The 55,976-nt window shown below is 60.1% G+C and carries 56 protein-coding genes and 2 tRNA genes; 28 read left to right on the top strand and 30 right to left on the bottom strand.

The genetic code is table 11. From position 1 onward, the window contains the following. Positions 1–65 precede the first annotated feature (65 nt). Entirely contained in the window at positions 66–1,049 is a 984-nt protein-coding gene (locus F8N62_RS02635; protein WP_150709495.1) for an MDR family oxidoreductase, read from the bottom strand. Between the two features lie 188 nt (positions 1,050–1,237). Between F8N62_RS02635 and F8N62_RS02630 the strand changes: the two genes are divergently transcribed. From F8N62_RS02630 to F8N62_RS02590, 9 genes are all read left to right on the top strand, one after another. Beyond that, the gene (locus tag F8N62_RS02630) at positions 1,238–2,302 is read left to right on the top strand and encodes an NAD(P)H-dependent flavin oxidoreductase (protein WP_150709494.1); all 1,065 of its coding nucleotides are present in this window, start codon (positions 1,238–1,240) and stop codon (positions 2,300–2,302) included. Between the two features lie 224 nt (positions 2,303–2,526). Then, a complete protein-coding gene (gene modA, locus F8N62_RS02625) occupies positions 2,527–3,294 on the top strand; it encodes a molybdate ABC transporter substrate-binding protein (RefSeq protein ID WP_150709493.1) in 768 nt (255 codons plus the stop codon). After that, a complete protein-coding gene (modB, locus tag F8N62_RS02620) occupies positions 3,295–3,975 on the top strand; it encodes a molybdate ABC transporter permease subunit (RefSeq protein WP_150709492.1) in 681 nt (226 codons plus the stop codon). A 3-nt stretch (positions 3,976–3,978) separates the two neighbouring features. Further along, positions 3,979–5,058, top strand: a complete 1,080-nt coding sequence (modC, locus tag F8N62_RS02615) for a molybdenum ABC transporter ATP-binding protein (protein ID WP_150709491.1) — start codon at positions 3,979–3,981, stop codon at positions 5,056–5,058. A 75-nt stretch (positions 5,059–5,133) separates the two neighbouring features. Next, positions 5,134–6,174 carry a DNA topoisomerase IB gene (locus F8N62_RS02610; RefSeq protein WP_150709490.1) on the top strand — a complete coding sequence of 347 codons (1,041 nt, stop codon included), beginning with the start codon at positions 5,134–5,136 and terminating at the stop codon, positions 6,172–6,174. Positions 6,175–6,245: 71 nt separating this feature from the next. Then, the gene (locus F8N62_RS02605) at positions 6,246–6,467 is read left to right on the top strand and encodes a hypothetical protein (RefSeq protein ID WP_150709489.1); all 222 of its coding nucleotides are present in this window, start codon (positions 6,246–6,248) and stop codon (positions 6,465–6,467) included. A 115-nt stretch (positions 6,468–6,582) separates the two neighbouring features. Next, positions 6,583–6,813, top strand: coding sequence for a hypothetical protein (locus F8N62_RS02600; protein ID WP_150709488.1), 231 nt, complete (start codon positions 6,583–6,585; stop codon positions 6,811–6,813). A 308-nt stretch (positions 6,814–7,121) separates the two neighbouring features. Beyond that, on the top strand, positions 7,122–7,406 hold the full coding sequence (locus tag F8N62_RS02595) for a hypothetical protein (protein WP_150709487.1): 285 nt from the start codon (positions 7,122–7,124) through the stop codon (positions 7,404–7,406). Positions 7,407–7,656: 250 nt separating this feature from the next. Further along, positions 7,657–7,860, top strand: a complete 204-nt coding sequence (locus F8N62_RS02590) for a hypothetical protein (protein WP_150709486.1) — start codon at positions 7,657–7,659, stop codon at positions 7,858–7,860. 76 nt (positions 7,861–7,936) lie between these two features. Here F8N62_RS02590 and F8N62_RS02585 read toward each other — a convergent pair whose 3' ends face one another. From F8N62_RS02585 to F8N62_RS02540, 10 genes are all read right to left on the bottom strand, one after another. After that, complete coding sequence (locus F8N62_RS02585) at positions 7,937–10,444, bottom strand: efflux RND transporter permease subunit (protein ID WP_150709485.1); 2,508 nt, start codon at positions 10,442–10,444, stop codon at positions 7,937–7,939. 31 nt (positions 10,445–10,475) lie between these two features. Beyond that, on the bottom strand, positions 10,476–11,537 hold the full coding sequence (locus F8N62_RS02580; RefSeq protein WP_150709484.1) for a WD40/YVTN/BNR-like repeat-containing protein: 1,062 nt from the start codon (positions 11,535–11,537) through the stop codon (positions 10,476–10,478). Positions 11,538–11,607: 70 nt separating this feature from the next. Next, positions 11,608–12,966: a DUF1329 domain-containing protein gene (locus F8N62_RS02575; protein WP_150709483.1), complete on the bottom strand. Its 1,359-nt coding sequence runs from the start codon at positions 12,964–12,966 to the stop codon at positions 11,608–11,610. Positions 12,967–13,003: 37 nt separating this feature from the next. Next, positions 13,004–14,830, bottom strand: coding sequence for a DUF1302 domain-containing protein (locus F8N62_RS02570; RefSeq protein ID WP_191632336.1), 1,827 nt, complete (start codon positions 14,828–14,830; stop codon positions 13,004–13,006). A gap of 180 nt (positions 14,831–15,010) precedes the next feature. Beyond that, a complete protein-coding gene (locus tag F8N62_RS02565; protein WP_150709482.1) occupies positions 15,011–16,018 on the bottom strand; it encodes a YeiH family protein in 1,008 nt (335 codons plus the stop codon). Positions 16,019–16,020: 2 nt separating this feature from the next. Continuing rightward, the gene (locus F8N62_RS02560) at positions 16,021–17,295 is read right to left on the bottom strand and encodes a spinster family MFS transporter (RefSeq protein ID WP_191632335.1); all 1,275 of its coding nucleotides are present in this window, start codon (positions 17,293–17,295) and stop codon (positions 16,021–16,023) included. A gap of 61 nt (positions 17,296–17,356) precedes the next feature. Beyond that, entirely contained in the window at positions 17,357–18,937 is a 1,581-nt protein-coding gene (locus F8N62_RS02555; RefSeq protein ID WP_150709481.1) for an acyl-CoA carboxylase subunit beta, read from the bottom strand. Next, positions 18,934–20,493: a class I adenylate-forming enzyme family protein gene (locus F8N62_RS02550; protein WP_150709480.1), complete on the bottom strand. Its 1,560-nt coding sequence runs from the start codon at positions 20,491–20,493 to the stop codon at positions 18,934–18,936. Before F8N62_RS02550 ends, F8N62_RS02555 begins: the two co-directional genes overlap by 4 nt. A 65-nt stretch (positions 20,494–20,558) precedes the next feature. Next, a complete protein-coding gene (locus F8N62_RS02545) occupies positions 20,559–21,269 on the bottom strand; it encodes a GntR family transcriptional regulator (protein ID WP_150709479.1) in 711 nt (236 codons plus the stop codon). A gap of 5 nt (positions 21,270–21,274) precedes the next feature. Continuing rightward, on the bottom strand, positions 21,275–21,499 hold the full coding sequence (locus F8N62_RS02540) for an acetyl-CoA carboxylase biotin carboxyl carrier protein subunit (RefSeq protein WP_224791326.1): 225 nt from the start codon (positions 21,497–21,499) through the stop codon (positions 21,275–21,277). A gap of 198 nt (positions 21,500–21,697) precedes the next feature. On the opposite strand from F8N62_RS02540, the gene F8N62_RS02535 reads away from it, so the two are divergent. The 10 genes from F8N62_RS02535 to F8N62_RS02490 are packed head-to-tail and all read left to right on the top strand — an operon-like array spanning position 21,698 to position 32,971. Beyond that, positions 21,698–22,165 carry an acetyl-CoA carboxylase biotin carboxyl carrier protein gene (locus F8N62_RS02535; RefSeq protein WP_150709478.1) on the top strand — a complete coding sequence of 156 codons (468 nt, stop codon included), beginning with the start codon at positions 21,698–21,700 and terminating at the stop codon, positions 22,163–22,165. Beyond that, positions 22,165–23,574, top strand: a complete 1,410-nt coding sequence (gene accC / locus F8N62_RS02530; RefSeq protein WP_150709477.1) for an acetyl-CoA carboxylase biotin carboxylase subunit — start codon at positions 22,165–22,167, stop codon at positions 23,572–23,574. Before F8N62_RS02535 ends, accC begins: the two co-directional genes overlap by 1 nt. Beyond that, entirely contained in the window at positions 23,571–24,968 is a 1,398-nt protein-coding gene (locus F8N62_RS02525; RefSeq protein WP_150709476.1) for a hypothetical protein, read from the top strand. Before accC ends, F8N62_RS02525 begins: the two co-directional genes overlap by 4 nt. 3 nt (positions 24,969–24,971) lie before the next feature. Beyond that, positions 24,972–26,471, top strand: coding sequence for a carboxylase (locus F8N62_RS02520; RefSeq protein ID WP_150709475.1), 1,500 nt, complete (start codon positions 24,972–24,974; stop codon positions 26,469–26,471). A 7-nt stretch (positions 26,472–26,478) separates the two neighbouring features. Continuing rightward, entirely contained in the window at positions 26,479–26,895 is a 417-nt protein-coding gene (locus F8N62_RS02515) for a Zn-ribbon domain-containing OB-fold protein (RefSeq protein WP_150709474.1), read from the top strand. An 8-nt stretch (positions 26,896–26,903) separates the two neighbouring features. Then, complete coding sequence (locus tag F8N62_RS02510) at positions 26,904–28,433, top strand: AMP-binding protein (RefSeq protein WP_150709473.1); 1,530 nt, start codon at positions 26,904–26,906, stop codon at positions 28,431–28,433. Continuing rightward, positions 28,430–29,608, top strand: coding sequence for a thiolase C-terminal domain-containing protein (locus F8N62_RS02505; protein ID WP_150709472.1), 1,179 nt, complete (start codon positions 28,430–28,432; stop codon positions 29,606–29,608). The genes F8N62_RS02510 and F8N62_RS02505 overlap by 4 nt, the downstream gene beginning before the upstream one ends. Before the next feature lie 2 nt (positions 29,609–29,610). Beyond that, positions 29,611–30,675 carry an alcohol dehydrogenase catalytic domain-containing protein gene (locus F8N62_RS02500; RefSeq protein WP_150709471.1) on the top strand — a complete coding sequence of 355 codons (1,065 nt, stop codon included), beginning with the start codon at positions 29,611–29,613 and terminating at the stop codon, positions 30,673–30,675. After that, positions 30,672–32,213 carry an acyl-CoA carboxylase subunit beta gene (locus tag F8N62_RS02495; RefSeq protein WP_150709470.1) on the top strand — a complete coding sequence of 514 codons (1,542 nt, stop codon included), beginning with the start codon at positions 30,672–30,674 and terminating at the stop codon, positions 32,211–32,213. The genes F8N62_RS02500 and F8N62_RS02495 overlap by 4 nt, the downstream gene beginning before the upstream one ends. 53 nt (positions 32,214–32,266) lie before the next feature. After that, the gene (locus F8N62_RS02490) at positions 32,267–32,971 is read left to right on the top strand and encodes an NAD(P)H-dependent oxidoreductase (RefSeq protein WP_150709469.1); all 705 of its coding nucleotides are present in this window, start codon (positions 32,267–32,269) and stop codon (positions 32,969–32,971) included. Positions 32,972–33,079: 108 nt separating this feature from the next. On the opposite strand, the gene F8N62_RS02485 is transcribed toward F8N62_RS02490, so the two are convergent. From F8N62_RS02485 to F8N62_RS02460, 6 genes are all read right to left on the bottom strand, one after another. Continuing rightward, positions 33,080–33,166 (bottom strand) — tRNA-Leu (locus tag F8N62_RS02485). A 193-nt stretch (positions 33,167–33,359) separates the two neighbouring features. Beyond that, positions 33,360–33,433: transfer RNA gene (locus tag F8N62_RS02480), tRNA-Cys, on the bottom strand. A gap of 420 nt (positions 33,434–33,853) precedes the next feature. Then, the gene (locus F8N62_RS02475; RefSeq protein WP_150709468.1) at positions 33,854–35,200 is read right to left on the bottom strand and encodes a glutamine synthetase family protein; all 1,347 of its coding nucleotides are present in this window, start codon (positions 35,198–35,200) and stop codon (positions 33,854–33,856) included. Between the two features lie 23 nt (positions 35,201–35,223). Next, positions 35,224–35,778 carry a helix-turn-helix domain-containing protein gene (locus F8N62_RS02470; RefSeq protein ID WP_150709467.1) on the bottom strand — a complete coding sequence of 185 codons (555 nt, stop codon included), beginning with the start codon at positions 35,776–35,778 and terminating at the stop codon, positions 35,224–35,226. 26 nt (positions 35,779–35,804) lie between these two features. Beyond that, positions 35,805–37,094: an NAD(P)/FAD-dependent oxidoreductase gene (locus tag F8N62_RS02465; protein ID WP_150709466.1), complete on the bottom strand. Its 1,290-nt coding sequence runs from the start codon at positions 37,092–37,094 to the stop codon at positions 35,805–35,807. Positions 37,095–37,243: 149 nt separating this feature from the next. Further along, the gene (locus tag F8N62_RS02460; RefSeq protein WP_150709465.1) at positions 37,244–38,446 is read right to left on the bottom strand and encodes an NAD(P)/FAD-dependent oxidoreductase; all 1,203 of its coding nucleotides are present in this window, start codon (positions 38,444–38,446) and stop codon (positions 37,244–37,246) included. 266 nt (positions 38,447–38,712) lie between these two features. Between F8N62_RS02460 and F8N62_RS02455 the strand changes: the two genes are divergently transcribed. Then, entirely contained in the window at positions 38,713–39,282 is a 570-nt protein-coding gene (locus tag F8N62_RS02455; protein ID WP_150709464.1) for an RrF2 family transcriptional regulator, read from the top strand. 3 nt (positions 39,283–39,285) lie between these two features. On the opposite strand, the gene F8N62_RS02450 is transcribed toward F8N62_RS02455, so the two are convergent. Next, entirely contained in the window at positions 39,286–39,621 is a 336-nt protein-coding gene (locus tag F8N62_RS02450) for a hypothetical protein (protein WP_150709463.1), read from the bottom strand. 9 nt (positions 39,622–39,630) lie between these two features. Next, a complete protein-coding gene (locus tag F8N62_RS02445; RefSeq protein WP_224791325.1) occupies positions 39,631–39,909 on the bottom strand; it encodes a hypothetical protein in 279 nt (92 codons plus the stop codon). A 164-nt stretch (positions 39,910–40,073) separates the two neighbouring features. Here F8N62_RS02445 and F8N62_RS02440 point away from each other — a divergent pair, with 164 nt between their 5' ends. After that, the gene (locus F8N62_RS02440; protein WP_150709462.1) at positions 40,074–40,343 is read left to right on the top strand and encodes a hypothetical protein; all 270 of its coding nucleotides are present in this window, start codon (positions 40,074–40,076) and stop codon (positions 40,341–40,343) included. Between the two features lie 43 nt (positions 40,344–40,386). Here the strand turns inward: F8N62_RS02440 and F8N62_RS31665 are convergent, their stop codons facing one another. After that, on the bottom strand, positions 40,387–40,590 hold the full coding sequence (locus F8N62_RS31665) for an SPOR domain-containing protein (RefSeq protein ID WP_150709461.1): 204 nt from the start codon (positions 40,588–40,590) through the stop codon (positions 40,387–40,389). A 206-nt stretch (positions 40,591–40,796) separates the two neighbouring features. On the opposite strand from F8N62_RS31665, the gene F8N62_RS02430 reads away from it, so the two are divergent. Continuing rightward, the gene (locus F8N62_RS02430) at positions 40,797–41,159 is read left to right on the top strand and encodes an NUDIX hydrolase (RefSeq protein WP_150709460.1); all 363 of its coding nucleotides are present in this window, start codon (positions 40,797–40,799) and stop codon (positions 41,157–41,159) included. Between the two features lie 7 nt (positions 41,160–41,166). Here the strand turns inward: F8N62_RS02430 and F8N62_RS02425 are convergent, their stop codons facing one another. The 5 genes from F8N62_RS02425 to benA form a co-directional block, all read right to left on the bottom strand. Next, on the bottom strand, positions 41,167–41,865 hold the full coding sequence (locus F8N62_RS02425; protein ID WP_150709459.1) for an alpha/beta hydrolase: 699 nt from the start codon (positions 41,863–41,865) through the stop codon (positions 41,167–41,169). A 39-nt stretch (positions 41,866–41,904) separates the two neighbouring features. After that, entirely contained in the window at positions 41,905–42,678 is a 774-nt protein-coding gene (locus F8N62_RS02420; protein ID WP_150709458.1) for a 1,6-dihydroxycyclohexa-2,4-diene-1-carboxylate dehydrogenase, read from the bottom strand. A 166-nt stretch (positions 42,679–42,844) separates the two neighbouring features. Next, entirely contained in the window at positions 42,845–43,858 is a 1,014-nt protein-coding gene (benC, locus tag F8N62_RS02415; protein WP_150709457.1) for a benzoate 1,2-dioxygenase electron transfer component BenC, read from the bottom strand. Positions 43,859–43,868: 10 nt separating this feature from the next. Next, positions 43,869–44,357, bottom strand: a complete 489-nt coding sequence (benB, locus tag F8N62_RS02410) for a benzoate 1,2-dioxygenase small subunit (protein ID WP_150709456.1) — start codon at positions 44,355–44,357, stop codon at positions 43,869–43,871. Next, entirely contained in the window at positions 44,354–45,718 is a 1,365-nt protein-coding gene (gene benA, locus F8N62_RS02405; protein WP_150709455.1) for a benzoate 1,2-dioxygenase large subunit, read from the bottom strand. Before benA ends, benB begins: the two co-directional genes overlap by 4 nt. A gap of 194 nt (positions 45,719–45,912) precedes the next feature. Between benA and F8N62_RS02400 the strand changes: the two genes are divergently transcribed. From F8N62_RS02400 to F8N62_RS02390, 3 genes are read left to right on the top strand one after another with little or no spacing between them, the layout of a single operon-like run. Continuing rightward, positions 45,913–46,398, top strand: coding sequence for an Hcp family type VI secretion system effector (locus F8N62_RS02400; RefSeq protein WP_150709454.1), 486 nt, complete (start codon positions 45,913–45,915; stop codon positions 46,396–46,398). Continuing rightward, positions 46,395–47,855 carry a hypothetical protein gene (locus F8N62_RS02395; RefSeq protein ID WP_150709453.1) on the top strand — a complete coding sequence of 487 codons (1,461 nt, stop codon included), beginning with the start codon at positions 46,395–46,397 and terminating at the stop codon, positions 47,853–47,855. Before F8N62_RS02400 ends, F8N62_RS02395 begins: the two co-directional genes overlap by 4 nt. After that, positions 47,852–48,238 carry a hypothetical protein gene (locus F8N62_RS02390; RefSeq protein WP_150709452.1) on the top strand — a complete coding sequence of 129 codons (387 nt, stop codon included), beginning with the start codon at positions 47,852–47,854 and terminating at the stop codon, positions 48,236–48,238. Before F8N62_RS02395 ends, F8N62_RS02390 begins: the two co-directional genes overlap by 4 nt. Before the next feature lie 64 nt (positions 48,239–48,302). Here F8N62_RS02390 and F8N62_RS02385 read toward each other — a convergent pair whose 3' ends face one another. From F8N62_RS02385 to F8N62_RS02370, 4 genes are all read right to left on the bottom strand, one after another. Continuing rightward, on the bottom strand, positions 48,303–49,259 hold the full coding sequence (locus F8N62_RS02385) for an AraC family transcriptional regulator (protein WP_150709451.1): 957 nt from the start codon (positions 49,257–49,259) through the stop codon (positions 48,303–48,305). A gap of 254 nt (positions 49,260–49,513) precedes the next feature. Continuing rightward, positions 49,514–50,443, bottom strand: a complete 930-nt coding sequence (gene catA / locus F8N62_RS02380) for a catechol 1,2-dioxygenase (protein WP_150709450.1) — start codon at positions 50,441–50,443, stop codon at positions 49,514–49,516. A 51-nt stretch (positions 50,444–50,494) separates the two neighbouring features. After that, positions 50,495–50,785, bottom strand: coding sequence for a muconolactone Delta-isomerase (gene catC, locus F8N62_RS02375; RefSeq protein ID WP_150709449.1), 291 nt, complete (start codon positions 50,783–50,785; stop codon positions 50,495–50,497). 10 nt (positions 50,786–50,795) lie between these two features. Next, on the bottom strand, positions 50,796–51,944 hold the full coding sequence (locus F8N62_RS02370; RefSeq protein WP_191632334.1) for a muconate cycloisomerase family protein: 1,149 nt from the start codon (positions 51,942–51,944) through the stop codon (positions 50,796–50,798). A gap of 124 nt (positions 51,945–52,068) precedes the next feature. On the opposite strand from F8N62_RS02370, the gene F8N62_RS02365 reads away from it, so the two are divergent. Then, positions 52,069–52,953 carry a LysR family transcriptional regulator gene (locus F8N62_RS02365; RefSeq protein WP_150709447.1) on the top strand — a complete coding sequence of 295 codons (885 nt, stop codon included), beginning with the start codon at positions 52,069–52,071 and terminating at the stop codon, positions 52,951–52,953. Positions 52,954–53,114: 161 nt separating this feature from the next. Here the strand turns inward: F8N62_RS02365 and F8N62_RS02360 are convergent, their stop codons facing one another. After that, entirely contained in the window at positions 53,115–54,014 is a 900-nt protein-coding gene (locus tag F8N62_RS02360) for a polysaccharide deacetylase family protein (RefSeq protein WP_150709446.1), read from the bottom strand. 185 nt (positions 54,015–54,199) lie between these two features. Between F8N62_RS02360 and F8N62_RS02355 the strand changes: the two genes are divergently transcribed. Together F8N62_RS02355 and F8N62_RS02350 are read left to right on the top strand one after the other, a co-directional pair. Then, a complete protein-coding gene (locus F8N62_RS02355; RefSeq protein ID WP_150709445.1) occupies positions 54,200–54,880 on the top strand; it encodes an SOS response-associated peptidase in 681 nt (226 codons plus the stop codon). Positions 54,881–55,154: 274 nt separating this feature from the next. After that, complete coding sequence (locus F8N62_RS02350) at positions 55,155–55,427, top strand: hypothetical protein (protein WP_150709444.1); 273 nt, start codon at positions 55,155–55,157, stop codon at positions 55,425–55,427. Positions 55,428–55,976: the final 549 nt, after the last annotated feature.

Raw genomic sequence — 55,976 nt, 5'->3', positions numbered from 1 at the left:
CTCCTACATGTGTCACACCCGTAGGAGCTGCCGGAGGCTCGGGCCGCGTTCGGACGATCTTTTCTTCAGCGATTCACATCCACCACCACCCGGCCGCGCAGCTGACCGGCAAGCAAACGCGGTGCGGCGTCGATGGCTTCGCTCAAGCCGATTTCGTGACTGATGAGCGACAGCAACGCGAAGTCCAGATCCTTGGCCAGCCGGTTCCACGCCAGCACCCGCCGGGCCTTGGGTTGGGTCACGCTGTTGATGCCTGCGAGGGTCACGCCGCGCAAGATGAACGGTGCGACAGAGGCCGGAAAATCCATGCCCTGCGCCAGGCCACAGGCGGCAACCGTGCCGTTGGCTTTGGTGCTGGCACAGGCGTTGGCGAGCGTGTGGCTGCCGACCGAGTCGATCACCGCCGCCCAACGCTCCTTGGCCAACGGCTTGCCCGGTTCGGACAGCGTGGCGCGGTCAATGATTTCGCTGGCACCCAGCCGCTTCAGGTAGTCGTGCTCAGAGGTACGGCCCGTGGACGCGACCACCCGATAGCCGAGTTTGCTGAGCAAAGCGATGGCGAAACTGCCTACACCGCCATTGGCACCGGTGACCAGGACTTCACCCTGGTCAGGGGTTACGCCGTTATGCTCCAGCGCCAAAATGCTCAACATTGCCGTGTAACCGGCGGTGCCAATGGCCATGGCCTGGGCCGCAGTGAATTCACCAGGCAACGGAATCAGCCAGTCGCCATTCAGCCGCGCCTTCTGGGCCAACCCGCCCCAATGCCCTTCCCCTACGCCCCAGCCGTTAAGTACGACTTGATCCCCGACCTTGTAGTCCGGATGCTCGCTGACTTCGACGGTTCCTGCCAGATCGATGCCCGGCACCATCGGGAATTTTCGCACCACCGGGCTACTGCCGGTGATGGCCAGGCCGTCCTTGAAATTCAGCGTGCTGTACGCCACCCGCACTGTCACATTGCCCTCGGGCAGTTGATCGTCATTGATCTCTTGCAGTGTGGCCCGGTAACCGCTGTCGTCTTTGTCGATCAAAATGCCTCGGAACATTGCTGTCTCCTGTCAAATCATTCGGTTGCAGAGCAGTTGAATAACACACGGCAACCTGTTGCCGTACCCGACTTTAATCCAATCCGGGCGATTTCATCACCGGTGGCAAAATCATCATTGGTTTTGCGCCCGGCATTGCTGGTACAAACTCCTTCTACGCCCCGTTCCGACGCCGGAGAACCTTGCACATGAACCAATGGCCAGACACCCGAATTATTGACTTGCTGGGGATCGAACTGCCGATCATCCAGGCCCCGATGGCGGGTGCCACCGGTTCGGCCATGGTGATCGCGGCGAGCAATGCCGGTGGGTTGGGCTCGATGCCCGCGGCCATGCTGAGCACCGAGCAGTTGCGCGAGGAGTTGCAGACGATCCGCCAACACACGGCGCGACCGTTCAGCGTCAATTTTTTCTGCCATCAACCACCGGCCGCCGATGAGCAACGCGCCCGAGACTGGAAGAATCTGCTGGAGCCCTATTACCGCGAGCTCGGCGTCGATTTCGAGGCGCCGACGCCAGTGTCCAATCGTGCGCCGTTCGATGATGCGACGTGCCAAGTGATCGAAGAGCTCCGTCCGCCAGTGGTGAGCTTTCACTTCGGCCTGCCGGAAAAATCCCTGCTGGATCGCGTCAAAGCGACCGGGGCAAAGGTGCTGTCTTCGGCCACCACTGTCGAAGAAGCCGTCTGGCTCGAGCAGCATGGCTGCGACGCGATCATCGCCATGGGTTACGAGGCCGGCGGCCATCGGGGCATGTTTCTCAGCGATGATTTGAGCAGTCAGGTGGGCATTTTCGCGCTGGTGCCGCAAATCGTCGACGCGGTGAAAGTCCCCGTGATTGCTGCCGGCGGTATTGCCGATGCGCGGGGCGTTGCGGCGGCGTTTCTGTTGGGCGCTTCGGCGGTGCAGGTGGGTACGGCGTATCTGTTCACGCCGGAGGCTAAGGTCAGTGCTTCTCATCACAAGGCGTTGCGCACCGCCAGCGGAAGCGAGACGGCCGTCACCAATCTGTTCACCGGCCGCCCGGCCCGGGGCATTCTCAATCGGGTAATGCGCGAACTCGGCCCGATGAGCGATAAGGCGCCGGCCTTCCCCTTGGCGGGTGGTGCGTTGATGCCGTTGCGGGCGAAAGGTGAAGCGGATTTCAGCAACCTCTGGGCCGGGCAGGCGTTTACGTTGGGGGTCGAGATGACGACGGCCGAACTGACACGGCGTCTGGCGCGAGAGGGGTTGGCAAAACTCCTTCATCGGTAGGCGCGGAACCTGTGGCGAGGGAGCTTGCTCCCGCTCGGCAGCGAAGCGGCCGCAGGCATTAAAGGGCCGCTTCGCGCCCCAGCGGGAGCAAGCTCCCTCGCCACAGGGACTCGCTCGCCACCTTCATTCAACTCCAACAGATTCCGTTTACAGGCAATCCGCTATATATTCCGCTATATAGCGTTTCAACCCTTCGCGTCACTTGCCTGTAACGGAGCCGTTTCATGACCATACGTGCCGCACGTTTTGCCTCCACCGGCCTCGCAAGCCTGGTCGCGGTGTTCGCCTTTGGCGCAGCCCAGGCCGACGAAGTTCAGGTGGCCGTTGCCGCCAACTTCAGCGCGCCGATCCAGGCTATCGCCGCAGATTTCGAGAAAGACACCGGGCACAAACTGGTCACGTCCTTTGGTGCCACCGGCCAGTTCTACACCCAGATCAAGAATGGCGCGCCGTTCGAAGTGTTCCTTTCAGCGGACGACACCACCCCACAGAAACTCGAAACCGAAGGCGACACGGTCAAGGGGTCGCGCTTCACCTACGCCGTCGGCACCCTGGCGCTTTGGTCGGCCAAGGACGGTTATGTTGATGGCAAGGGTAAAGTGTTGAGCGACAACACCTACCAGCATCTTTCCATCGCCAACCCGAAAGCCGCACCCTATGGCCTCGCCGCCACTCAGGTTTTGGCCAGGCTGGGCCTGACCGATAAGGTCAAAGGCAAGATCGTCGAAGGCCAGAACATCACTCAGGCTTACCAGTTCGTTTCCACCGGCAACGCAGAACTGGGCTTTGTGGCCTTGTCGCAGATCTACAAAGACGGCAAAGTCACCGGCGGTTCGGCGTGGATCGTTCCGGCCGAGATGCACGACCCGATCAAACAAGATGCGGTGATCCTCAACAAAGGCAAGGACAACCCGGCCGCCAGGGCGCTGGTTGACTACCTCAAAGGTCCGAAAGCCGCTGCTGTCATCAAGTCCTACGGTTACCAACTCTAAATGATGCTATCGAGTGCCGACTTTTCCGCGATCTGGCTGACCCTGAAACTCGCGTCCCTGACGACGGTCATTCTGCTGATCATCGGCACTCCGATTGCGTTATGGCTATCGCGCACCCGGTCCTGGTGGCGCGGCCCGGTCGGGGCCATCGTCGCCCTGCCCCTGGTGTTGCCACCCACTGTGATTGGTTTTTATCTGCTGCTGGCGCTCGGCCCCCACGGGTTTATCGGTCAGTTCACCCAAGCGCTGGGGCTGGGCACTCTCACGTTCAGTTTTGCCGGGTTGGTCATCGGCTCGGTGCTGTACTCGATGCCGTTTGTGGTCCAGCCGCTGCAAAACGCCTTTTCCGCCATCGGCACCCGCCCACTGGAAGTGGCCGCGACCTTGCGCGCCAATCCTTGGGATACCTTTTTCAGCGTGATCCTGCCGCTGGCCCGACCGGGTTTCATCACGGCGGCGATTCTCGGCTTCGCCCACACCGTCGGCGAGTTCGGCGTGGTGCTGATGATTGGCGGCAATATTCCCGACAAGACCCGCGTGGTGTCGGTGCAAATCTACGATCACGTCGAAGCCATGGAATACGCTCAGGCGCACTGGCTGGCCGGGGCGATGCTGGTGTTCTCGTTTGCCGTGTTGCTGGCGCTCTATTCCAGCCGCAAAACCAAAGCGGGCTGGGGCTGATCGATGATTCAAACGCGCCTTAAACTCAATTATTCCGGGTTTGCTCTGGACGTCGATTTGCAGCTGCCCGGCCGCGGTGTCACCGCACTCTACGGTCATTCGGGTTCCGGCAAGACCACGTGCTTGCGCTGCATCGCCGGCCTCGAGCGCGCAGAACAGGGATTCATTCAGGTCAACGGTGAAGTCTGGCAGGACAGCGCCAGGAATATTTTCGTCGCGCCGCACAAACGTGCGCTCGGTTATGTCTTTCAGGAAGCCAGCCTGTTTTCGCATCTGTCGGTGCTGGCGAATCTGGAGTTCGGCCTCAAGCGCATTGCGCAAGCACAACGCCGGGTCGACCTGACTCACGCCACGGAATTACTGGGCATCGGCCATCTGCTGGACCGTCATCCGCAGCATCTGTCAGGAGGGGAACGCCAACGCGTCGGCATTGCCCGCGCCCTGCTCACCAGCCCGAAACTGTTGCTGATGGACGAACCGCTGGCGGCGCTGGATGCACAACGCAAAGGTGAAATCCTGCCCTACCTGCAACGGTTGCACGATGAGCTGGACATTCCGGTGCTGTACGTCAGTCATTCCCAGGATGAAGTGGCGCGGCTGGCCGATCACATCGTTCTGCTCAGTCACGGTAAAGCCCTGGCCAGCGGCCCCATTGGGGAAACCCTCGCTCGTCTCGACCTGCCCCTGGCGCTGGGCGATGACGCTGGCGTGGTGATCGAGGGCCACGTCAGTGCTTATGACGCCGACTATCAGTTGCTGACTCTGCAATTGCCCGACACAGCCCTGAACATCCGTGTCGCGCACACGCCGATGGAGGCCGGTCAGGCGCTGAGGTGCAAAGTTCAGGCGCGCGATGTCAGCCTGAGCCTGGAAAGCATCGGCCAAAGCAGCATCCTCAATCGCTTGCCGGTCACTGTAATCAGCGAAATGGGCGCTGACAACGCCGCACACGTACTGATTCGGCTGGACGCCGCCGGCACGCCGCTGCTCGCGCGAATCACCCGCTATTCCCGGGATCAGCTGCACGTGCATCCCGGCCAGCAACTTTGGGCACAGATCAAGGCAGTGGCGGTACTGGCGTAAATCCGCTGGCACGTCTGCATCGGTGCGCGGTCAATGGCTTTATCGGCCCCTGATTCGTTGCCAAGGATTACTGCCATGCCCGATTCCGCACTGCCCGACGTGCTGCCGCCGGACCTGCACTACGTCGACGATACCCAACCCGGCCTCACCCGCAAGAAACTGCGCGGCAAGTTCTGCTACTTCGACACGGCGGGCCAGCGCATCACCGACCCGGATGAAATCAAACGCATCAACGCGTTGGCCGTGCCGCCCGCCTACACCGATGTCTGGATTTGCGCCGACCCGCGCGGGCACCTGCAAGCGACGGGACGGGACGCCCGAGGGCGCAAACAATACCGTTATCACTCGCGCTGGCGTGAAGTGCGCGATGCCGATAAATACGCACGCCTGCGCGACTTCGGGCTGGCCCTGCCGAAGCTGCGCAAACAGCTTGAAACGCTGCTGGAGGCCCCGGGCTTCAGTCGCGACAAGGTGATGGCCACTGTGATTACCCTGCTCGATGCGACGTTGATCCGGGTCGGCAACACGCAGTACGCGAGGGACAATCGCTCCTACGGACTGACCACCTTGCGCAACCGCCACGTCGAGGTCAACGGCACGGCGATCAAGTTTCAGTTTCGCGGCAAGAGCGGCGTCGAGCACCAGATCACCGTGAAAGACCGGCGCCTCGCGCGGATCATCAAACGCTGCCAGGAAATTCCCGGACAGAACCTGTTTCAGTATCTGGACGAAAACGGCGAGCGGCACACCGTCAGTTCCGCCGACGTGAATGCCTACCTGCAAACCCTCACCGGCGCGGACTTCACCGCCAAGGATTACCGCACCTGGGCGGGTAGCGCGCTGGCGCTGTCGGTGTTGCGCGAATTGCACTGGGAACCCGAGTCGGATGCCAAGCGGCATGTGGTGGAGATGGTGAAGAACGTCGCCAGGCAACTGGGCAACACCCCCGCGGTTTGCCGAAAATGCTACATCCACCCGGCGGTACTCGAGGGTTTTCTGCTGGGAGCACTCGCACAGTTACCGCGCCCGAGAACACGAAAAGGCCTCAGGGCCGAGGAAGTCGGGCTGGCAATGTACCTGGAGAAGATGATCGAGGCGGCACAACCGACGAACTGACCCGTGACTTTTTTGCACGATCACCAATGGCTTCTATAGTTGATGTGACAAGAATTAGCTTCGGTGAGGCCATGGAAGACATTTTCGTAGTTAAGCGTTGCAACAAGATCATTATTCATGGCCGCCGAGCCGGGGAAGCCGATCATCCACCGCCAGACGCTGCCGTCTGGTATCGCATCGCCGACACCCGCACCCGCGGTTTCATCGGCGATGGTTTTGATCTTGAGGAAGATGCAAAGCGTGTCTGCCATCAGCTCAATGCCCGGTCCCACGTGACGGCCCGACAAGGCTGAAGACCGGGTCTATACTGAAGTCTGCTGAAGGAACAGCGACCCCAACGGCAGAAAGCTCGCTCCAAGCGGGCTTTTTGTTGCCATTTGCCAGGTTTCTTCAACGGAGGTGTTTGCCATGTCCGAAAAAGAGTCCATCACCACCCTGCTCACCTTGCTTGATTCCCGTCAGGCGCGTTTGGCTGCGGCGTGCAAGGAGATCGCTGACTGGGTCGATCATCAAGGCGGACACCCGACCGCCCTCAGAATCCGTGATCGCCTGAACGACATCGAGAAGGACACACCCCTGATTCGCAACACCCTGTCCTCGCTCAAACCTGTCGAGCGGCCGCTGCCACGGTTCAGATGACGCGTCGATCTGGACGCAGAAAAAGCCCGCACGGTCTGATTCAGGACGCATGAACGGCGACGTCTCCGTCACCGCGTGCGTCCTTGCCTGACCACCTGTCGATAAATACCCGCCTGGCCTCGCGCCGGGATTTTTTTGCCCGGCCATTTCACACTGCGTTCACAACTCAAGCCTTAGAGTGGACCTACTCCTTAAGTGAATCCCCTTGGCCCGCCCGCATGCGGGCCATTTTTTTGCCTGCTCTGCGGACAACGAACGTCATCGGTTGCCAAAGGTCAAATGATTACACGTCACCAAGGAGACGTCTGATGGTTACTCACTTCAAAGTCGGCGGGCATCTGGCTTGCGGGCACGATGGCAACAAACTCACTTCAACCACTGAACTCGCCCGAGTGAAATGCAGAAGTTGCCGCAACACCGATGCTTTCAAGGATGCGCGCAAGAACGAGCGTAATGCGGCGAGGCGCGCGGCCCGCAAAGCTAAAGTCACCCACACCGCCAGCGACTGGCGCGCGGCGTGGGTCGAGCGCCTGACCGCCATGGCCGGTTTGCAACGCTTGCCCCGTGGCTTTACCGGTCAACCCTTCGTTTAGCTCAATGGTGTGGCTACAGGCGTCCGGGAAACCAGTGACGACATTGAGGTTAGCCACACTGATTCTCAGAGTGTGCATTGGGCAAGACTGACCTGGTGCACACTGAACTTTGAAGTTGAATATATTGATTGACGATAAATTCAACAGCTTTATATGCCATTTAATTTGAGTGAAGAGCGAATCCTTCAACTAGGATTTCGCATCGGAACTGTGGGCTATTTTTGGCAGACGTTCTGTCCAGGAGGAGTGAATGAAATCAATTCCAATGGCCGAGAAAACCTATCGCGCCTGGTCCAGCCCGATACTGCTTGAACTCAAGGAAAGAGAGGATCAGCTGGACGCCGCTCAACGCCAGGCACTGCAAAATATTCTGGTAGAGAGAAGGCTTGTGAACACCGGCAATCCTTCCGGCGTTGAGCGCCGTGATCATAAGGAAAACACTGGGCAGGATTAGCGATCCGTAAACAAAAAGGGTTTGAGTCAACTTTCGCCCGCAAACCCTTGAGTCTAAGAATCGACTGACTGGGACCCTACCCTTGCCATCCCTGCGACACCTCAGCGCCTGACATTTCAAGCGCCGTTTCTTGCGCTTTTTTATTCAGGACGTGATCGGTGCGCAACAGAAAATGCGACAGCGCCGGGATCAGGATCAAGGCGCCCAACATGTTCCACAAAAACATGAAGGTCAGCAAAATGCCCATGTCCGCCTGGAACTTGATCGGCGACCACACCCAGCACACCACGCCAGCCGCCAGGGTAATCCCCACCAGGCCCACCACTCGACCGGTGAATGACACAGCATTGCGATAGGCCTGCCCCAGCGACAACCCCTGGCGCTGGTATTGCAGCTGAACACTGAGCAAGTACAGCGCGTAGTCCACGCCGATGCCAACACCCAGCGCGATCACCGGCAGCGTGGCCACCTTGACGCCAATCCCCATGACCACCATCAAGGCCTCGCAGAGGATCGAAGTCAGCACCAGCGGCAGCAAGGCCACCAAGGTGGCGCGCCAACTGCGGAAGGTGATCAGGCAAAACAGCGTGACCGCCGCATACACGTAGAGGAGCATGGTGCGATTGGCCTCGCGCACCACAATGTTCGTGGCCGCCTCGATACCGGCAGTGCCAGCCGCCAGCAGAAACTGGCGATCCTCGGTGCTGTTGTCCCTGGCGAACCGGTCGGCGATGGCGACCACGGCGTCCAGTGTCTCGGCCTTGTGGTCCTTGAGGAAGGCGATCACCGGCATCAGCGAACAATCGGTGTTGAACAATTCCGGGGAATTGACCGAGGCTTGCTGCGCGGCATAGTTCAGCACGTTCTGGTTGCGTTGAATGCTGTTGAGCTTGGGATTGCCCTCATAGGACCCCGCCGTAATCTGCCGCACCGCATTGACCAGTGACGCCGTTGCCTGCACCCCGGGATACTGCTGAAGCTCCCAGGCCAGGCGGTCGGCGAGAACCAGCGTCTGGTAATTCAGGCACCCTTCGGCCGGGGTCTTGATCATGACGGCGAACAGGTCGCTGGACAGCGCGTAATGCTGGGTGATGTAGGCGTTGTCGCGGTTGTAGCGCGAGTCTGCACGCAATTCCGGGGCACCGCTGTCGAGGTCGCCGATTTTCAGGTGCAGGCTGACCATGAAGCCACCGATCCCGAGCAAGGCCGCTACGAGGACGGCGCCGGTGGCCCACTTCGGTGTGGTGAAGCGATCAAGACCGTCCCACAGCTGGCCAAGGCCTTTGTGTGCACTCGCCCGTGAATCGATTGCCAGCGCACGCTTGGCGGCTTCGCTGCCGACACCCACGAAAGATAGCGCCACCGGCATCAGCAGCAACGATGTGAAAATCAGTACGGCCACGCCGATACTGGCGGTGATGGCCAGGTCCTGGATCACCGGGATATCGATCAGCATCAACACCGCGAAGCCCACCGCATCGGCCAGCAGCGCGGTGACGCCAGCGATGAACAGACGGCGGAAGGTGTAGCGCGCCGCCACCTGTCTATGGGTGCCACGGGCGATGTCCTGCATGATGCCATTCATCTTTTGCGCCGCGTGGGACACGCCAATGGCAAAGATCAGGAACGGTACCAGCACCGAATAGGGATCAATGGCATAACCCAGCCAGGCAACAATGCCCAGTTGCCAGATCACCGCGATCAGCGAACAGCCGACCACCAGCAAGGTGCTGCGCACACAGCGGGTGTAGAAATAGATGACGACCAGGGACGTGACCACAGCCAGGCCGAAGAACATCATGACCTGAATCAAACCATCGATCAGGTCGCCGATCAGCTTGGCAAAGCCGATCACCCGCACCTTGTAGGGGCCCTTGCCCTCCTCCCCGGCCTTGCGCGCCGAACGGTCACCGGCAAATTCGAGCTTGTCGCGCAATTGCTCTTCGAGCATCCGCGAAAATTGATGGTAATTAAGGCTCTGGCCGGTGGCCGATGTTTTGTCCAGCAGCGGCACGATCAGCATGCTCGATTTGAAATCACTGGCGACCAGACTGCCGACGATGCCGGCACGCGTGATGTTCTGCCGCAGCTGTTCGATGTCGGAGGGTGAACCCTGATAGCTGTCGGGCATCACCGGGCCGCCCTGGAAGCCTTCTTCAGTGACTTCCGTCCAGCGCACGGCCGGCGTCCACAGCGACTTCATCCACGCACGATCAACGCCCTCGGCGAGGAACAGTTCGTCGTTGACCTGTTTGAGGACGTTGAGGTATTCGGGGTCGAAGATATCGCCCTGAGTGTTTTCCACCACGACTCGAACGGAGTTACCCAGACCGCGCAGCGACTGGCGGTTTTCGAGGAAATTCTGAATGTACGGCTGGCTTTGCGGGATCATTTTTTCGAAGCTTGGACGCAGCTCCAGGCGCGTGGCCGCCATATAGCCAAGCACCAGCGTCGCCAGGCTCATAAGCACGATGAACAGCGGGCGGTAGTTGAACACCAGCCGCTCCAGCAGATTGCCGGAGCGCCGATCAAAGTCATGCAGATCGCGGATCACCGGCATGTTGTCTTGCTTGGTAATGGCCATGTCTGAGTACTCGCTCTTGTTGTTCTGGCTCTTATTCTTTGAGAAGCGCACGCGCACCACGGCTGCCGACCACGATCAGCGCTCCATCGCTGGCGAGGGCAGCACCGGCCACCGGTGACGGGTTCAGTTGTGGCAACAGTTGCAACCGGACGTTGTCGGCCTGATCGACCAGCATGTGCCCCGCCTGAGTGAACAGCCGGTATTGCCCGTGAGCGTCGACGGCCGCCGCGGTGACACTGACCTGCAGGCCCGTGTCGAACGCCGTCCAGTGCAGACCGCCATCGGTGCTGCGCAACACGTTGCCGCGCAGGCCGTAAACGACGACTTCGCCAGGCTTGCCGACGACACCGAAAAAGCTGCCTGGGTACGGGGTGCCCAGGGCGGCGAATCGCTGCTGCGCTTCGTCCCATTTCAGCACCAGGCCCTGCTCGCCGACGATGTACAGCGCATCGCCGGTCGACGCGATGGCGTTCAAGTGGAAGTTCTGCGGGTTATCGGTGCGGTCCTGAAAAGGCGTCCAGCTCTGGCCTGCGTCGTCGGTGCGCAGAATCAGGTTGAACACGCCGACCACATAGCCGACCTTGTCGTCGGCAAACCAGACGTCGAGCAAGGGCTTGTCGGCGCCCTCCTCGTCCAGTCGCTGACCATCGGCGACGAGCAGCGGCCATTGTTCGCTGGACGGCTCGGCGTTCGCCAGCGCGGCATAATGCTTGATCAGCAAGGCACCGATCTGTCGCCCGTCCAGTTGCTTTTTCCAGGTCGCGCCTGCGTCGCTGCTGTGCAGAATCACGCCATCGTTGCCGACTGCCCAGCCCTGCCGAGGACTGGAAAAGTACACGGCATTCAGGTCGCTGCTGACCGGCACACTGGCCTGCTGCCATTGCTGGCCGGCATCGTCGGAATAAAGAATGTGCCCGCGCTGCCCGACCGCCACCAGACGCGGCCCGGCATTCGCGACGTCCAGCAACGGACTGCGCACCGCCAAGGCACTATGCCTGGCGGGCAGGTCCAGCACATCAACGTAGCCTGCGGCCTGTGCGAACGTCTGCCACACCACCAACATCAGCGGCGCAAGCGTTTTGAATAAACACATGGTGCGTCCTCTTGCCAAAGCCGAAACCGGCGCTCTACCGCCACCGGCCCGGACTTTTGGTGTACGTGACTTAGCGAACTCCGTTACCGGCCAGCGCATCCGGCGACCACTGCGACTTGGAAAGCGGCGCGATGTATTTGATGCCGCCGTAGGCACCCGACAACCCGTTGATGTTGTAAGTCCCCCCCACCAGGTCATAGATCACGTGCGGCGTGGTGTTGGGGGTTGTCACGTCGTAGCTTTGCGAGAGGAAGCTGAACGAACCGCGATACAGTTGGCCGCGTGCATCGTATTGATCGGATGCCAGAGCCACCCAGCTGTCCTCGTCCAGATAGAAGCGACGCTTGGCGTAGACGTGACGGGCACCCGACTTGAGTGTGCCTTCCACAACCCACACACGATGCTTCTCCCAGCGCACGTACTGCGGCGCAAGGTGATTGGGGGTGGTCAGGGCTTTCGGATCCTTGATGTAGCTCAACGTGTAAGTGTTGTACGGCACGATCATTTCCTGCTTGCCGACCAGCTTCCAGTCATAGCGATCCAGCGCACCGTTGAAGACATAGACGTCATCATAAGTACCGGAACCGGCGGTGCCCGGGTTTGGCGTGTCATAGGCCAGGGTCGGAGCCAGCTTCACGCGGCGCTGACCGGGCAAGTACTGCCAGGCGCGGCGTGACTGCACTAGCGGGTTGGCCGCGTCCTTGAGCATGATCGCCTCTCCCGCACGACGTGCCGGGCCGGTGTAGTAAAGGCGAGTCTGGAAGTAGGTGTCCTTGCCATCGATGACCTTGCTCGGGTCTTCGAAGATCGGGAACGAGTTGACGATCTCACCACTGGTGGCCAGGTTCTGCGCGCCCGAGGAATCGACGTTCCAGGAATCATATTTGGTGGAGTACGCAACACCCTGATAGCGCAGCAAGTGGTTCCACATGGCCTCTGCCCCGGTCTGCGGGATCGGGAACGGCACGCCCGGCAGAACGTTTTCGATGGCGTTACCGTTCTCCAGCGACTTGGCGCCGGTCGCGTTCTTCAACGTGTTGTCCAGCACACTCTGAGGCAATGCCACGCTGCGATGAGTCGGATAGACCTCGACGCGAAAACCTGGGTAACGCGTGGCCAGTTCGACAGTGACCGCGGTCAGCTGATTCTTGTACTGGGCGACGTTCTTGCCATCAATCACCAACAGCGGCTTCTCGTTGGCATAGGGGTCGGGACGAAAGCTGTCACCGGCCTTGAAACCCGCCGGCAGGCTGGTCAGGCCGCCGGTGTAGGCCGGGATGGAGCCATCGGCGTTACCGGCCTTTTCGGCGCCGACGGAGGTCAGGTTGCTGCCTAGTTTCGCGGCGTCTGCGGCAGGCACGGCGGCCTGGACAAGACCGGCGAAGGACAGGGCCAGGGAGGCGCTCAACAGCGTGTGTATGCATTTCATGGTGTCGTTCTCCTGCTTGTTTTTAAGCAATCGAAAATCAGAAAGTTGTCTTGAAGGTGGCCGTGACCATGCCGCGATCCTTGAGCTGCGCCGGGGTCCCGCCAAACGCGGTGGTTTGACCGGGCACGCAGTTGTACTGGCCGTTGGCACCCGGTGCAGCGCCGTCTCCTTGACTGCCAGCGCTGCCTGGCGAACTGCAGGTGTCGAATGGTCCGAAGTTATCGACGTATTTCAGGTCGAAGCGGTATTGGTTACGCACGTCCATGCCGATACCGATCGAGTAGCTGCCGGAGTCCTCGTTACCGCCCAGTTGCACGGCGGAGTTGCCGTTGAGGCCGACGTTGTAAGTCATCGGCAGGTACATATCGATGCCAGGAAAGACCTGATACCAGGTCGGGTTGAAGTTGACGCCGATGATGTAGTTGTCCTTGGTGACCTTGTCGGTGCCGTGGTACCAGTCCTCGCCCTTGAACAGTTGCTTGTTGTCGGTCACTTTCAGCCAGCGGCTGTAGCCGAGTTCGACCAGTAACGAGGAGCTGTCCCACAGTGGCGTGTCGCCAAAGGTGGTCAAGCCGTTGAGCACTGCGTGCACGGTGTTGCCGCGGGCCACGCCGTCGTCGTCGTTGAAACTGCCGATGAAACCGGGCACGCCCGCGGCGGCGGCCGCCGGGCTGACACTGCCAGGCACACTGGCCAGCGGCATGTTTTCGCGGTAGTTGAGGTCGAAACCGACACTGACATCGCCGACGCTTTTCGACAGGCTGATGCCATAGATATCGATGTCATCGACATAGAACTGGTTGTAGCTGCCGATGTTGCCGGAGATCAGCTGTGCCGGGCCGACGGCGGTCGGTTGCAGTACCAGGTTGGGCAGAATGTCGGACGTTTTGCGGTAGTAGAAACCGAGCGTGCCGTCCAGCCATTCCGGGCTCCACTTGGCCATCAACCCGAAGTCGCCGCGCTTGTCCGGGGTGAAGGTGTGGCCATTGCTCAGGCGCAGGAACTGGTTGGCGCCGAGCGGTCCAGGGGTGCCGAAACGCGGATTCAAACCCCCGATCAGCGACAGGTTATGCCCGCCATTCTGGATGCCGTCGTTGAAGCCCAGGTACGTACCGGACTCCGGCAGACGCGAAGCGTCCCAGTCGAGGAAGTACTGCGCGCCGAGGGTCAACTCCGGGTTGACTGTGAAGCTGGCGGACAGTTGATTACGCGGGATGAACAGTTCCTTGGCTTCGGTGCCCGGCACTGCCAGCGCCTTGGTAATGTCCAGTCCGGACTGGCCATAACTGTTGCCGTGGGCAAAGGCCAAAACACTTTCGCCCCAGTACTGCGTGTGCTGGCCGGCCTTGCCACTGAGGATCGAGTCCTCGCCGATTTCCATGCTGCCGAACACAAAGGCATCGAGGATTTCGGCCGACGGGCCGTTGTAGTAGCGATCGACGTAACCGCTCACGTGACGCGAGTCTGGTCTACCGCTGTTGAGCTGGTTGGTCGCCGCGTTGTCGCTTCCGACATTGTCATAGGCATGGTCGTACCAACTGTTGGCACTGACGCGAAAACCCATCTTCTTCCGGTAGGACACGTCCAGCTCGGAGAGCACGTCCAGACGCTGGGACACCGGGCTGCCCGACGAGAAATTGCGGTTACCGTCGTTGTTGTTCCAGGCATTGGCTAACTTGCTGTTCGGGCTTTCCACCCGCTGCGCATAGTTGAACTTGAAGGTGTTGTCGAAACGCACCGCCCAGTCTTCACTTCCGGTATCAAGTTCAAAGGCATGAGCCGCTGGCAACGCAGCAACGAATAGCGCAGAAGCCAGCAGCGACGGCTCCCACACACTCACACCAGTCATTTTGTTTGTTCGCATACATTGGCTCCGGTTTTTTTTGTTGTTGTTTTTGTGTTTATAAAAAAGACATCTGGCTACCCGATGCGGGCGCAACAGTGCTCACCACTCTTATCCCCATCAGGGGAGCGTTCGATTCATTCAACGTGACCCGATCAATACCGCGGAGCCGGCACACCCCACGGTATTGAACGACCTGACTCAATGACCGAGTCGTATCAACAGCAACACCAGTCCAAGCAAAAAGACGGTTTCAGCAACCATCAACAGAATCGGTTTGAACCCCACCGTGGCCAGCTCCTTCAACTGGATTTTCATCCCCAGCGCACTGATCGCGACCACCAGGCACCAGCTCGACAATTGGTTGCCCAGGGTCTGCACCGCTGAAGGCAGCCAGCCAAAACTGGTCACCGCTGCCAGGGCGATGAACGCCACGGCAAACCAGGGCAATAACGGTGGTCGCTCACCGGTGCGCTGCCCGCTCTGAGCGCGGGTGATCAAGACCGCGCAAACGATGACCGGCAGCAGCATGGCGATGCGCATCAGCTTCACCACGGTGGCGGTATCGCCGATGTCATGGGACATGCTGTAACCGGCACCCACCACTTGAGCGACGTCGTGGATAGTGGCGCCGAGAAACACGCCGGCCTGCAGCGGGTCCAGACCCAGCGCCCGGGCGATCAACGGATAGCCAATCATCGCCAGGGTCGACAGCGCGGACACGCCGATCACTGTGAACAACGTCGCGCGCTCCTTGGCATGATGGGCGGGCAATGCGGCCGCCAACGCCAGCGCCGCAGACGCCCCGCAAATCGCCGTGGCGCCACCGGACAACAAACCGAACAGCACGTTGAAACCCAAGGCGCGGGCCGCCAGCATCGACACCAAAATGGTGACGACCACCGACACCACAACGATCAGCACCGGATGCCAACCCAGCGCCGCAATCTGCTCCAGTGAAATGCGCATCCCCAGCAAGGCCACGCCGACCCGCAGCACTTCTCGCGCACTGAAATCGATGCCCGGTTTACTCGGCCCCGCCGCCAGAAAATTCATGGCCATGCCGAGCAGGAGTGCCAGCAGCATCACCGGCGCCTGGTACTGGTCCGCCAGAAACCGCGCCGCAATCGCGACGATGATGCTGGCCAGGACACCCGGCAGGTGTTGACTGACAACCGACTGAAGCTGAATGACAGCGGATCTGGACATGACTAAACCTTGATACCCATGGCCGGCACCAAGCTCGTGCTTTCACGTTTGATCCGCGCCGCCACATAGAAAAACAAGCCACCCAGCACCAACGCCATGATGTCGCTGACCAGCAGCACATGAGTCAGCGGTGAATCCACGCCGGCCTTGGTCAGCACATCGCTGATCCAGCCGACGACAAACGTGGCGAGGGCCACCGAAAACAGGTTCAACAGCAGCATCGAACAGCCCATCACCGTCGACCGCATACGCACGGGGACGGCCCCTTGAATCGCGGTGGTCGCAGCACCGTAAAGCGACATCAACATGAAAATGCCCACCGCCATTCCCACGTAGAACAGCGGCGAGTCCGACGGTACTAGTCGATAAGCGATCATGAACGGTGCGCTGACCAGCATGAGCAGCACCAGCACACTGGCGTGGCCGCCCTTGAAACGAGGGGCCAGACGGTCGCTCAAAATGCCACCGGCCAAGGCACCCAACGAACCGAACACGATCTGCATGACGCCCATGGTCATGGCGATGGTGGCCGGCTCCATCCCCCGCTCGCGGGCAATCCAGAGTTGCGCGAACGAGATGCCGGGATAAACCAGGTGAGCCAGGACAAAACCGGCCACGGTATAGCGCACGACACGGTTGCTGTTCAGCTCACCGAGTACCGCGGCCAACTGAGTCTTGAGGGGTGCTCCGCGCTCTTGAACCGTGGTGTTGCTGCGTTTGTCGCGCATCAGCAGCAACGGCAAGCCGATGACCAGTCCGGCGACACCGAGGACATGAAAGGTGGTGCGCCAACCATGAGTTGCACCCAGCGTGCCCGCCAGCAGAAAGCTGCAACCAATGCCCAACGGAATGCCCAGGTAAAACAGTCCCATTGCCGTGCCCCGGCGCTTCTCCGAGAACAACTCCATCAACAACGCCGTGGCCGCGGGCACCAATGCCGCTTCACCGGTGGCCACCAGAAAACGTGCCGCCACCATTTGCTCGAAGTTCTGCACGAATCCGGAGGCCACTGTGCAGGCGCTCCAGACCAGCATGCCGGCACCGATGACCCGAGGGCGACTGTGACGGTCGGCCAGCGCGCCGAGAAACACCGCCATCACGCCATAGCTCAGCACCCAGACCGCGCCGACCAGAAAGCCGTACTGCGCGTTATTGATCGCCAGCTCGCCAGTGATTTGCGGCGCGAAGCCCAGCAGAATATTTCGGTCCACTTGGGCCAACAGGTGAATCACCATCAACGTTGCCAAAACGGCGCAGGGACTCTTTTTCCAGAACATCGTCTGTACCTTTGAGTGGTTGTTATGAAGCTAAGGCCGGATGCCGCTCGACCTGCCAGGACTAGCGCATGGTCCGCCGCTTCGGCCCAAGGGAAAGTGCGGTGATGCGATAGGCATCCCCCACCCAGTTGCACAGCAATGGACGCGTACTGTCCGGCTCAATGATGTCGATTACGCCAAAGCGTTCGGCGGTACGCAGGGGTGAAGCCAGGGCCTGGTAATGGGCCTCCAGCTCTTTGCGACGTGCCAGCGGATCATCGGCCGCAGCGATTTCCTGCTTGTAGGCGGCCGCGACGCCGCCCTCGATCGGGATCGAACCCCACTGCGCCGAAGGCCAGGCAAACCGGTGCGGCAATGCCGTGCCCGTCGGACCGTGCCACGGGCTGACCATCGCGCCGGCGAGTCCGACACAACGGCGCAAGACGATCGTGATCACAGGCACGCTGGCTTGTTCGATTGCATGCACGGCCTGCATCGCTGCACTCAAGGTGCCCTGCATTTCCGCCTCTTGCCCGGTCATCACACCCGGCTGATCGACCAGATAAATGAGCGGCAAATGAAAGGTGTCGCACAGGTCGATGAAACGGGTCTGCTTGAGCGCCGCCGCACGCGTCAACGCACCGCCGCCGACGCGCGGGTTGTTGCAGATGATCCCCACCGAGTAGCCGTTGAGACGGGCAAACGCGGTGATGGTGGAGGCGCCGAAGTCCGGGGACATCTCGAACAGGCTGTCTTTGTCGACCAGCGATTTAAGGATCTTGTGCGGATTGAAAATCTTGCGCCGGTCATGGGGAATCGCGTCGTTGAGCCACGCGTCACGGCGACCGGGGGCGTCCGTGGTTGCCACACGCGGTGGCTGCTCCCAGACGTTGACCGGCAGATAGGACAGGAATCGCTTGGCCAGCTCCAAGGCCTCGGCATCGGTATTGGCCGCCAGGTTGATCATGCCGCTGTGACGATGCACCTGGTCGTAACCGCCGAGGTCGTTCTTGTCGATGTCGATCCCGAACGCCTGCTTCACAACAGGCGGACCCGCCGCGAACACCTGGCTCTGGCCACGCACCATGATCGACAGGTGTGAAGCGGCCACCCGCAACGCGCCCAGTCCGGCACAGGCACCGTGGGCAATGCCGACCACCGGCACGGCACCCAGGAGATGAGTGATCGGCAACAGGGCATAACCCGGAATCTTGGTATGACCGAGCTTGTCGAGCAACTTCACACTGCCGCCGGCGCTGTCGATCATGCGAATGATCGGCAGCTTGTATTCCCAGGCATAACGGTCGGCGTAGATCCACTTTTCAGCGACCGCCGCCTCCGACGAACCACCGCGAATGGTGAAATCATCCGCCGCCACCACCGTGCGGCGCTGCGCGATCGTGCCCACGCCGACCACTGCCGTGCTCGGCGTGGCGGAGGCAATCTTGCCTTCCGCCGTGTACTTCACGGCACCGGCCAATATGCCGAATTCCTCGAAGCTTTCATCGTCCAGCAGGTGGCCGATGCGCTCGCGGGCCGTGAGCTTGCCCTGGGCATGATGCTTTTCTACCGCTTCCGGGCCGCCCAATGCATAGGCGACTTCCCGGCGCGCGCGGATGTCGGCGAGCTCCAGCGACCATTCAGGGGCAACAGGCGTGCTCATGATGATGTCCTCTCCAGGCGCGCGAGATAGTCATCGCGCAGTATGTTTTTCACGACCTTGCCGGCATTGTTGCGCGGCAGAGCGTCAACGAACTCGATCAGGCGCGGCTTTTTGTATCCAGCGATCAGTGCAACGCAATGACTGCCAAGGGACTCGCTGTCGACCGTGGCGCCTTCGCGCCGGACGACGAAAGCGGCGATCCGCTCGCCCCACTCCGCATCGGGCAGCCCCAGTACCGCCACTTCGACGACCTGCGGATGGCTTTCCAGGGCATCTTCGACTTCCCGGGCGTAGACGTTGAAGCCACCGGAAATGATCATGTCCTTGTTACGTCCGACGATAAAAAGGAAGCCCTGCGCATCGAGGTAACCGAGGTCGCCGGTGTAGTACCAGCCATCGCGGATAGCCTCGGCTTCCAGATCGGGGCGGCGCCAGAACGCCACTTCGCCGATACCGTCGGTGGCGATGGCGATCTCGCCGATTTCACCCGCCGCCAGTTCTTGACCGTGAACATCGCGCACGGTGATCTGCACGTTCGCGGTCGGTTTGCCGCAGGAGCGCAGCACGCCGTCTTCAGCGTGTTCGTGTGGATACAGCACTGCCAGCGGCTGGACCGCCTCGGTCATTCCATATTGCTGACGCATCACCGGACCGAACCGCGCAATCGCCCGGCGGATCAGGTCGACGGAGGTCGGAGCCGTGCCGTAATGAATGCACTTGAGCGAGGACAGATCAGCGTTGGCGCCGCTGTCGAGCGTGTCGAGCAGGCGCGTGAGCATGGTCGGCACGCACATCATTTGCGTAATGCGATGGCGCTCGATTTTCTGCAGCGTTTCCAGCGGCTCGAACTTCTCCAGAATCACGTTGCGCGCGCCTCGCAAGTAGCACGGCAGCAGATGAACGCCGGCAGCATGAGTCAAGGGGCCGACGTGCAACATCGCATCGTCTACGCCCAGGCCGTATTCCATGGCATAGAAGTGATTGGTCAGGCGCTCGTACCAACGCTTGACGGTATAGGTCACTCCCTTGGGCTTGCCGGTCGTCCCCGAGGTATAGGCGATACGCAACTGCGTGTCCGCAGACACCTGAACATTCGGCGCATGGGCCGGCATGGCAGCGAGTACCTGGCGGTAATCCAGCACCTGCGGCGCCTGCCAATCAAGCCCGATCACGTGTCGCAAACTGGCCACTGCGTCGCGCGCACCTGCTCCGATCTCGCGGAATTCCGGCCCAGCCACCAGCACGCTTGCGCCGGCGTCGTTGAGGATCGCGACCTGTTCGGCCAGCGTGTGCCGGGCATTCAGCGCGACGTAGACCAGGCCTGCCTTTTCGACTGCAAACACACTCTCGATCGCCTCGGGTGAATTATTGAGTAGCACAGCCACACGCTCACCGACCTGCAATCCCAGGGAAATCAGGGCATGGGCCAGGCGATTGCTGCCAGTTTCCACCTCGTCATAGGTCAGGCAGTCGTCCCCGAAAATCAGGGCGGTGCGGCCACGGTGCTGCCGGGCGGCCCAACTCAGCATTAATCCTGCGGTACGTTTCTTTGTCATGATATTTTTTGTCTTATTGTCGACAATTTGACACAGCACTTGGGAGTGTTGTGCCCCCGTGTGGTTTATTCCAACTGATTCGATGCGGCTTGATGGGAAGCGTTGATCAGCTCAACCATCGTTTTTGCGGCAACCGTGCTGCTGTTTTGTCTGAGTGCCTCGACCAGCTGACGCCAATGAATGACGGAAGCCTCCCGGCGTTCCGGCGAACGCAAACCCAGGCGGGTGTAGCGTGCGGTCTGGATACCCAACGCGCCCATCAGCTCCGCCAACTGCTTGTTGCCGCAGGCCTGGAACAACAGCGTGCTCAGGCGATAACTGCCCTGCGCGTATTCATCCAGTGCATCCGATTGCGCAGCGATCAGCTCCAGCCGGGTGACGATGGCGTCCATCTGATTCACCACAGACCCGTCAAGATCCACCAGGTATTTGGCCAACAACCCGGCCAGCACGGCACGGATCTCGAACAGGTTGTCGATCTCCTGGCGGCTCAATGAAGTCACATGCGCGCCACGCTGCGGCACGATCGTCACCACACCGACCTTCTCGAGAATGCGCAGGGCTTCGCGGATCGGACCACGACTGACCTGGAAGTGGTCGGCCAGCTCCTGCTCACGCACCGAATCGCCCGGCCCGTATTCACCGCGCAAAATCGCCAGCGTGATGCTTTCGGCAATCTGCTCCGGCATCGTCAACACGCGCTGGCGACCAGCCCGCATGATACCTATTGCACTACCGCCCTTGGCGGCCGACGCCGAGCCTGCATTCATTGACATAGACTTCAATCGCACTCCATAAGCAAAACATCCTGGCCATCTTTTACCACTTCGCCCTCGGCCACGAGAACGCTGATCACTCGACCCGACTCCGCGGCCATCAAGGGGATTTCCATTTTCATGGACTCCATAATGACCAGTGTCTGATCTTCTTCAACAACATCACCTTCGCGGACATGGATCTGCCACACCGTCCCAGCAACATCCGATTTAACCGCGATTGTACTCATTCTCGCCCCCTCCAAAACACCACTGTTTTCTGAAATCGCCGGGCTTGCGGCTGCCGCACGCTACGCTTTTGCTATCAAGTACTGCGCAAACGTCCCGGGTGATGGTCAGCACATTACTTCATTGTCTGATTGTTGACAATCCTACGTTTGGATGTTTTTATCGGTCAAGGCAATTCGAACAACAAGAGGCCCTGAGGCATGTCGCTCACACATAAAGAAGCACGAAGAATCCTGGAAATACTGGACCACACCCGGCATCTGGACTTCCTGGAAGTCCGCGTCGGCGACACCACGCTGACGGCCAGCAAGTCCGGCACGGTGCAGCGTTCGCTGGAACCGGTGCAAGGCACAACGCCGACAAAAATGGCGCAGCCGGCGCCCGCCCTGGCAGCCCTGAGCGAACCTGAAGTGACCGCCGGTCAGGTCGCGGTGCGCGCCACCATGATGGGCACCTTCTATCGAAAACCCAGCCCCGACCAACCGTCATTTGTTGAAGAAAACGCCACCGTAGAGGCCGGCGCCCCCCTGTGCCTGGTTGAGGCCATGAAGCTGTTCAACACCCTCGCCTCCCCGGTGAACGGACGTGTGGTGCGCATCGTCGCCCAGGACCTGCAAATGGTTCAGCGGGACCAGTTATTGATGATTATCGAACCGGAGACTCGCTGATGAGCAGCATTCCCGTGGCAACCCGCGACATTCGCCGGGTGTTGATCGCCAACCGTGGCGAGATCGCTGTACGCATTGTGCGTGCCTGCAAAACCCTGGGCATCGAATCGGTCGCAGCCGTTTCCGAAGCCGACGTGGACAGCCTGGCCGCCCGCCTCGCCGACCAGTACGTGATCATTGGCCCGGCGCCCGCGGCGCAAAGTTACCTGTGCGCGGAACTGCTGGTGCGCACCGCGCTGGAACACCGTTGCGATGCGATCCATCCGGGGTATGGCTTCCTGTCCGAGCGCTCGCATTTCGCCCAGGCCTGCGAAGACGCCGGGCTGGTGTTCATCGGTCCATCGGCCGAAATCATCGATTCGATGGGCGACAAAATCACTGCCGTCGGTCTGGCCGAAAAGGCCGAAGTGCCGCGTGTGCCGGGTTCCGATGCCGTGGCCGATGCCGAGACGGCCCGCCGCATCGCCAGCGGTATTGGCTATCCCGTGCTCTTCAAGGCAACGGCCGGTGGCGGCGGACGCGGCATGCGCATCGTGCGCAACGACGAAGAAGCCGAAGCCGCTTTCCGTTCAGCCTCCTCGGAAGCACAAGCAGCCTTTGGCGATCCGACTCTGTACGTCGAGAAATTCATCGAACTGGCGCGCCATATCGAAATCCAGATCATGGGCGACCGCCATGGCAACGTGGTGCACCTTGGCGAACGTGAGTGCTCGACGCAGCGCCGTCACCAGAAACTGATCGAAGAAGCTCCGTCTCCCAGCCTGGCGCCGCAAACCCGCGAGCACATGGGTGAGTGCGCCGTACGTCTGGCCAAAAATGTCGGCTATTTCGGTGCGGGCACGATCGAATTCGTGGTCGATGACCGCGACGGCACATTCTATTTTCTGGAAATGAACACCCGCATCCAGGTCGAACACCCGGTGACGGAGATGATCACCGGTTTCGACCTGGTCGCCGAGCAGATCCGCATCGCTGCCGGCCTGCCACTGTCGTTCACCCAGGCTGACGTGCACCTGACCGGCCATGCCATCGAGTGCCGGATCAACGCCGAAGACCCGGACCGCAACTTCCTGCCTAGCCCGGGCCAGGTCAGCGAGTGGCAACCGCCCAAAGGCAAAGGCGTGCGGGTCGATACCCACTGCTACAGCGGCGCCACCGTGCCACCGTTTTATGACTCCCTGCTGGCGAAACTGATCGTGCATGCGCCGACTCGCAGCGAAGCCATCGTGCTGATGCGCAAGGCGCTGGAAGACATGAAAGTCGTGGGCCTGTCGACCACCGCCAGCTTCCATCACGCCGTGCTCGACCACCCGGACTTCGTCGCCGGCCTCGTCACCACACGCTGGGTTGAAGACGTCTTCGTACCTGCCCGCAAACAGGCGTTGAAACAAGCCAAGGAGCGCTCATGAGCATGACAACCCTGGTCGATGTCAGCCTGAGCGACGGTCAGACCGCTGCCTGGGGAGGCGCCGCGAGCAGCGCGATGCTGCTCGCCACGATGAACTCGCTCGGGCACGCTCGACTCGGCGCCATTGAGGTGTTGAGCCCGGCGGTGATCGCGCAATGCATCAGCCGCAACGAAAACCCGCTGCAACGCGTCGCCGCGTTGCATCAGCGCGCCAATGGCACACCGTTGCGCGCCACCGTCAACCTGCTGCCCGCCCACGGCCAACTGGATGTGCTCGGCGGTGAAGCGCTGGACACCTGGCTGCGTTTGCTGGCGAAGTCCGGTATCAGCGAAGTCGTATTGATTGATCCGCTGCTGGACTTTTCGCGCTTGGCTAACGCGGTGCAAAAGGCCCGGGACCACGGCCTGATCGCCATCGCCGCCCTGCCCTATGTGGACGATCCCGAGCATTGCGATGCGTACTATTCAGCCTGTGCCGCACGCCTGGTGCTGACCGGTGCGCAGCGCATCATGCTGCGAGACGAAGCGGGCCTGCTGCATTGCGATCGCCTGCCTGGCCTGCTCGCGGCCCTGCGCAGTGGCGTGGATGGCAAACCGCTGGACCTGCACACGCGCTGCCACACCGGACTCGGCCCGCAAGTGGCGCTGGAAGCGATTCGACTCGGGATCGACCGTCTCGATGCTGCGTTACCCGCGGTCGCCAACGGCGCATCGGCGCCTTCGCTGGCACTGTTGATCCGGTCGGCGGCGCTGCTCGAGCTGCCGCTGCAAGCACCGGATCAGAACCGTATCACAGAAGCCCAGACTCAGCTCGCGGCCGTGGCGGATCAGGAAGGCTTTGCCGAAAGCCAGCCATGGGCGTTTGATCTCTCTCCCTACGAACATCAGTTGCCGGGGGAAATCGCCGCCCAAGCGTTGCAAACCTTGCGCGAGCGCGGACGTCTGACTGATCTTTTCGAGTTTTCCCGAGAGTGCACGCGCATTCGCCAGGAGCTCGGCAATCCGCCGATGCTGCAACCGTTCGCACACGCCATCGCACGGCAGGCGCTGGAACATCTCGATTCCAGCCCACGCTTCACCACGTTGCAGCCAGCACTGCGCCGCTGGCTGCAGGGTTGCTACGGCCCGATCAACACGTCGCTGCTGAGCGTGCAACAACGTATCGGCGCTGTCGCCCACCCTGACCGTCCAGCCAACTTGCCTTCTTCTGAAGAAGCACTGGCGGCGCTGGTGTGCGGCTGCCGTGCGCTGCAGCCTATGCAAAAACTTCACTACGAATTACGCACACCCGAGCAAGCCTTGACCCACGGGCTGCTGCAACGCTGGCCCGACTACAGCGTATTGAGTGTCACAGGCCCAGGCCTGTCCATCCATCTCGAACACAGCAAGGGGTGATTTGTGCTGAATCAACTACGCGAAACCGTCAATGCAGAATTCGCCCGCACCGGCAAACGCCGGCGTATCCAGCTGGTCGACGCTACCCTGCGCGACGCGCACCAATGCCTGTGGGCCACGCGCATGCGCACCGAGCACATGTTGCCGATGGCCGAGCGCCTGGATGCCCTGGGATTTGATGCGATTGAAGCCATTGCCCTGGTGCAGTTCGACGCCAGCGTGCTGTTCCTCAATCAGAGCCCGCTGGAGCGCTTGCGCCTGTTGTCCGAGCGCATCCGCCACACGCCGCTGCGCGCAATTGTGCGCAGCAATATGCTGCGCAGCTTCTACCCGGAGCCGGACGATTTGAGCGAGCTGTACGTCGAACGCCTGATCGCCAACGGTGCGCGTGACATCGGTTTTCTCGACTCCCTGCACTGCTGGGATAACCTGGTGCCATCGATCACCACCGCCAAGCGACTCGGCGCGACCACCAACCTTGCGATGATTTACAACCTGGCGCCAGGCTACGACGCGCCGTTCTACGCCGCCAAGGCGCGTGAGGCCATCGAGCGCTTCGACATCGACGCCTTTACCTTCGGCGACGCCGGCGGCAGCCTGACCGTGGAGCAGGTACGCAGCATTGTGCCGGCGATCAAAGCCGTGATCGGCGACCGACCGCTGGAAGTGCTGACCCATTGCTTGAATGCTACCGGTTCGCTGGTGGCCATCGAAGCCGCTGTGCACGGCGCCGACCGTTTGCTGTGTTCGGTCGATCCGCTGGCCAACGGCAATGCCGGGCCCTCGGCACAGATGCTGGCGCGCAATCTGCGCGAAATCGGCTTCGAGGTCAGTTTCGATGACCGTGCGGCGGACGAGGTCGGCGACTATCTCGCCGGGATCGCCGAAGAGAACGGCTTCCCCGTGGGTGTCCCGGCGGAATACGACCCGGCGCACTTCGTCACTCAATATGCCGGCGGTGCCATGTCCAATCTGCAATCGCAACTGCAACTCGCCGGCATCGCCGACAAGCTGCCGGTGGTGCTCGAGGAGATCGGCCGCGTCCGCGTGGAACTGGGCTCACCGGTCATGGCCACGCCCTTCCCCGCCATGATCGCCGCGCAGGCAGTGATGAATGTGCTGAGCGGCGAGCGTTATAAAGTGGTGCCGGACGAAGTGAAAAAGTATGTCTGCGGCTATTTCGGTGCGCTGCCGCTGCCGGTCGATCCTGAAGTCAAGTATCGCGTACTGGCCAACGGCTCCCGCGAAGTCGCTGAAACGCCGCCAGTGCTGTCGCCACGGGTTCCGGAGCTGCGTCGTCGCTACCCCGGTCTGTCGGATGACGAACTGCTGCTGCGCGCCATGTACGGCGACGAAAAAATCACCGGGCTCGTACCGACCGTGATCGATGACACCTTCAGCGTGCGTCGTCCACTGCACGAACTGATCGCCGGTCTGGCCAGGCTTCCTGAACAGCGTCATGTGCACATCGCCATGGCCGGTTTCGAATTGCGTACTCATTGAGGCTGCCATGTCGACTCCTCTTCCTGCACGGCCCTTGCCGCAACCCACCACCGAAACGGCCGCCTATTGGGCGGCCGCCCAGGAACAACGGCTGGTGATCCAGCGTTGCACCGGCTGCGGCCACTGCCAGTTCTACCCGCGAGCGTTCTGTCTGGAGTGCCTGTGCGACGGCCTCGAGTGGATCAATGCCAGCGGTCATGGGCGCGTCTACAGCTACACGGTCTGCCGGATTGCGCCCTCGCCGGCGTTCGAAGCGCGGTTGCCCTATGTCGTTGCGCTGATCGACCTCGATGAAGGGGTGCGCACGCTGGCCAACCTCCTCGATTGCGACCTGGATCGCATCGCCATCGGCGCCCGCGTCGGCGTTTGTTTCGAGTCCGTCAGCGAGTCCTGCACGCTGCCCCAGTTCATTCTTTTGGATTAGCCGCCACCATGGAAATGATTACCGACCACTTCGATGCCGGCGCCGATCGCCACCCGGATAACATCTGCCTGCAAGGCACCGGTTTCAGCCTCACCTACGCCCAGGTTCAGGCCGATACCCATGCCATCGGCCATGCCTTGGCGCTGCTGAGACTAAGCTCCCCCCATGTCGGTGTGCTGGCGCCCAACCATCCATTGAGCTTCGTCGCCATGCTCGGCGCCTTGCGCGCAGGTGCAACCTTCGTTCCGCTCAATGCCCGTGATTCGATCGACAGCCTGATCTGGTTCATGCGCTTCACCCAGCTGTCCGTGCTGGTGCTGCACTCCCAATACGCTGAACACGCCGAGCGCATTCGCGCCGGCGTGCCGACCCTCAAAACCGTGATCGGCCTGGACGAACCCGTCGACGGGCAGAGCATCGCCCAGTGGTGCCGCGAACATGCCGGCCAGCGCTGCACCGTGCGCCAGTCCCTCGACGACACCGCGCTGATCAAGTCATCGGGTGGCACGACCGGTCGGCCGAAAGCGATCATGCAAAGCCATCGCGCCCTGCTGGCCTGCTACCGCATCAGCAACCAGTTCATGCCGCCAGCGAAAAGCCCTGCGCATTTGGTCGTGGCACCGCTGACCCATGCCGCCGGTGCGACAGCCATGGCGCTTTCGAGTTTTGGTACGCGTAACGTTATCGCGCCGTCCGCCGACCCGGGTGCCGTGCTCGAAACCATCGAGCGCGAACGCATCACGCACCTGTTCCTGCCGCCGACGCTGATCTACCGTCTGCTGTCGCACCCGGCGGCCAAAACCCGCGACTGCTCCTCACTGGAATACGTGATCTACGGCGCGGCGCCGATGTCCGTGGACAAACTGCGCGAAGGCATCGCGTTGTGGGGACCGGTGTTCGTTCAGGCCTACGGCCAATCCGAGGTGCCAGGCGTCATCACGATACTGACCCGCGAAGATCATATGCGTGACGGCAAACACCTGGGTTCCGCCGGCCGTCCGACCGGCGCTTGCGAAGTGGCGCTGATGGATGAGGAAGGACGGTTTGTCGAGTCCGGAGAGCGTGGCGAAATCGTCGCCCGTGGTGAACTGGTCGCCCCGGGTTACTACGATAACCCGCAAGCCAACGCTGAGTCGCGACGATTCGGCTGGCACCACACCGGCGACATCGGCGTGTTCGATGAAAGTGGTTATCTGTACATCGTCGATCGCACCAAGGACATGATCATCTCCGGAGGATTCAACATCTACCCGAGCGAGATCGAACAGGTGATCTGGGCGCATCCGATGGTGATGGATTGCGCCGTGGTTGGAATACCCGATCCGGACTGGGGTGAGAAAGTCATCGCCGTCATCGAACTCAAGGCGGGCGTCAGCGCGACGGCCGAAGAGTTCATCGCGGTCTGCCGGGAAAAACTCGGCAGCCTGAAAACACCCAAGCAGGTGCTGTTCTGGGAGAGCCTGCCGCGCAGTCCGGTGGGCAAGGTGTTGAAGAAAGACGTGCGGGCGCAACTTGTCGAGCAGGAGCCGCAACCATGACGCTCGACACGTCCCTTCTGCCCGGCCGTTACGCCATCGTCGGTGTCGGCGAGGCCGGTCTTGGCAAGGCGCAGCCGGGGGACACCGCGCTTTCGCTGCAATGCCGGTCCGCCCGCGATGCCTTGCTCGATGCCGAGCTGACGCGTGCCGATGTCGACGGCGTGTTCGCCCATTGGGACGACCGCGCCAACGCGCTGCTGGTGAGCGAGTATTTGGGCATCACGCCGCGGTATGTCGACAGCACGGTGGTGGGCGGGGGCTCGCCGCTTACTCATCTGATTCACGCCATGGCTGCCATTGAGGCAGGTTTGTGCTCAGTGGCGCTGGTGACGTATGGCAGTACCCAGCGCCTGGATCACAGTCGCAGCCGGGGCGGCGTGATCACCGACCCGCGCTCGCCGTCGGGGCAATTTGTGGCGCCCTACGGCGTACTTAGCCCGATCAGTTGGTACGCGATGCTCGCGCAGCAGTATCTGCATCGCTATCAGGCCAGCGAAGCAGACCTCGGCGAAGTAGCGATCAACGCACGACGCTGGGCGCAGTTGAATCCACACGCGACGTTACGCAAGCCGCTGACGATGGAGGAGTACCTGGCGTCGCCGCTGATCTCGGATCCGTTGCGCAAGGCTGACATCTGCCTGGTCAGCGACGGTGCCGGTGCGTTGATTCTCACCAAAGCCGACCGCGCACGCACCTTGGCGAAACCGCCGGTATTCATTCGCGGATTCGCCGACACCTACCTGCATCACGTCACACCGCTCGGCTCCACCGACTGGCTCGACCCTGGCGTGATCGGCGGCTGCGCCGAGCGAGCGCTACAGATGTCCGGCATCGAGCGCGAGGACTTGAGCATGGTGCAGATTTACGACGCCTTCACCATCAACGTGCTGGTGGCGCTCGAAGCCATGGGCTTGTGCGAACCCGGTCAGGCCGGGGCGTTCCTGCGCAGCGGCCGTGCAGCCCCCGGCGGCGCATTGCCGGTGAACACTTCGGGCGGTGGGTTGGCCTTCAATCACTCCGGCCAGTTCGGCATGCAACTGATGATCGAGTCGGTGCGTCAGCTACGTGGAGAGTGCGCCGAGCGTCAGGTAGCCAATGCCAGCAGTTGTCTGGTCCAGGCCAGCGGGCTGCTGATGTCGGCATTTATGACCCTGGTGTTGGCAAACGGTGATTGACGATGAATACGCAACCCACCCCCATCCGCACCATGCGGGCCTTTCGCATGTTCGACTGGCAGGACGGCGGGCGTCTATGCAAAGTGCCTGTGCCGGTTCCAGGCCACGGTGAAGTACGCCTGCGGGTCGGCGGCAATGGCCTGTGTCAGTCGGACCTGCATGCGCTGGACGATCTGTGCTGCTCGCCCCCGCACCTCGATGTGCAACTGCCGATGACCCTCGGCCATGAGATCGCCGGCTGGATCGACGCACTCGGACCGGGTGTCGATGGCTGGACAGTCGGGCAGGCCTGCGCCGTGAGCATTCCCGGTTGCGGTCATTGCCGAGCGTGCATCGCCGGCTGGAATAACTATTGCTCCACTTCGCGGCGCATCTACGGCGGCGGCTATGACGGCGGGCTCGCCGAATACGTGGTGATCCACCAGGACTGTCTGGTGGACATCGGCACGCTCGAACCCTGGAGGGCCGCACCGTTGACCGACGCTGGGCTCAGCGCCTATCACGCTGTCAAGCGCGTCGCTCACCTGCTTTCACCCGGCAGTCGCGTATTGGTCATCGGTGTCGGCGGACTGGGGCATATCGCAATCGCCGCGCTGGGCGCGATCACAGCGGCCGAAGTCATCGCCATCGACACCCGCGTCGAGGCCCTCGGGCTGGCGGTCAGCCAAGGGGTAGACCGGGTGCTGGACGCCACCGATTTGACCCCCGGGGTATTCCTCAAGCGCATCGGCCAGGTCGACGCGGTGCTGGATTTCGTCGGCAGCGGCGACACTCTGCGCCTGGCCGCCGGGGTGATTCGCCCGCTCGGGCACATCGTGGTAGTCGGGCGCGGACACGGCGCCTTCGAGTTGCGCAACGGTTCACTGCCATATGGCGCGATGATCAGTACCACGTTCGGCGGCAGCAAGGCCGAGCTGATCGAACTCATCGCGCTGGCCGCTACCGGTCGCCTACCGATTCACTTGCAACGCCACCCACTGGATGAGGTGCCGCAAGTCCTGCACAAAATGCGTCGCGGCGAAATCGTCGGACGTGCCGTCATAGTTCCCAATGAGACTCCACGATGACCTGCGAACACCCATCACCGGAACAGGAACTCCACGCTCGCCGTGCCAGCACTTTGCAAATGGGCGGCGAAGCCAGGCTTCAGGCGCGCCGCGACGCTGGCGTGCTCAATGCACGCGAACGCCTGGAAGGTCTGCTCGACCCGCAATCCTTCAGCGAAATCGGCATGCTGGCCCATTCATCCCGCCCCGAGGATCGAGACAGCACCCCCGCCGACGGCAAGATCACCGGCTTCGGCCGCATTGACGCGCGTCGGGTGGCCGTGGTGTCCAACGACATGACGGTCAAAGGCGCGTCGTCCTCGTGGATCAACGCGCGCAAGATCGCCTACATGAAGGAATGTGCCACCCGCAACGGCATGCCACTGATCTTTCTCGGCGAATCGTCGGGCCAGCGCATGCAGGACGCGATGGGCGCGGCGAGCATGGCCAGCGGTGGTCAGGATGCGCAGCAATATTGCCGGCGCCGCGAGACTCCCTGGGTCAGCGCCGTGCTCGGGCCCTGCTTCGGTTCGGCGAGCTGGTATTCCTGCCTGGCGGATTTCACGGTGATGCGCAAAGGCGCATTGCTCGCCGTCTCCAGCCCCAAGGTCACCGCCGTGGCGATCGGCGAAACGTCCGATACGGAAGAGCTGGGTGGCTGGCGCATGCACGCGCAAATCACCGGGCTGGCGGACATGGTGGTCAACAATGACCAGGAAGCGCTGGCCGCCATTCGACGCTTTCTCAGCTACCTGCCGTCGCACTCGAACGAGGCGCCACCGGTTTTGCCTTGCGAACCCGAAGACCGCCCGGACGTGTCGGGACCTGAAACCATTGTCCCTGCGCAGCGGGGCAAAACCTACGACATGCACAAATTGCTCGCCACGCTGGTTGATCGCGACAGTCTGTTCCCACTCAAGGACCGCTTCGGACGCTCGGTGGTCACCGCCCTCGCCCGTCTTGAAGGCGTGAGCATTGGCATCGTCGCTTCCAACCCGCAATTCAAGGGCGGAGCGCTGGACGCCGATGCGTGCCGCAAGGCCAGCGGTTTCATCGCAATGTGTGATTCGTTCAACATCCCGCTGGTGTTTCTGGTCGATACCCCCGGCTTCCTCGTGGGCATCGAAGGCGAGAAACGCGCTGCACCGGCCCACATCATGAACATGATCCACGCCGTACAATTGTGCTCGGTGCCGAAGCTCTCGGTCATCGTGCGCAAGAGTTTCGGACAGGCCTACCTGAATTTTGGCGGTGGCCGCAACAGCGACCAGTCGGCCGCCTGGTGCATGGCCGACGTCAGCTTCGTCGACCCCGGCGTGGCGGTCAGCGTTGTGCATGACGTCACACGCGAATCCGACCCCGAACGCTATGAGCGCTTGCACGCTGAATTTTCGAAAGACACCTCGGCCTTTGCCCTGGCCGGTGCGATGGGCGTTCACGAGGTGATCGCACCGCGCGAAACCCGGCGTTTTCTCGTCGAGGCATTGGCGGCTCAACGGCGCGCAATCGATAACGGCATCGGGCGCCATGAAATGCGTTCGTGGCCGACTTACTTTTGATTGGCGCGAGCTCACTTCACCCTGAAACAACTTCCGAACTTCAAGGAACTGTCATGAACGTTTTAATCGTGCATGCCCATCCCGAACCAAAATCCTTCACCGCCGCCTTGTGCAACCAGGCAGTCGAGACCCTGCAAGCCCAAGGGCATCAGGTGCGGGTATCCGACCTGTACAAGATGAACTGGAACCCGGTGGCCAGCGCCGAGGATTTCTCCACCCGGGAAAACCCCGAGTACCTGGTCTACGCGCTGGAGCAACGGCGCAGCAGCAAAGAACAGACACTTGCCGCCGATATCCAGCACGAACTGGACAAACTGTTGTGGGCCGACCTGCTGATTCTCAACTTCCCGATCTACTGGTTTTCGACACCGGCCATCCTCAAGGGCTGGATCGATCGCGTCCTGGTGTCCGGCCTCTGCTATGGCGGCAAGCGCTTCTACGATCAAGGCGGCCTGCGCGGCAAGAAAGCACTGGTGACGGTGACCCTGGGCGGGCGTGAACACATGTTCGGCGAAGGCGCCATTCATGGACCTTTGGAGGACATGCTACGCCCGCTGCTCCGCGGGACACTGGCCTATGTCGGGCTGGAGGTGTTGCCGCCTTTTGTCGGTTGGCATGTGCCGTACATCACTGATGAAGCTCGACAGCAATTGCTGACGGGCTACCGCCAACGACTGGAAAACCTCGGTGACGATCACCCTATTGAGTACCCTCGATTAAGTCAGTTCGATGATCGACTCTTCCCTTTGAAGGCGTAGCCGTTCGTGGCGGTCCCACCCGGTGAATGGCGATCCGTCTCAATAATTGCGACCAGAAACAAACAAGGGTTTGCATCAGCTTTCGCCCGCAAACCCTTGATTTTAAGATGGTGCCCGAAGCCGGAATCGAACCGGCACGCCCTTACGAGCGGGGGATTTTAAGTCCCATGCGTCTACCAGTTTCGCCATTCGGGCGGTAGCGCGATCAAGCATCCTGGAACTGGCACAGGAGAACTGGCCGCTCTGACGCTTGTGCAACAGAGGACGAAATATATACATCCCGTCCCGGTGAAGCAAGTTGGCAAATACCCAATTCAAGACTAAATCTTGCAGGACATCGCAAATAAAAAAGCTCCGTAAATCATCGATCTACGGAGCTGTTTTAAAGTGGAGGCCGAGGTCGGAATCGAACCGGCGTAGGTGGATTTGCAATCCACTGCATAACCATTTTGCTACTCGGCCTCAAACATCGGGTGTCATGTAGCACAACACCTGACGCGTACAAACTTGGAGAATGATTCGAGATCTAACTCCTTGAAAACATTGAGCTTTTTCAGCGGTCAGTGCTTTCGATGGCGTGAATTATGTACTGAATTCCCGGGGCTGGCAACCCCTTGATTTCAAAAAAAATTCTGTCGGACAGTTGAACTGTTTGCAGGAGGTCGCTCGCCTCTGTTCAACCGACAGGCAAAAAAAATCCCGGGCAGCTGATGGACGCCCGGGACTTAAAAATGCATAAACCGTGGTGGTGAACGCGGTGAGAATATTACGGAATATTGCTTGGTGTAACAAGATGTTTTGACTCACCATCCGGTTACTAATCGCTCTAACCCCTTATATATCCACACTATTTTTAAGGTCGTCTATCGATGAGCGGTTTATTTACAGGTACCAGCGGTACTCCCGGGCGTTGATGTCTTGCAGGAACGCCAGATGGTCCTGGCGCTTGTTTTCGCAGTAGACATGGACGAACTCGTCACCCAATCCTCTGCGTAATTCGGCATGGCTTTGCATTACTCGAACGGCTTCCAGCATCTCCGTCGGGAAGTCGACGCCACTGCTGCGATCTTCATTGAGCGGTGCAATCGGTTCACGACCGGCTTCCAGCCCTTGCTCAAGTCCCACCAGAATCGCGGCCAGTACCAGATACGGGTTGGCGTCGGCGCCGGCGAGGCGATGTTCGATACGCAGATTGTTGGCGTCCGACTCAGGCACCCGCAGGCACGCGTCCCGATCTTCGAAGCCCCAACTGGCGCGCGTTGCGACGTTCACGGTGCCGCTCAAGCGCCGTAGCGCGTTGTGGTTGGGCGCGAAGATCGGCATGCAATGTGGCAACAATTCCAGGCAACCGGCCACGGCATGGCGCAGCGGTTGCTGGTCGTTGGCCGCCAGCAGGTTGTTGCCCGCCTCGTCGTACAGGCTCACGTGCACATGCATACCGCTGCCAGGATGTTGCAAATAAGGCTTGGACATAAAACTCGCACGGTAATTGTGCTTCATGGCCACGCCGCGGGTGCTGCGGCAAAACAGAGCGGCCCAGTCGGCGGCACGCAGGCCGTCGTCGAGGTGGCCAAAGTTGATCTCGAACTGGCCAGGTCCCAGCTCGGCGGTGATCACCGTAGCGTCGATACCTTGTGCTCGTGCGGTCTGCACCATCTCATCGAGTACTGGCGAAAATCGCGACAGCCGCTCGATGTGCATGTTGGGTTGATCATCCGCATCGTCGGTCAACGGATCGCGCGCGAACTGTGGCAAGCCGTCTTGCAACTGGCGGTCGAACAGATAGAACTCCAGCTCGAAGGCCACGACCGGAAAAATCCCTTTGCGAGCGAGCCGCTCCAGCACCTGCGCCAGCACTTCCCTTGGCTCGAAGACGATCGGTTTTTCAGTGCCGCTGGAGGTGATCAGCATCTGCCCCAGTGGCTGCGTTTCCCAGTCGACGATCTTCAGCGTACCGGGCACCAACCGGCGCGGCGCATCCGGGTCACCATCGTTGAAACAATAGTCACCGATTTTGAACAGCCCGCCTTGCGTACCGAGCAACACGCAGTTTTGCGGCAACTTAAGCGCACTGCCAGCGGCAACCTTTTCCAGCATCTCGACCGGGTAGCGCTTGCCGTAGAAATGCCCCGGGATATCCAGGGAGATCAGGTCCACGTAACGCACGTCCGGGAAGCGCTGACAAAATGCGCGTACTTCAGCAACCAGATCAGAGCAGACAGCATCCATCGTTGTAGTCCTTGTTGTTTTTGTCAGGTGTAAACCCAGAGCACCCGGGTGAGCTGATCGGTGAGATTGCCGTAACGGCAATGGGTATGACTGGCGAGTTGAAAACTGTCCCCGGCATTCAAGGTGACCGGTTGATCGTCATCCAGCCAAAGTGTCAGTTGGCCTTCGAGCACGTAACCGCCCTGCTCCGAGCTGTCGTTCATGTGCCGGTCGCCGCTGCTCGCGCCGGGCTCAAGCCGGCTTTCGAGCATCGAGAACGATGCGCGCATTTTCGGCGAAACCAGGATGTCGGTGATCCCGTCGGCGTAATACAGCGTGCGGCGCTCGTCCGGCCGGGTCACCCACGGCAAGGCCATGGGTTTGGGCAGGCTGTAGAAATAGGTGGTCGGCACCCCAAGGGTTTCGCTGATGGCGGTCAGGTCCGCCACCGTCGGCCGAGACAATCCACGCTCGACTTGCGAGAGAAACCCGACGGAGCGACCAATCTTGTCCGCGAGTTCCTTGAGCGTGTATTTCTTATGTTTGCGCAGGTCCTGAATCAGTATCGCCAGCGCCGAAATCTCTTCTTGCATGTCCATCTGAACGCTTCCAGAAAATGTGCGATTCAAAGGCTGTCGCGCAACCGATACCAGGCCTTGCCGATGGCCTCCAGTGGCGCCGCCATGTATTTACCGCCGGGGAAACTGCCGTTGACCAGGCCCTGGTACAAGGCCAGCTCATCCGGCTGACCGAGTATCGCGTCGGACACGGCGCGAGCGCCCGCCAATGTCGGCAGCACGCCGTGGCCGGAGTAGCCCTGCAGCCAGTAGAGGTCGCCGCGTCGACCGATGTCCGGGGTGCGCTTGAGGGTGAGGTCAATATGCCCGCCCCAGGCGAACTCCAGTTCGACACCCTTGAGCTGAGGAAACACCCGTTGCAGAAACGGCCGGGTCGCGGCGGCAATGTCTTTCGGCATGCCCCCGAGGTAGGTGCAACCACCGCCAAACAACAGCCGGTTATCCGGAGTGCGGCGGAAATAATCGAGGACAAATTGATTGTCGGTAACGCACACGTTGCTCGGCAACAGCGCGGTTGCCTGCGCTTCGGAAAGCGGCGCGGTCGCCACCTGATAAGTACCGACCGGCAGCACACAACTCGATAGCTGCGGATCAAGTCGATCCAGATACGCGTTGCACGCCAGCACCAGCGTATCGGCTCTGACGCGTCCGCGCTCAGTGGTGACCACGTAGCGGCCGCCCTCCTCGCGATAATTCAGCGCCTTGCTGTGTTCATGGATCCTGCCGCCGGCGCGCTCGACAGCGGCGGCGAGGCCGAGCGCCAGTTTCAGAGGATTGAGGTGCCCGCCTTCCGGGTCAAACAGACCCGCTTGATAGCGCTCACTGGCGACCCACTGCGGCAACTGCTCACGCGAAATGAATTGCAAGCCATCATGCCCCCACTTGTGGCTGGCCTCGTGTTGCCATTCGGTCAACAGGCCGACCCGACGCGGCATCACCGACGTCCACAGATGCCCGGGCCGATAATCACAATCGAAAGCATGGCGGCCGGGCAATGCGCGCAATTCATGTGCGGCCCAACGCATGCCGTCCCACAACCGCCGCGCCCGTTCGTAACCCAGCGCCGCCTCGAGTGGCGGCATGTCGCACGACCAACCGAGAATGGCCTGACCGCCATTGCGCCCCGACGCCGCCCACGCCACTCGACTCGCTTCCAGCAGCGTCACGCGCTTGCCGGCCAAGGCCAGTCGCAGCGCTGTGTGCAAACCGCTGAAGCCCGCGCCGATGATCAACACGTCGGTGTCCTGCTCGCCGTCCAGCGCGGCACGATCGACCAGAAGATCCGCACAGGTGTGGGCGTAGTAGCTGGCGACGTGCTGGCTGGATTGCTGGAACATACGAGCCTCATGAAATTTTCTATTTATAATTTCATGAAAAACTACAGGCAATATTTCACAAGCGCAACCGTTGGACGGACAAAAAAAATCTTGCCAAGGAATTCTGGGCGGGATTTTTCACATCAGTTATCAAACATCGCTAGCGTGTCTCACGCGACCGGAATCATCGGATCCGCAGCGGCCAGTGCGGCTTCGCGATTGGCGGCAGGCGGGTAGATCCAGACCGTGTTGATCTGTGTCTTGAGGTTCTTGCCTTCCTGCTTGACCAGCTTGACCTGACGGTCCCAACCCTCGGTGTACACCGCGCCCCAGCTGCCAAGGTCCAGGCAGGTCACGTATTTGGGTTGACGGTACGGAGTCGGGTCCACGCCGAGGATGTGTGCAGCAACGTTGTTGCCCGCGTGACGGCCCAACGAAATAGCGTGCTGACACGTCATCAGGGCGTAGTTGCCGATGTCGTCGGACGCCGCGTAAGCGACGTCGCCAGTCGCGTAGATATCGTCCTGGCCAATGACCTTCAGGTGGCTGTCAACGTGCAGGCGACCCAAGTGATCGCGTTCGGCCGGGATCTGTTCGGTCAACGAGCTGGCACGCACGCCGGTGGTCCAGATAACGGTTTTGGCATCGATACGCTGGCCGTCGCTCAAGTCGACGCCATTTGCATCGACAGCCACCACCGAGGCCTTCAAGTGCCATTTCACGCCGGTTTCGATGCTGGCTTCTTCGATCGATTTGGCGATTTCCGCGCCCATGGAGCCGCCTATCTTGTCGCCGCGATCAACGATGATCACCTCTACATCGCTACGCTCACCTAAAATCCCATGCAGACGCGCCGTCATTTCAGTCGCCGTCTCAATGCCGGTGAAGCCACCGCCCGCCACCACAACCGTGTTGCGAGCTTTGCTTTCTGGCAGGTCGGCCAGGGATTTCAGGTGGTTTTCCAGGCGGACCGCTTCTTCAATCTGATCAACGTCAAACGCATACTCACCCACGCCGGCGGTGGCAGGAATCGCCAGACGGCTGCCGGTCGCCAGAACGAGTTTGTCGTAGCTGCACACCTGTTTGGCACCGGACGCATCGGTGTAGCCAACGCGTTTTTGCGCGACGTCGATGGTGTCCGCAGCACCTTTGATGAACTTCACGCCGACGGCATCGAACAGCTCGCCGATCGGTGCCGCCAGTTGATGCGCGTTCGGTTCATAGAAGCGCGGTCGCACGCGCAGCTCGGCCTGCGGGGCCAGGACAGTCACTTCAACGTCGTTGTGGGCATGCAGGTCGAACAGGCGCGTCGCGCTCAAAGCCGTCCACATACCACCGAAACCTGCGCCGATTACCAGAATGTGCTGTTTCATTTTTTACTCCGCGAGAAAGCCGATCAATGAATGCGTCAGAGGTCATACGCTTGGCAGCGCCAACCGAACAACTGCGACTGTATTGATCCCAGTTAAATCGCGCAATCTGTTTTTTGTGATGGCTACTATCGAAAACTGTGATCCCCCGCTTTGACGATCTGTCCAATGCGATAAGGCTTTGCAGGCGCAAGTGAGCGCCGACAGGAGTCGTTGCCCGCCTGACGTTCAGCTGATAATATTTGCGACAACATTAGTCGGAGATTCAGATGTCTCTTTACAGCGCGGGCGTTGAGTACGGCATTCATTGCCTGATTTTTCTGGTGGGCAACAGCGGCGACACCCGCGAGGCGAGCGTGCGCGACCTTGCGGAGCTGCAAGGCGTACCGCTGGACTATCTGGCGAAAATCTTCACCAAACTGGCGAAGGCCAAACTGGTGGTGGCCACCGAGGGCGTGCGTGGCGGCTTCAAGCTGGCCCGGCCGTCCGACGAAATCAGTGTGCTCGACATCGTCAACGCCATCGACGGGCAGAAGCTGATCTTTGATTGTCGCGAAATTCGCGGGCGCTGCGCCTTGTTCGAAGGTTCCGCCCCGGACTGGGCGCTGTCCGGCCACTGCTCGGTGCATACCGTGATGATGACCGCGCAGAAACGTATGGAAGAGGCCCTCGCCCAGCAGACCATTCTTGATCTGGCGAGGAAAGTCGGAAGAAAAGCGCCCGCCGGGTTCAACGGGCAAGTCGACGACTGGATCAACGAACGCCGCGAAAGGAAAAGCGGCGCCAGCACGCCCGTCGCTGCAGATCAGATCATTGCGGTGACCGAAGTCACCGACTGACCCTCACAAACAGTCGCGTACAGCCTGACGCAACGCTCCGGACTTGGCCCAGGGCGGGCCCTGATACAGCGACACCCGGCTGCCGTCCTTTGATTTCACGATATCGAGAATCTCGTCGGCGGTGATAATGCTGGGCGCTGTAATCCGGTAGCCATTGGAAATCCCGACTTGCGCAGAGCCGGAGACGACTTGCTGCCACGCCGGCAATACGCAAGCGGCATACTCTTTTGGCGGTTTTTCGCTGTACTTGCTGACATTCGGCTCACCTGGCACCAGCGAAGCCGGCAATGAGCACCCCGCCAACAACGCTGTTACGACTCCCGCAATCAACGTCCGCATGACGCTTCCTTATCCCAAAAAAAGGAAATGTAGCGCGTCGTCATGCAGACATCCATTCGATAAAGCAATGCAGGTGTTGGGACTGCTGTCGCCCGGCCCTGGATAGGATCGTTCGTTGAGGTAAGTCATCCATCGCTCATAAGCTTCGTGCTGCCATTGCGTGACCCGCTCCCACTCCGGGCCGTTCAGTTGATGAGCAGAAATCAGCTTCATCATTTCCGTGGTGGCCGCGTCCAGGTCGACGATCAGCTCATGCGCGTGGAATCTGAAATCATCGGTCGTCGTCATTTGAAATAGCCTCGCCCTGGCGGAAATTCGCCACTTCAGTACGACACCAAATCGGCCCGCTAGCCTGCATCTTCCCGACCAAAGGCTGTCCGGACGAACACAACGCCCTGTCCGTGAAAATCGAACTAGAATTTCTAAGCGCAGGTGTTCAGGAGTTTTTCATCATGTGGCTAAACGAATCTGAAAACGAACTGCGACGCGACCTGCAAAGCGTTGCGTCAGATCTGAGATGGTCGGCGGTGGAATTGTTGCGTCTGGCGGACCAGTTGAAACAGGCTGGCAATGACGCAGACGCGCAGGCCGTGATGAGATTGTGCAATCTGTTCCAGGGCGATGAGCAGCGGCTGGCGGGCTATGCCGAAGAAGTGAAAGCCAAGGTGATCAGTCGAAACAAGCCTTCCGACCACGCCGGCGGGGTGGATGGCGGCGGTTAGTCGCCGTCATGCAAAGCCCCGGCTGACCGGGGCTTGATGCGCACTATTGATCCGCTTTCTGGCCAGCGGCCGGTCTGTTTGTCCGGGACTTGTAACCAGGCAAGGACGCCGCAAAGGCCAATGCCTCTTCCCGGCTGCCAAAGGATCCCAGCCGGTCGCCCTGGGTGCACACCCGCCAGGGGCCATTGTTTACGCTAAGCACTTCATAACCGTTCATGTGCATCTTATTCAGCATCGGAACGCTCATAAGCTACCTCCATTTCGGTATTGGGTTCAGGACTCACCAGCCTACCTTACACCCGCCCTTTGCAAAGAGGCCGACCAGACGTCGGCGTCAAGTTGCACTTTCGGACCCTGTGACACCTCCAACACCACAGGCCCCGACAAATCCGCTCCCGGCCCGTATATTGCATTTTTATTACCGTTTTATGACAACGGGCAATCAGGTAACACATGAAAGTACGCGCAACCGTCATCTGCGAGCAGGACCGGCACATTCTTCTGGTTCGCAAACTTAAGTGTCGGTGGTCGTTGCCCGGCGGAAAAGTCGAACGCGGCGAAACCATTGCCGGGGCGGCCATACGCGAGCTGTTTGAAGAAACCGGGCTGGGCGTCGACGGTTTGCTGTACCTGATGGAGCTGGAATCCGGCGGCACCCGCCACCACGTCTACGAGGCATCCGTGCTGAACTCGGCTGAGGCGCGGCCGCAAAATGAAATCTTCGATTGCCTGTGGTACCCGCTGGATGCGGTGCAAAACCTCAACACCAGCGACGCCACGCTGCGCATTGTCAGAGCGTTTCAGCGTCGCCTGTGAGATGGGGTCAGGCTTTGGCCACTGCCGTCGCAGCCTTGTCGATAAACGCCGCCACTTCGACCGGCATCGAGGCAAGGGACGCGTGACTGGCTTTCAACGTCAGAATCTCTTTGGCATTGAGCCGCCCTGCCATCCACTGCTGATTGTGTGGCGCGATCATCCGGTCGTCGGACGAAACCTGATACCACGACGGTTTGTTTTTCCACGCCACGGTGCTGATCGTGTCGCTAAACGTGCTGGCCAACGGAGCTTTTTGAGTGATGCCCATGACCAGCCCTTCGGTCTCGGCCAGGTCCTGGCAAAAGCTTTCGTGGTAAAGCTCCGGTTTGACCCATAAATAGCCGTCACTGTCAGGCGCCAGGTTCGCCGCCGCTGCGGGTGGATGCTGTTGAGTGATACTGCCGGGACTTTCACCGGCATCCGGCGCGAAGGCGGCGATGTACACCAACCCTGCAACATTCGGTTGATCACCGGCCTCGGTGATGACCGCGCCGCCATAGGAATGCCCCACCAGCAACACCGGCCCTGCCACCTGCGCGATCATTTTGCGGGTGCGTTCGACGTCATCGGCCAACGAAGTGAGCGGCATCTCGACCGCGCGGATGTCGGTGTAGCCCTTGCTCAGCAGCTCGGCAATTACCTTGCTCCAATGGGCGGCACCGCCCCAAAAACCATGAACCAGAACGATCGCGGGTTTGTCACTCATGTCGGTAACTCCGTTGGAGGGGGGCGTCAGCAAACGATGTCAGCCCTGATCGCCGCCGCCCACCGGCATGATCATGCCGGTGATGTAGGACGCTTCGTCGCTGGCCAGAAACAGAATAGCTGCTGCCTGTTCATCCAGCGTGCCGTAGCGTTTCATCAGACTGCTGTCGAGTGTCTGATCGACGATCTGCTGATACCACACCTTCTCGTCGGCGCTCTGTTCTGCGCTGTTGCGCGGAATGACCCTTGGCGGCGCTTCCGTGCCGCCGGGTGCTGTCGCATTGACCCGTACGCCACGACCGGCGGTCTCGAACGCGAGGCAGGCGGTGAGTGCATTGACCCCGCCCTTCGCCGCGCCGTAGGGCACGCGATTGATGCTGCGGGTGGCGATGGACGACACGTTGACGATCGCACCGCTGCCCTGCTCCAGCATGAACGGCAGGGCGGCATGGCAACACCAAAGCGTCGGGAACAGCGAGCGGCGCACTTCGGCTTCGATCTGCGGCGCCTCGTAGTGTTCGAAAGGCTTGGCCCAGATCGTCCCGCCGACATTGTTGATGAGGATGTCCAGACGCCCGAAACGCTCGACCGCGGCGTGCATCACGCGGCTGCATTCGTCGTACTGCTCGAGGTCGGCTGTCAGTGCGAGCACCTGGCTGCCCTGCCCCAGTTGCTGTTGGACTTCAAAGACCAGCTCGGAGCGATCGACCAGAATCAAGTGCGCCCCTTGCGCCGCCATTTGTTCGGCGACTCGCCGACCGATGCCTTGCGCGGCACCGGTGATCAACGCGACTTTTTCGTGAAATCTGTTCATGTGTACCTCGTGACGTAACGCTTGCCCGTAGGAGCGAGCTTGCTCGCGATGATCTCCAGAGCGCCGCGTTAATCCAGAACGCCCGTGTCATCGTTAACGACCATCGCGAGCAAGCTCGCTCCTACAGAGGATCTGTGTTCAGGAGGGGATGTGAGTACGCCCTCACTCAGGCCGCGCTGGCCGCAAACTTCTCGTAGTAGAAATTCACCGGCGCGATACCTTGCTCGCGAATGTAGTGGCTGACCGCTTCGACCATCGGCGGCGGGCCGCACAGGTAGACATCGACGTCGCCCTCGTTCAAGTGCTTTGGCTCGATGTGCTGGGTCACATAGCCCTTGAGCGGGTGCTGGCTGTCGGGGCTGGCCACGCAGGCGCTGAAGCTGAAATTCGGGATGCGCGCAGCCAAGGCTTCGAGGCGATCCATTTCCACCAAATCGAAATCGTTGGTCACACCGTAGATCAGGTGCAGCGGATGCTCACTGCCCTGCTCGGCGATTTTTTCCAGCATCGCAGTGAACGGCGCCAACCCGGTGCCGCCGGCCAGCAGCAACAGCGGACGACGAATCTCACGCAGGTAGAAACTGCCCAGTGGCCCGGCCAGGCTCATGCTGTCGCCGGCCTTGGCCATGCCGGTGAGAAAGCTGCTCATCAGGCCGCCGGGCACGTTGCGGATCAGGAAACTGACTTCGCCATCACGCTGCAACGAGCTGAAGGAATAGGCGCGGGTCTGCTCGCTGCCGGGAACCCCGAGGTTCACGTATTGCCCCGGCAGGAACGCCAGTTTGCTCAACGCGTCACCCTTGATCGACAGCGCTATGGTGCTGTCGGACAACTGGCGCACGGCGCTGATGGTTGCGTCGTAGCTGGCCTGTTGCGTACGGCAGACTTCTGATGAAGTCGGCACCCGCACCACGCAATCGCTCTGGGCGCGCATCTGGCACGTCAGGACAAAACCTTGCTCGGCTTCTTCCGCCGTGAGGGCGTCTTCGATGTATTCCTCGCCCAGGTCGTAGCGACCGGCTTCGGCGAAACACTTGCAGGTGCCGCAAGCGCCGTCGCGGCAGTCCAGCGGAATGTTGATGCCTTGACGATACGCCGCATCGGCCACGGTTTCGTGGTCATTGACGTCGATAAAGCGGGTGACGCCGTCTTCGAAATTGAACGCAATGGAATGAGTCATGACGGCTGCCTCACAAGTGGTAAACATCGATGACCTGGCGAACGTAGTCGTTCTTCAGGATCACTTTCTTGGCCTTGATCAGCGGGTTTTCACCGCGCACATCGAGGGTGTAGAAACTGCTGCCGAAATAGCTGTCGACGGTCTTGTACCGGAAGCTCAGGGTGTGCCAGTTAAAGCGCACCTTGCAGAGGCCGTCGGCCTGTTCGAGCAGCTCGATGTTGCTGATGTTGTGGGAGGTGCGAGTGTCCGGCACGGTGGCGCTGGAGCGCTCGGTCTTGATCCGGAAAATGCGGTCTTCCAGGCCGGTACGGTTGCCGTACCAGATCAGCGAAATTTCCCGCTGCGGGTCTTCGGTCAACTCGTCGTTGTCGTCCCAGGACGGCATCCAGAACGTCGCGTCCTGGGCGTACAACTCCAGCCATTCGTCCCATTGCCGGTCATCGAGATAACGCGCTTCGCGGTAGAGGAAATCGCGCACGGTGTCGTAGGAAATGCTCATTGCACGTCCTCCACAGCGATCAACTTCGATTGTTCAGCGGCCAATGCCTTGAGCATGGTTTGCTGCCAATACTTGTGCTGCAGCACGAACAGACCTTCGTCCTCGGTGCGCACGCCGCTGAGCAGTGGGTGCAGATCGATTTCCTTCGCGGCATCATCGGCGCCTTCGATCCAGTGTTCGGCACCACGGGACATGTCGTTCCAGCCTGTCACGCTGCCCTGATAGCCAGTCTGGCAGGAACGAAACTCTTCCAGATCGTCCGGCGTCGCCATGCCGCTGACGTTGAAGAAATCTTCGTACTGACGAATCCGGCTCGAGCGGGCGTGGTCGCTTTCGCCCTTGGGGGCGATGCAGTAAATGGTGATTTCCGTGCGGTTGACCGAAATCGGCCGGGCGATGCGGATTTGCGAGCTGAACTGGTCCATCAGGTACACGTTCGGGTACAGGCACAGGTTGCGCGAGTTCTCGATCATCCAGTCGGCGCGGGCCTTGCCGAAGTCCTGGGCGAGCTCGTCGCGGCGTTCGTACAGCGGACGGTCTTCCGGGTTGGCCCAGCGAGTCCAGAGCAGCATGTGGCCCTTGTCGAAGGAATAGAAACCACCGCCCTGCTTGGCCCAGCTACCGGCGCTCATGGTCGGGTTGCAATCGCCGGCTTCGCGCTGTTTGCGCTGGTTCTGGGTGGCGGCATAGTTCCAGTGCACCGAGCTGACGTGGTAACCGTCGGCGCCGTTTTCGGCGGTGAGTTTCCAGTTGCCTTCGTAGATGTAGCTGGAGGAACCGCGCAGTACTTCCAGGCCGTCGGCGGACTGGTCAACGATCATGTCGATGATCTTCGCCGACTCGCCCAGATGCTCGACCAGCGGCACCACGTCGGCCTTGAGACTGCCGAACAGGAAGCCACGATAGGACTCGAAACGCGCGACTTTGGTCAGGTCGTGGGAGCCTTCGCAGTTGAAGCTCGCCGGGTAACCGGCCGCAGCCGGGTCTTTGACCTTCAGCAGCTTGCCGGAGTTGTTGAACGTCCAGCCGTGGAACGGACAGGTGTAGGAGCTCTTGTTGCCGGACTTGTGTCGGCAAAGCATCGCGCCGCGGTGACTGCAGGCGTTGATAAAGGCGTTGAGCACACCGTCCTTGTTGCGCGCGATAAAGATCGACTGGCGCCCCATGGTGGTGGTGTAGAAATCGTTTTTCTCGGGGATCTGGCTTTCGTGCGCCAGGTACAGCCAGTTGCCTTCGAAGATGTGTTCCATCTCGAGGTCGAACAGCCGCGGGTCGGTGAACATCTCGCGCTTGCAGCGGTAGATTCCTTGTTCTGGATCGTCCTCAAGCAGGGAGTGAAGATACTCGGGTCGCAGGGTCATGGCCGCCGCCTCCATTGTTATTGTTCAGGCAAGACTCATGCTAGGACGGGGCAATGGGGCGGACTATCCGCTGGGTGCAGACCTTTATCCGTTTAATGCAGGGCTCCCGCCAGCAGATCATTTTCGGAATCGGACTACATAACTGCTTACAAGTCTTGAATAGACTGCGCTCCTGACTACAAGGAGTGGTTTCCATGGCTAATCACGGATACATGACCATCAGCGGTAAAACCCAGGGATTGATTTCAGCAGGCTGCTCAACTCAGGATTCTATTGGCAACAAGTATCAGGCGGCGCACACCGATGAAATCATGGTGCTGTCTTACAGCCATAACATCACCACTGTCGGGAACCTCAACAGGTCGACGCACAACCCGATCATCATCACGAAAGGCGTCGACAAATCATCGCCGCTTCTCGCCCAGGCGCTTTCAAACAGAGAGGAGATCAACTGCAAGATCAGTTTCTACCGCGTGTCATCCGCTGGCATGCAGGAAAAGTTCTATACCGTTTCGATCATTGGCGGCGTCATTACCGACCTGACGCTGGAAATGCCTCACGCCATTTATCAAAACGACGCCGAGCCCCAAGAGCAAGTGGCCATTCGTTACCGTGACATCACCTGGACCCACCATCTGGCTAAAACCAGCAGTTACAGTTCGTGGGGTGAAGAAGGATGAACCCGTGGGACATCAACAGTGCTGCGGGAAAACTGGTGGGGCAAGCCCGCACGCTTGGCACTCGTCATCTGGCGCACGGCATGGCGCGTGAGCGGTTCAATAGAGAAGTGGCCTATTACGCCAATCGCATTGCCGGCGATGTAGCACAAAACCGCAAAACGCCCGAGCAAGGCTTGCAGGCGCTTGTGCAAGAACAACGAAACCTGCTCATCCAATTGCAAGCCCTCGCGGGAAAAGCTCAGGCCGCGATCACTGAACACGTTAAAAAATTACCGGCCTCAACACTTACACGTCCCGTTTCTAAACCTGACCCCGTGCGTTTACTGCGCTACGTCCATGCGCAAAATCTAAAGTCGACTGCCGCGAATTCGCCCGACGCTTTGAAAGCGACTACCGCGCCGCATCCTGTCCCGGACCTGAAGTTTTTCCCTGAGGAGCAATGGCCAGCGCCCGTCCCACAAGAAGAACCCGGGTTCTACGTTGTTCCAAGAAGCACGACAGCTGAAAAACTGCAGGCTCAGCTATTCACTCCATCAGCCTCCCCTGCCGTCATCGCCAAATTCAAAACCCTGAACCCGAATCTGGACCAGGTAAAAGCCGGGACGATGATTGTTCTAAGTGACCCGAACAATCACCTCTGTACCTTCGAAGACGCGTTGTTGATGCAAGCGGCAGCGACGGTGAATAAAGCACTGGAGCCGCTCAGCCCGGAAGAGGCCGACTTCATGGCTCGTCACTATGACGAAATTGCGTTCTTTGTTTCGAAAGGGTCACTCGGGGCCAGTGCCGGGTTGGCGATGTTTTCGAAGAATCTGAAAGACGTGGACGACCTTTTGAGGAACATCGATAAGTTGCACACAAAAACCTTTCAGGCCAACGGTCACCTCAACACTCCAGATTTTTACGCCGAGCGCAAACGCCTGCTGACTCAGCTGGACACCCAACTCACCAAACTGACTAAAAAGAGCATCGGTTTTCCGGATCATCCCAATCTGAAAAACGTGTTGGGCATATCGACAAAACGTCTTGTTCATCGCTGGAGAAAAGCCGGGGCCATTGGACAGATTCCCGGTTATGCCACGCATATTGAACGGGTTTCCAAAGCTGCGAAGTATGTGAAATATGGTGGTTGGGTTGGTACGGCGGTGGGTGGTGGAGCGTCAGTAATCAAGGTTCAGGGGGTTTGTGCAGAAGGGAATGTGGAGGCCTGTGAGAAGGTGAAATTTACAGAAGCCGGGGGTTTCTTCGGAGGGCTGACGGGCGGCATTGCAACCGGTGCCCTGCTAGGCGGCTCTACCGCCGGCGTAATTTGTGCAGCCCTGGGAGTGCCTACTGGTGGGGTCGGAACCTTTGCATGCGGTTTACTAATAGTCGGCGGGAGTTCTTTGGCAGCAGGGGAAGTCTTAGGAAAGGGTGGAGAAATCATTGGTGAAAGAATCTACGAGGCGACTAAATGAGCATCAGTACCGCTGACAAAATAGTCATTGTTGTCGGTCTAATCGACTTTGGAGGTCTGTTCATAATAATTGGCATATCACTTCACCTCGCCTATACAAAAATGGACGTGATGTTGGATCACCTGCAGAACTGCCCGGCGGTCATGATTCGGGCACCGTTCAGAAATGGCGGGCCTTGGGGGAACATGTTTTTACTGGGATCCATAATGGGCGTAATAACTACACCTCGGCTCTATCTCCGTGATGGGGGTGCATGCGCTGAGGACCTGAAGAACTTTCCTGTCGCCCTTAAACGAAAGCTGATTGTTTTACAGTGGACCGGCTGGGGACTTTTACTCGTAATGTTTGGCCTTGTTGCAGCTGCTGAGCTCGATCTAGTCTGAGAAAAATTTATGCTCTTTTCAGGTGAATCAGTTTTGCTGAAAGGCCATGAAGACCATCAGCACTTCAATCCCGCCGCTTCAACGTATCCGACGGCAACTCCCCAAACTGCTTGCGATAGTTATCCGAAAACCGCCCCAGATGCAGAAACCCATAATCCATTGCCACTTCCGTGACATTACGCACGTTGCAGGTCGGGTCACTCAAACAGGCGTTGATGCGTTCCAGGCGTTTCTGGCGGATGTAGTTTTTCGGCGTGGTGCCAGCGTTGCGTTCAAACAGGCCGTACAGCGAGCGCAAACTCATCCGCGCCTGTCGGGCCAGTTCTTCGCTGTCGATGTCTTGCTTGAGGTGCCGGGCGATGTAGTCGGCAATCACTTCGAACGTCGCGGTTTGTGAGCCAAGGCAGATGCGACTGACGTTGGTTTGCATCAGGCTGAGCATTTTGCTGACGATGATCTGTGCGTAGTGTTCCTGCACCTTGGGAATCTGTTCGGTGGCCTCGGCTTCCTGGCAGATCATCGCCAGCAGTCCGACAAAGCCTTCCAGCTCGTTGAGCTGATAACGGTTCTCCAGAAACCGCACACCCTGCTCCGGATAGCGCCAGCGTTGCTCGTCGCAGATCGATTCGAGCAATGACGTCGGGACTTTGAGGATGAATTTTTCGCAATCGTCGGAATAGGTCAGGTCCACCGGGTCGTCAGGGTTGATCAGCAGCAACTCACCGGGGGCAAAGTAATGTTCCTGACCGTGGCCGCGCCACAGGCAATGGCCGCGCAACAGCACTTGCAGGTGGTAGATGGTTTCCAGCGCGCCCGAGGTGACGCGCACGCTGCCGCCGTAGCTGATGCGGCACAGGTCGAGGCTGGCAAACTTGCGGTGATTGAGGCTGGCCAGTGGCCGCCCTGCACGGGGCATCAGGATGCAGTGGTTTCCGACATGCTGATTGACGTATCCCGAGACCGCGTAAGGGTCGGCATGGTCGAATACGGAGCTGCGCTGACTCAACAGTTGCGCTTGCATATCGGTCACTCTCGTTGTTGTTATGGTCGGTTCATTCTAAGGCCGTGATTGCAGTGGTGTGTCAATTGGCCGACCTGTGGGATGTGCCGGCCTCTTTCGCGAGCAGGCTCGCTCCCACATTTGAACGTATTTCGTCAGAGAGAATGCGGTCAACTGTGGGAGCGAGCCTGCTCGCGAAGGGGCTATCAGCTTCAACATAAATGTTGGCTGACACACCGCTGTCGCGAGCAGGCTCGCTCCCACCAGGCTTGAGGTCAGTCCTCGAGTGCGCGTACCCGTTCGTGACGTTGCTGCTCTTGCGGCTGGGCGGACGATTGCAAGGTGAAATCGAATTCGATCTCGGCAAAACGCCCGCTGACACCGTAGGCCGCTGCACGCGCCTGGTCATCGCTGAAGGTGATTTTCGCGATCAGCTCGTCGCGGGTGGCGTAGGCGAAATCGTCGTGCAGGTATTGGTCGCCGTCGAGGTTGATCTGCGTGGTCAGGTGACGATGATCCGGTGCGGAAATAAAGAAGTGCACGTGCGCCGGACGCTGGCCGTGACGGCCCAGGTTATCGAGCAGTTGCTGGGTCGGACCGTCCGGTGGGCAACCGTAACCCGACGGCACGATACTGCGGAAACGGTAGCGTCCCTCGGCATCGGTGACGATGCGACGACGCAGGTTGAATTCCGATTGCGTCGTATCGAAGTAGGAATAAGTGCCGCCGGTATTGGCGTGCCAGACATCCACCACCGCGCCGGCCAAGGGTTCGCCAGCGGTATTGAACACCCGGCCCTGCATAAACAGCACCACACCCGGATCGACGCCATCATCAAGGCGCGCTTCACCCTGCGACAACGGCGCACCCGCCACGTACAGCGGCCCTTCGATGGTCCGCGGCGTGCCGCCCGACTTGCCGGCCTGCTCGTCTTCGGCGTCCATCAGCAGGTCGAGGTAATGCTCCAGGCCGATCCCGGCCACCAACAGACCGGCTTCCTGACGCGAACCCAGCACGTTGAGGTAGTTGACGGCTTTCCAGAATTCTTCCGGGGTCACGGCCAGGTCTTCGATGATGTTCACCGAGTCGCGCAGGATGCGATAGACCAGCGCTTTTACGCGCGGATCGCCGCCATCATTCAACAGGCCGGCGGCCTCTTCGAGAAATTTCTGGACGCTGGCAGTGTGGGAAATCTTGACGTTCATGGTGGTTCCTCATCTTGTAATTATTAGCGTAGCGAACTGAACAGGCTGGGTTCAGCGGTCATCCTCGCGAATCGACGAAGGATGCCGGCACATCGCGGTGACTTCGATCGCCATGTACGGGTACAGCGGCAATTGCATCAGCAAGTCGTGCAGCTCTTGAACGCTGTCGACATCGAACACGCTGTAATTGGCATACAGCCCGGCGATGCGCCACAGGTGACGCCACTTGCCTTGATCTTGCAGGCGCTGGGCCAGGGCTTTTTCGTCCGCTTTCAACCGGGCGGCGGCTTCGGGATTCATGTCGACCGGCAGGTTCACGGTCATTTTTACGTGGAACAGCATAAAGCTCTCCTCAAGCAGGATGAATGGCAGAAGACGTTTTGTCGCGACGGTAGAACGCCAGGCGTTCTTCATCGAGGATCAGGCCCAGGCCCGGGGTGTTTGGCACGTGCAGCTCGAAATCGCGATAGACCAGCGGTTCGCGGAGTATGTCTTCGGTCAACAGCAAAGGGCCGAACAGCTCTGTGTCCCACGCCAGTTTATTCAGCGTAACGAAGGCGTGGGCCGAAGCCAGGGTGCCGATGCCACCTTCAAGCATGGTGCCGCCGTACAAGCCGATACCGGCTGCTTCGGCAATCGCTGCGGTTCGCAGCACGGCACGCGGGCCGCCGTTCTTGGCGATTTTCAGGGCGAACACCGAGGCGGCGCCTTCCCGAGCCAGATTGAACGCATCTTCCACGCACTCGATGGATTCGTCGGCCATGATCGGCGCCGGGCTCATGGCGTTCAGGCGGGCCATGCCGGCGCGGTTGTTGCGTGAAATCGGTTGTTCGATCAGGTCGATACCGTTGGTGCCGAGGACCCGGCAAGCGCGCAACGCGACCGCTTCGTCCCAGGCCTGATTGACATCGACCCGGACGCTGGCGCGATCGCCGAGGGCTTTCTTGATCGCGATGACGTGGGCCAGGTCGCGATTGACTTCGCCGGCACCGATTTTCAGTTTGAAGATACGATGGCGACGCAGGTCGAGCATTTTTTCCGCTTCGGCGATGTCTTTCCCGGTGTCGCCGCTGGCCAGGGTCCACGCCACCGGCAGCGCATCACGAACCCTACCGCCTAGCAGTTCGCTGACCGGCAGGCCGAGGCGTTTGCCTTGCGCATCGAGCAGCGCCGTTTCGATACCTGATTTGGCGAAGGTGTTGCCACGAATGCTGCGCTCCAGACGCAACATCGCCGCGTTCACATTGGCGCTGTCCTGCCCCAGCAACAGCGGCGCAAAGTGGCGGTCGATGTTGGTCTTGATGCTGTCCGGGCTTTCGTTGCCATACGCCAGGCCACCGATGGTGGTGGATTCGCCGATGCCTTCAATGCCATCGGCGCAGCGCACACGAATGATCACCAGGGTCTGGTTCTGCATGGTGTGCATCGCCAGCTTGTGCGGGCGGATGGTCGGCAGATCGACGATGATCGTCTCGATCGATTCAATGGCTGTAGCAAGCATGTCGATACCCGTCAGGTTCTTAAAGTTCTGGAACCGATTCTGGTACGGCTTTTTTCGCGATGCCAATATAGAATTGGTCTGACTTGATACCTTTAAGGTATGCGAATTGATTTTCGGAGGTTGTATGGAACTGCGTCACCTGCGCTATTTTCAGGTGTTGGCTCAAACCCTGAATTTCACCCGAGCCGCTGAATTGCTGCACATCGCCCAGCCGCCGCTGAGCCGGCAGATCCAGCAACTGGAGGACGAGCTCGGGGTGTTGTTGCTGGAGCGCGGGCGGCCGCTGAAGCTGACCGATGCCGGGCGGTTTTTCCATGAGCACTCCACCGCGCTGCTAGAGCAACTGGGCAAGGTCTGCGACAACACGCGACGCATCGGCCTGGGGGAAAAAACCTGGTTGGGGATCGGTTTTGCGCCGTCGACACTGTATGGCGTGCTGCCCGAACTGATCCGCCGTTTGCGCAGCGGCGAACCGCTGGAGCTCGAATTGGGGCTCTCGGAAATGACCACCCTGCAACAAGTGCAGGCGCTCAAGGCCGGGCGCATCGATATCGGTTTCGGCCGGATTCGCATCGACGACCCGGCCATCATCCAGACGGTGTTGACCGAAGACCGTCTGGTCGCCGCCCTCCCCGCCGGTCACCCGTTGCTGGCCGGACCGATCAGCCTGCGCGACCTGGCGAAGGAACCCTTTGTGCTGTACCCCGGCAACCCGCGCCCCAGCTATGCCGACCATGTAATCGGTTTGTTCGAATCCTATGGCGTGAGTATCCATGTGGCGCAATGGACCAACGAACTGCAAACCGCTATCGGCTTGGTGGGTGCAGGGATCGGCGTCACCCTGGTGCCGGCCTCGGTCCAATTGCTGCATCGCGACGACATTGGTTTCACGCCACTGCTGGAAGACAACGCGACCTCGCCGATCATCCTCAGCCGACGCGTGGGCGATGTATCGCCGGGGTTGAATCATTGTTTGCGGATGATTGATGAATTGCAGCCGCGGGACTAAGGGAATTGGCAGCAGTCGGCAACCTGTGGCGAGGGAGCTCGCTCCCGCTGGGCTGCGCAGCAGACCCAAAATTATCGCTGTTGCAATAAATGTTGAAGGGCTGCTGCGCACCCGAGCGGGAGCAAGCTCCCTCGCCACGGGTGTTTATCGGGTGCTGAGCCTCAGTTGGCATCGCCGCCCCAGATCCAGTTCCAGATCCCCGGCAATTTCACTGGCTGTGAACTGTCACGAACGGTGCGCGCCATGGCCGCCCGTTGCAGTTCGGCCTGATCGTCATAAAACGGCTTCTGCGCGGTTTTCACGCCGGTGGCCTGTGCGCTGTCCAGCAGGATTTGCAGGTACTCGCGGGCATGCCGGGCGGTGTAGCGGTTGAGGTCGTGGAAGGTCACCACCACCGGGATCACGCCGTCCACGGTCGGCAACTCACCCAACGCGATGCGCTCGCGCACCTGTGACAACTGCTGCAGCATGTTGGCCCGGCGCCGGGGGCTGGCGTTGAAGCCCCAGATTTTGCCGTCATTCGCGCTGAGATCCGTCAGTAGCACCTGCATGCCATGCTTTTGATAAGCAGCAAACACCCGTTTGTCGTAGTTCCAGAAGGGTGGGCGCACCAGCGTCGGCGCCGCGCCGGTCATCGCGGCGATGTCGGCGCTGCCTTTGCTCAGAGCGTGTTCCAGTTCATCGGGACTCAGCGAGCGGTGATTGGTGTGCCAGTGAGTGGCGGTGTGGAAACCCAGAATGTGTCCGTCGGCGCGTTCGCGGCGCATGACCTCGCGGCCGATGTCGCTGTCGCCCGCCCGTGGCGCACCGGTCTGCACGAAGAACACCGCTTTGATATTCGGCTGCACCGGGTTCGAGGCCAGACTGTCGAGAATCGTCATCGTCGGGTTCCAGAAACTCGATGCGCTGGGACCGTCGTCGAAGGTCAGCAGAAACCGGATCGGGGCTTGCGCGCTTAAACGCTGTTGAGTCTGCGGCGTCATGTCGATGGGAGCAGCGATGCAACCCGCCAGTCCGATGGCAATGGCGAGTGCAGCGAAAACCTTGAACAGCTGTTTCATGGTGTGCCTTGGGCCAGACCGTTGCGCCCGCACGGGTGTGCGGGCGCAGGTTGGATAAGGGTACACCGTGTTTGGTTCCGAGCTGCTGGAACGCGTGGCCGATAATCGGTGCAGTCGCCAGTTCGGTGTGGTTCTCGAGCGGGAGGCCCGGCTATGCTGAAAATTCCAGCTGGAGGATTAGGTCGATGTGCGGACGACTCTCGCAGTACCGGGGCATCCACGATTTCGTGGCGGTGTTGAGCATGCCTCACGCGCTCATCAACTACGTCGGCGACGAGCCACTGGCGCGCTACAACGCCGCGCCGACAAACCAACTCGCCTTGTTCCACTCTGAAAACCACCGGTTGCAGGCCGACAAAGTGCGCTGGGGCTGGCGCCCGCACTGGGCGAAGGATCGCGCGGCGCCGATCAATGCGCGGGTCGAAAAAGTCGCCCACGGGCCATTCTTTCGGGCGATCTGGCCCCATCGCGCGATTGTGCCGATTGATAGCTGGTTCGAATGGGTGGATGCCGGGGATTCAACGAAACAACCCTGGCTGATCTGTCGGCAGGACCGGGCGCCGATTTTTTGCGCCGCCATTGGCCAGTTCCCCAAGGACAACGAGGCGCCGCGAGACGATGACGGTTTCGTGATCATCACCGCCGACAGTGCCGGCGGCATGCTCGACATTCATGACCGACGGCCGATCGTTTTGTCGCCCGAACTGGCAAGGGAATGGCTTGACCCTGCGACGCCCCGAGAACGCGCAGAGCAGATTGCTTTAATGGAAGGCGAAGGAAGTGAGGTATTTGAGTGGTATCGCGTCAGCAAAGCCGTGGGTAATGTGCGGAACCAGGGCCCGGAACTTATTGATGAAGTGGCGTGAACTAATCAATTTCGGGATAAAGGCGGTCAATAGTGAGAAGTTGTATAGACAAATTATTAACGCCAGCGTTACAGCGAGTGTTTCATCCAAGAGACACCCCTAACTATATGGCGACTTGATACGTGCGCCGCTTGTCTGACAATCCGATAGTCGTACATACATTCAGATTGACTGCGGATAGCATGCGCGCCGCATTTCCATTGGCACCAATCCGTTGACCAAAGAGTCAGCAAATTAGGAAATCCTATTTACATCAAGCCTTGCAGAGACCTGAATGCGCGACGATTTTGCTATTGATCAAGTCGTTAGTCTGGAGTGCGTTTATCTTTCGCCGACAGAACACTATCGACTTAACTGTTTTATCGAACAGTACGTCCGGACCCGGAACTTGCGATCTGTTTCGGGGATCGACGGGATACTGCGTTCGACGCTTGATCACTATCCGGGTAAACCGCCGGTGATGGTTAATGAGTTGAATGCCTGGATTGACAGGACTTTGGGGTATCGGGCGTCTCATCCTGATGTTTTGCCGTTGGATGATGTTTGAAATTTTGGCGGTTGGGGTTGGGATTGAGTACATATCCGTTTCTTTGGTGACGGCGGCTATTGGTTTCGCCCTTACGGCGAGTCACTTTTGAAAAGCGCAAAAGTAACCCAAACGCTCTTGCCCCACCACTCGGCACCTCGCTCTGGCTCGGTGTGCCCTCACTCCGGCATTGCTCCGCGGGTCGCCGCGAAGGGCCATCCCTGGCCCAGCGCGGCTAAACCGGCATCCTTGCCGGTTTACCCGCTGCGCAATGCCTGCGTTCGGCCAGCGTGGTTTAACGGGGCGCTCAGGATCAACATCAAAACCGCGGCGGCCTTCGGGCCGACCGGGGTATCAAGCGGGCGCGCTTCGCTGGTTTGAGCGTGCACAACCTCTGGCCTGATGCAAATCCCTGTGGGAGCGAGCTTGCTCGCGATGGCGGAGTGTCAGTCGCCATCAATGTTGAATGTCAGTCCGCCATCGCGAGCAAGCTCGCTCCCACAGTGGGGAATTTGGTGGGCGTGGCATTGGTGTTCAACTGCGATGACTTGGTCGAACTAACCGTCAGGT

The sequence above is a fragment of the Pseudomonas fluorescens genome (assembly GCF_902497785.1).
GTDB classification, from domain to species: Bacteria; Pseudomonadota; Gammaproteobacteria; order Pseudomonadales; family Pseudomonadaceae; genus Aquipseudomonas; species Aquipseudomonas fluorescens_BO.
This window is presented reverse-complemented; position numbering and strand designations above follow the sequence as displayed.

Bases quoted from the DNA above. Each gene is read 5' to 3' on its own strand.
- F8N62_RS02635 (WP_150709495.1), bottom strand. From the start codon at position 1,049: ATGTTCCGAGGCATTTTGATCGACAAAGACGACAGCGGTTACCGGGCC.
- F8N62_RS02630 (WP_150709494.1), top strand. From the start codon at position 1,238: ATGAACCAATGGCCAGACACCCGAATTATTGACTTGCTGGGGATCGAA.
- modA (WP_150709493.1), top strand. From the start codon at position 2,527: ATGACCATACGTGCCGCACGTTTTGCCTCCACCGGCCTCGCAAGCCTG.
- modB (WP_150709492.1), top strand. From the start codon at position 3,295: ATGATGCTATCGAGTGCCGACTTTTCCGCGATCTGGCTGACCCTGAAA.
- modC (WP_150709491.1), top strand. From the start codon at position 3,979: ATGATTCAAACGCGCCTTAAACTCAATTATTCCGGGTTTGCTCTGGAC.
- F8N62_RS02610 (WP_150709490.1), top strand. From the start codon at position 5,134: ATGCCCGATTCCGCACTGCCCGACGTGCTGCCGCCGGACCTGCACTAC.
- F8N62_RS02605 (WP_150709489.1), top strand. From the start codon at position 6,246: ATGGAAGACATTTTCGTAGTTAAGCGTTGCAACAAGATCATTATTCAT.
- F8N62_RS02600 (WP_150709488.1), top strand. From the start codon at position 6,583: ATGTCCGAAAAAGAGTCCATCACCACCCTGCTCACCTTGCTTGATTCC.
- F8N62_RS02595 (WP_150709487.1), top strand. From the start codon at position 7,122: ATGGTTACTCACTTCAAAGTCGGCGGGCATCTGGCTTGCGGGCACGAT.
- F8N62_RS02590 (WP_150709486.1), top strand. From the start codon at position 7,657: ATGAAATCAATTCCAATGGCCGAGAAAACCTATCGCGCCTGGTCCAGC.
- F8N62_RS02585 (WP_150709485.1), bottom strand. From the start codon at position 10,444: ATGGCCATTACCAAGCAAGACAACATGCCGGTGATCCGCGATCTGCAT.
- F8N62_RS02580 (WP_150709484.1), bottom strand. From the start codon at position 11,537: ATGTGTTTATTCAAAACGCTTGCGCCGCTGATGTTGGTGGTGTGGCAG.
- F8N62_RS02575 (WP_150709483.1), bottom strand. From the start codon at position 12,966: ATGAAATGCATACACACGCTGTTGAGCGCCTCCCTGGCCCTGTCCTTC.
- F8N62_RS02570 (WP_191632336.1), bottom strand. From the start codon at position 14,830: ATGCGAACAAACAAAATGACTGGTGTGAGTGTGTGGGAGCCGTCGCTG.
- F8N62_RS02565 (WP_150709482.1), bottom strand. From the start codon at position 16,018: ATGTCCAGATCCGCTGTCATTCAGCTTCAGTCGGTTGTCAGTCAACAC.
- F8N62_RS02560 (WP_191632335.1), bottom strand. From the start codon at position 17,295: ATGTTCTGGAAAAAGAGTCCCTGCGCCGTTTTGGCAACGTTGATGGTG.
- F8N62_RS02555 (WP_150709481.1), bottom strand. From the start codon at position 18,937: ATGAGCACGCCTGTTGCCCCTGAATGGTCGCTGGAGCTCGCCGACATC.
- F8N62_RS02550 (WP_150709480.1), bottom strand. From the start codon at position 20,493: ATGACAAAGAAACGTACCGCAGGATTAATGCTGAGTTGGGCCGCCCGG.
- F8N62_RS02545 (WP_150709479.1), bottom strand. From the start codon at position 21,269: ATGTCAATGAATGCAGGCTCGGCGTCGGCCGCCAAGGGCGGTAGTGCA.
- F8N62_RS02540 (WP_224791326.1), bottom strand. From the start codon at position 21,499: ATGAGTACAATCGCGGTTAAATCGGATGTTGCTGGGACGGTGTGGCAG.
- F8N62_RS02535 (WP_150709478.1), top strand. From the start codon at position 21,698: ATGTCGCTCACACATAAAGAAGCACGAAGAATCCTGGAAATACTGGAC.
- accC (WP_150709477.1), top strand. From the start codon at position 22,165: ATGAGCAGCATTCCCGTGGCAACCCGCGACATTCGCCGGGTGTTGATC.
- F8N62_RS02525 (WP_150709476.1), top strand. From the start codon at position 23,571: ATGAGCATGACAACCCTGGTCGATGTCAGCCTGAGCGACGGTCAGACC.
- F8N62_RS02515 (WP_150709474.1), top strand. From the start codon at position 26,479: ATGTCGACTCCTCTTCCTGCACGGCCCTTGCCGCAACCCACCACCGAA.
- F8N62_RS02510 (WP_150709473.1), top strand. From the start codon at position 26,904: ATGGAAATGATTACCGACCACTTCGATGCCGGCGCCGATCGCCACCCG.
- F8N62_RS02505 (WP_150709472.1), top strand. From the start codon at position 28,430: ATGACGCTCGACACGTCCCTTCTGCCCGGCCGTTACGCCATCGTCGGT.
- F8N62_RS02500 (WP_150709471.1), top strand. From the start codon at position 29,611: ATGAATACGCAACCCACCCCCATCCGCACCATGCGGGCCTTTCGCATG.
- F8N62_RS02495 (WP_150709470.1), top strand. From the start codon at position 30,672: ATGACCTGCGAACACCCATCACCGGAACAGGAACTCCACGCTCGCCGT.
- F8N62_RS02490 (WP_150709469.1), top strand. From the start codon at position 32,267: ATGAACGTTTTAATCGTGCATGCCCATCCCGAACCAAAATCCTTCACC.
- F8N62_RS02475 (WP_150709468.1), bottom strand. From the start codon at position 35,200: ATGGATGCTGTCTGCTCTGATCTGGTTGCTGAAGTACGCGCATTTTGT.
- F8N62_RS02470 (WP_150709467.1), bottom strand. From the start codon at position 35,778: ATGGACATGCAAGAAGAGATTTCGGCGCTGGCGATACTGATTCAGGAC.
- F8N62_RS02465 (WP_150709466.1), bottom strand. From the start codon at position 37,094: ATGTTCCAGCAATCCAGCCAGCACGTCGCCAGCTACTACGCCCACACC.
- F8N62_RS02460 (WP_150709465.1), bottom strand. From the start codon at position 38,446: ATGAAACAGCACATTCTGGTAATCGGCGCAGGTTTCGGTGGTATGTGG.
- F8N62_RS02455 (WP_150709464.1), top strand. From the start codon at position 38,713: ATGTCTCTTTACAGCGCGGGCGTTGAGTACGGCATTCATTGCCTGATT.
- F8N62_RS02450 (WP_150709463.1), bottom strand. From the start codon at position 39,621: ATGCGGACGTTGATTGCGGGAGTCGTAACAGCGTTGTTGGCGGGGTGC.
- F8N62_RS02445 (WP_224791325.1), bottom strand. From the start codon at position 39,909: ATGACGACGACCGATGATTTCAGATTCCACGCGCATGAGCTGATCGTC.
- F8N62_RS02440 (WP_150709462.1), top strand. From the start codon at position 40,074: ATGTGGCTAAACGAATCTGAAAACGAACTGCGACGCGACCTGCAAAGC.
- F8N62_RS31665 (WP_150709461.1), bottom strand. From the start codon at position 40,590: ATGAGCGTTCCGATGCTGAATAAGATGCACATGAACGGTTATGAAGTG.
- F8N62_RS02430 (WP_150709460.1), top strand. From the start codon at position 40,797: ATGAAAGTACGCGCAACCGTCATCTGCGAGCAGGACCGGCACATTCTT.
- F8N62_RS02425 (WP_150709459.1), bottom strand. From the start codon at position 41,865: ATGAGTGACAAACCCGCGATCGTTCTGGTTCATGGTTTTTGGGGCGGT.
- F8N62_RS02420 (WP_150709458.1), bottom strand. From the start codon at position 42,678: ATGAACAGATTTCACGAAAAAGTCGCGTTGATCACCGGTGCCGCGCAA.
- benC (WP_150709457.1), bottom strand. From the start codon at position 43,858: ATGACTCATTCCATTGCGTTCAATTTCGAAGACGGCGTCACCCGCTTT.
- benB (WP_150709456.1), bottom strand. From the start codon at position 44,357: ATGAGCATTTCCTACGACACCGTGCGCGATTTCCTCTACCGCGAAGCG.
- benA (WP_150709455.1), bottom strand. From the start codon at position 45,718: ATGACCCTGCGACCCGAGTATCTTCACTCCCTGCTTGAGGACGATCCA.
- F8N62_RS02400 (WP_150709454.1), top strand. From the start codon at position 45,913: ATGGCTAATCACGGATACATGACCATCAGCGGTAAAACCCAGGGATTG.
- F8N62_RS02395 (WP_150709453.1), top strand. From the start codon at position 46,395: ATGAACCCGTGGGACATCAACAGTGCTGCGGGAAAACTGGTGGGGCAA.
- F8N62_RS02390 (WP_150709452.1), top strand. From the start codon at position 47,852: ATGAGCATCAGTACCGCTGACAAAATAGTCATTGTTGTCGGTCTAATC.
- F8N62_RS02385 (WP_150709451.1), bottom strand. From the start codon at position 49,259: ATGCAAGCGCAACTGTTGAGTCAGCGCAGCTCCGTATTCGACCATGCC.
- catA (WP_150709450.1), bottom strand. From the start codon at position 50,443: ATGAACGTCAAGATTTCCCACACTGCCAGCGTCCAGAAATTTCTCGAA.
- catC (WP_150709449.1), bottom strand. From the start codon at position 50,785: ATGCTGTTCCACGTAAAAATGACCGTGAACCTGCCGGTCGACATGAAT.
- F8N62_RS02370 (WP_191632334.1), bottom strand. From the start codon at position 51,944: ATGCTTGCTACAGCCATTGAATCGATCGAGACGATCATCGTCGATCTG.
- F8N62_RS02365 (WP_150709447.1), top strand. From the start codon at position 52,069: ATGGAACTGCGTCACCTGCGCTATTTTCAGGTGTTGGCTCAAACCCTG.
- F8N62_RS02360 (WP_150709446.1), bottom strand. From the start codon at position 54,014: ATGAAACAGCTGTTCAAGGTTTTCGCTGCACTCGCCATTGCCATCGGA.
- F8N62_RS02355 (WP_150709445.1), top strand. From the start codon at position 54,200: ATGTGCGGACGACTCTCGCAGTACCGGGGCATCCACGATTTCGTGGCG.
- F8N62_RS02350 (WP_150709444.1), top strand. From the start codon at position 55,155: ATGCGCGACGATTTTGCTATTGATCAAGTCGTTAGTCTGGAGTGCGTT.